Origin of the sequence: Glycomyces arizonensis DSM 44726, from assembly GCF_000482705.1 — a bacterium.
GTDB classification, from domain to species: Bacteria; Actinomycetota; Actinomycetes; order Mycobacteriales; family Micromonosporaceae; genus Glycomyces; species Glycomyces arizonensis.
This window is the reverse complement of sequence record NZ_AXWO01000034.1, coordinates 1-51,218: the sequence shown is the minus strand read 5'-3', so window position 1 is coordinate 51,218 and position 51,218 is coordinate 1. Positions and strand designations below refer to the sequence as shown.

General features: G+C 70.7%; 49 protein-coding genes and 1 pseudogene. 31 read left to right on the top strand and 19 right to left on the bottom strand.

All coding sequences use genetic code 11. The annotated features are described in order from the left end of the window. On the top strand, positions 1-759 hold a 759-nt coding region (locus H613_RS0119130; RefSeq protein WP_026925059.1), incomplete at its 5' end, for a SigB/SigF/SigG family RNA polymerase sigma factor. 79 nt (positions 760-838) lie between these two features. Here the strand turns inward: H613_RS0119130 and H613_RS0119125 are convergent. Then, positions 839-1,405, bottom strand: coding sequence for a hemerythrin domain-containing protein (locus H613_RS0119125; protein WP_026925058.1), 567 nt, complete (start codon positions 1,403-1,405; stop codon positions 839-841). Positions 1,406-1,539: 134 nt separating this feature from the next. On the opposite strand from H613_RS0119125, the gene H613_RS0119120 reads away from it, so the two are divergent. Further along, positions 1,540-2,202 (top strand): UdgX family uracil-DNA binding protein, encoded by a 663-nt coding sequence (locus H613_RS0119120; protein WP_026925057.1) that lies wholly within the window; start codon positions 1,540-1,542, stop codon positions 2,200-2,202. 77 nt (positions 2,203-2,279) lie between these two features. Here the strand turns inward: H613_RS0119120 and H613_RS0119115 are convergent, their stop codons facing one another. Together H613_RS0119115 and H613_RS0119110 are read right to left on the bottom strand one after the other, a co-directional pair. Beyond that, on the bottom strand, positions 2,280-2,699 hold the full coding sequence (locus H613_RS0119115) for a CBS domain-containing protein (protein WP_026925056.1): 420 nt from the start codon (positions 2,697-2,699) through the stop codon (positions 2,280-2,282). Positions 2,700-2,826: 127 nt separating this feature from the next. Beyond that, positions 2,827-4,671, bottom strand: a complete 1,845-nt coding sequence (locus H613_RS0119110; RefSeq protein ID WP_026925055.1) for a transketolase — start codon at positions 4,669-4,671, stop codon at positions 2,827-2,829. Between the two features lie 199 nt (positions 4,672-4,870). On the opposite strand from H613_RS0119110, the gene H613_RS0119105 reads away from it, so the two are divergent. Then, positions 4,871-5,371, top strand: a complete 501-nt coding sequence (locus tag H613_RS0119105; protein ID WP_026925054.1) for a DUF4383 domain-containing protein — start codon at positions 4,871-4,873, stop codon at positions 5,369-5,371. A gap of 283 nt (positions 5,372-5,654) precedes the next feature. Here H613_RS0119105 and H613_RS0119100 read toward each other — a convergent pair whose 3' ends face one another. Next, the gene (locus tag H613_RS0119100) at positions 5,655-6,086 is read right to left on the bottom strand and encodes a CBS domain-containing protein (RefSeq protein WP_026925053.1); all 432 of its coding nucleotides are present in this window, start codon (positions 6,084-6,086) and stop codon (positions 5,655-5,657) included. Positions 6,087-6,184: 98 nt separating this feature from the next. After that, positions 6,185-7,549 (bottom strand): cytochrome P450, encoded by a 1,365-nt coding sequence (locus H613_RS0119095; RefSeq protein ID WP_211234888.1) that lies wholly within the window; start codon positions 7,547-7,549, stop codon positions 6,185-6,187. 384 nt (positions 7,550-7,933) lie between these two features. Between H613_RS0119095 and H613_RS0119090 the strand changes: the two genes are divergently transcribed. The 3 genes from H613_RS0119090 to H613_RS0119080 are packed head-to-tail and all read left to right on the top strand — an operon-like array spanning position 7,934 to position 9,314. After that, positions 7,934-8,272: a hypothetical protein gene (locus H613_RS0119090; protein WP_026925051.1), complete on the top strand. Its 339-nt coding sequence runs from the start codon at positions 7,934-7,936 to the stop codon at positions 8,270-8,272. Positions 8,273-8,295: 23 nt separating this feature from the next. After that, positions 8,296-8,769 (top strand): phage holin family protein, encoded by a 474-nt coding sequence (locus H613_RS0119085; protein WP_084546773.1) that lies wholly within the window; start codon positions 8,296-8,298, stop codon positions 8,767-8,769. Then, positions 8,766-9,314 (top strand): hypothetical protein, encoded by a 549-nt coding sequence (locus tag H613_RS0119080; protein WP_026925049.1) that lies wholly within the window; start codon positions 8,766-8,768, stop codon positions 9,312-9,314. Before H613_RS0119085 ends, H613_RS0119080 begins: the two co-directional genes overlap by 4 nt. 208 nt (positions 9,315-9,522) lie before the next feature. Here the strand turns inward: H613_RS0119080 and H613_RS0119075 are convergent, their stop codons facing one another. Next, positions 9,523-10,368, bottom strand: a complete 846-nt coding sequence (locus H613_RS0119075; protein WP_026925048.1) for an SDR family oxidoreductase — start codon at positions 10,366-10,368, stop codon at positions 9,523-9,525. Between the two features lie 198 nt (positions 10,369-10,566). Between H613_RS0119075 and H613_RS0119070 the strand changes: the two genes are divergently transcribed. The 5 genes from H613_RS0119070 (at position 10,567) to araA (ending at position 16,238) form a co-directional block, all read left to right on the top strand. Further along, complete coding sequence (locus H613_RS0119070; protein WP_026925047.1) at positions 10,567-10,986, top strand: DUF2267 domain-containing protein; 420 nt, start codon at positions 10,567-10,569, stop codon at positions 10,984-10,986. 58 nt (positions 10,987-11,044) lie between these two features. Beyond that, positions 11,045-12,100, top strand: coding sequence for an NAD-dependent epimerase/dehydratase family protein (locus H613_RS0119065; protein WP_026925046.1), 1,056 nt, complete (start codon positions 11,045-11,047; stop codon positions 12,098-12,100). A gap of 249 nt (positions 12,101-12,349) precedes the next feature. Continuing rightward, complete coding sequence (araB, locus tag H613_RS0119060; protein WP_026925045.1) at positions 12,350-14,014, top strand: ribulokinase; 1,665 nt, start codon at positions 12,350-12,352, stop codon at positions 14,012-14,014. A gap of 37 nt (positions 14,015-14,051) precedes the next feature. Continuing rightward, positions 14,052-14,741: an L-ribulose-5-phosphate 4-epimerase gene (locus tag H613_RS0119055; RefSeq protein ID WP_026925044.1), complete on the top strand. Its 690-nt coding sequence runs from the start codon at positions 14,052-14,054 to the stop codon at positions 14,739-14,741. Next, positions 14,742-16,238 (top strand): L-arabinose isomerase, encoded by a 1,497-nt coding sequence (gene araA, locus H613_RS0119050; protein ID WP_026925043.1) that lies wholly within the window; start codon positions 14,742-14,744, stop codon positions 16,236-16,238. A gap of 189 nt (positions 16,239-16,427) precedes the next feature. Here araA and H613_RS0119045 read toward each other — a convergent pair whose 3' ends face one another. Next, a complete protein-coding gene (locus H613_RS0119045) occupies positions 16,428-17,579 on the bottom strand; it encodes an ROK family protein (RefSeq protein WP_035738617.1) in 1,152 nt (383 codons plus the stop codon). Between the two features lie 117 nt (positions 17,580-17,696). Here H613_RS0119045 and H613_RS0119040 point away from each other — a divergent pair, with 117 nt between their 5' ends. The 5 genes from H613_RS0119040 (at position 17,697) to H613_RS27720 (ending at position 22,225) form a co-directional block, all read left to right on the top strand. Next, on the top strand, positions 17,697-18,920 hold the full coding sequence (locus tag H613_RS0119040) for an MFS transporter (RefSeq protein ID WP_051393566.1): 1,224 nt from the start codon (positions 17,697-17,699) through the stop codon (positions 18,918-18,920). A 168-nt stretch (positions 18,921-19,088) separates the two neighbouring features. Further along, complete coding sequence (locus tag H613_RS0119035) at positions 19,089-19,673, top strand: TMEM165/GDT1 family protein (RefSeq protein WP_026925040.1); 585 nt, start codon at positions 19,089-19,091, stop codon at positions 19,671-19,673. A 65-nt stretch (positions 19,674-19,738) separates the two neighbouring features. Further along, positions 19,739-20,203 carry a ribonuclease HI gene (gene rnhA / locus H613_RS0119030; RefSeq protein WP_026925039.1) on the top strand — a complete coding sequence of 155 codons (465 nt, stop codon included), beginning with the start codon at positions 19,739-19,741 and terminating at the stop codon, positions 20,201-20,203. A gap of 62 nt (positions 20,204-20,265) precedes the next feature. Continuing rightward, entirely contained in the window at positions 20,266-21,171 is a 906-nt protein-coding gene (locus H613_RS0119025) for a co-chaperone YbbN (protein ID WP_026925038.1), read from the top strand. 145 nt (positions 21,172-21,316) lie between these two features. Further along, on the top strand, positions 21,317-22,225 hold the full coding sequence (locus H613_RS27720; RefSeq protein ID WP_035738616.1) for an arginase family protein: 909 nt from the start codon (positions 21,317-21,319) through the stop codon (positions 22,223-22,225). 4 nt (positions 22,226-22,229) lie between these two features. On the opposite strand, the gene H613_RS0119015 is transcribed toward H613_RS27720, so the two are convergent. The 6 genes from H613_RS0119015 to H613_RS0118990 all read right to left on the bottom strand — a co-directional run bounded on the left by H613_RS0119015 (position 22,230) and on the right by H613_RS0118990 (position 26,386). Then, positions 22,230-22,661, bottom strand: coding sequence for a hypothetical protein (locus tag H613_RS0119015; RefSeq protein WP_026925037.1), 432 nt, complete (start codon positions 22,659-22,661; stop codon positions 22,230-22,232). A gap of 76 nt (positions 22,662-22,737) precedes the next feature. Then, entirely contained in the window at positions 22,738-24,327 is a 1,590-nt protein-coding gene (locus H613_RS0119010) for a polyamine aminopropyltransferase (RefSeq protein ID WP_026925036.1), read from the bottom strand. Then, positions 24,324-24,749 (bottom strand): DUF350 domain-containing protein, encoded by a 426-nt coding sequence (locus H613_RS0119005; protein ID WP_026925035.1) that lies wholly within the window; start codon positions 24,747-24,749, stop codon positions 24,324-24,326. Before H613_RS0119005 ends, H613_RS0119010 begins: the two co-directional genes overlap by 4 nt. Before the next feature lie 27 nt (positions 24,750-24,776). Continuing rightward, entirely contained in the window at positions 24,777-25,241 is a 465-nt protein-coding gene (locus tag H613_RS29505) for a DUF4247 domain-containing protein (RefSeq protein ID WP_051393565.1), read from the bottom strand. A 30-nt stretch (positions 25,242-25,271) separates the two neighbouring features. Continuing rightward, a complete protein-coding gene (locus tag H613_RS0118995) occupies positions 25,272-25,772 on the bottom strand; it encodes a DUF2617 family protein (RefSeq protein WP_051393564.1) in 501 nt (166 codons plus the stop codon). After that, the gene (locus tag H613_RS0118990) at positions 25,769-26,386 is read right to left on the bottom strand and encodes a DUF4178 domain-containing protein (protein ID WP_026925033.1); all 618 of its coding nucleotides are present in this window, start codon (positions 26,384-26,386) and stop codon (positions 25,769-25,771) included. The genes H613_RS0118995 and H613_RS0118990 overlap by 4 nt, the downstream gene beginning before the upstream one ends. A 561-nt stretch (positions 26,387-26,947) precedes the next feature. Between H613_RS0118990 and H613_RS0118985 the strand changes: the two genes are divergently transcribed. Both H613_RS0118985 and H613_RS0118980 read left to right on the top strand, forming a co-directional pair. Beyond that, entirely contained in the window at positions 26,948-31,837 is a 4,890-nt protein-coding gene (locus tag H613_RS0118985; protein ID WP_026925032.1) for an NAD-glutamate dehydrogenase, read from the top strand. Positions 31,838-31,909: 72 nt separating this feature from the next. Continuing rightward, positions 31,910-33,079 (top strand): ROK family transcriptional regulator, encoded by a 1,170-nt coding sequence (locus H613_RS0118980; RefSeq protein ID WP_026925031.1) that lies wholly within the window; start codon positions 31,910-31,912, stop codon positions 33,077-33,079. Position 33,080: 1 nt separating this feature from the next. Here H613_RS0118980 and H613_RS0118975 read toward each other — a convergent pair whose 3' ends face one another. Continuing rightward, positions 33,081-34,097, bottom strand: coding sequence for an ABC transporter permease subunit (locus H613_RS0118975; RefSeq protein WP_026925030.1), 1,017 nt, complete (start codon positions 34,095-34,097; stop codon positions 33,081-33,083). Further along, entirely contained in the window at positions 34,094-35,131 is a 1,038-nt protein-coding gene (locus H613_RS0118970) for an ABC transporter ATP-binding protein (RefSeq protein ID WP_026925029.1), read from the bottom strand. The genes H613_RS0118975 and H613_RS0118970 overlap by 4 nt, the downstream gene beginning before the upstream one ends. Positions 35,132-35,283: 152 nt before the next feature. On the opposite strand from H613_RS0118970, the gene H613_RS27710 reads away from it, so the two are divergent. Together H613_RS27710 and H613_RS29500 are read left to right on the top strand one after the other, a co-directional pair. After that, entirely contained in the window at positions 35,284-36,075 is a 792-nt protein-coding gene (locus H613_RS27710; RefSeq protein WP_035738613.1) for an ABC transporter ATP-binding protein, read from the top strand. Positions 36,076-36,216: 141 nt separating this feature from the next. Continuing rightward, positions 36,217-37,596: an alpha/beta hydrolase gene (locus H613_RS29500; RefSeq protein WP_156926132.1), complete on the top strand. Its 1,380-nt coding sequence runs from the start codon at positions 36,217-36,219 to the stop codon at positions 37,594-37,596. Here the strand turns inward: H613_RS29500 and lipB are convergent. Beyond that, the gene (gene lipB, locus H613_RS0118955) at positions 37,593-38,276 is read right to left on the bottom strand and encodes a lipoyl(octanoyl) transferase LipB (protein WP_051393562.1); all 684 of its coding nucleotides are present in this window, start codon (positions 38,274-38,276) and stop codon (positions 37,593-37,595) included. The genes H613_RS29500 and lipB overlap by 4 nt on opposite strands. 241 nt (positions 38,277-38,517) lie before the next feature. Here lipB and H613_RS0118950 point away from each other — a divergent pair, with 241 nt between their 5' ends. From H613_RS0118950 to H613_RS0118920, 7 genes are all read left to right on the top strand, one after another. Further along, positions 38,518-39,273 (top strand): ATP-binding cassette domain-containing protein, encoded by a 756-nt coding sequence (locus H613_RS0118950; RefSeq protein ID WP_026925027.1) that lies wholly within the window; start codon positions 38,518-38,520, stop codon positions 39,271-39,273. 64 nt (positions 39,274-39,337) lie between these two features. Further along, positions 39,338-40,282 (top strand): glutamate ABC transporter substrate-binding protein, encoded by a 945-nt coding sequence (locus H613_RS0118945; RefSeq protein WP_035738611.1) that lies wholly within the window; start codon positions 39,338-39,340, stop codon positions 40,280-40,282. A gap of 71 nt (positions 40,283-40,353) precedes the next feature. Continuing rightward, a complete protein-coding gene (locus H613_RS0118940; RefSeq protein ID WP_051393561.1) occupies positions 40,354-41,010 on the top strand; it encodes an amino acid ABC transporter permease in 657 nt (218 codons plus the stop codon). Positions 41,011-41,024: 14 nt separating this feature from the next. Next, positions 41,025-41,918, top strand: coding sequence for an amino acid ABC transporter permease (locus tag H613_RS0118935; RefSeq protein ID WP_026925024.1), 894 nt, complete (start codon positions 41,025-41,027; stop codon positions 41,916-41,918). Between the two features lie 119 nt (positions 41,919-42,037). Next, entirely contained in the window at positions 42,038-43,003 is a 966-nt protein-coding gene (locus H613_RS0118930; protein WP_026925023.1) for a TAXI family TRAP transporter solute-binding subunit, read from the top strand. A 91-nt stretch (positions 43,004-43,094) separates the two neighbouring features. Then, positions 43,095-44,063 carry an ATP-binding protein gene (locus tag H613_RS0118925; protein WP_026925022.1) on the top strand — a complete coding sequence of 323 codons (969 nt, stop codon included), beginning with the start codon at positions 43,095-43,097 and terminating at the stop codon, positions 44,061-44,063. 397 nt (positions 44,064-44,460) lie between these two features. Beyond that, positions 44,461-44,871, top strand: coding sequence for an SCO5389 family protein (locus H613_RS0118920; protein ID WP_026925021.1), 411 nt, complete (start codon positions 44,461-44,463; stop codon positions 44,869-44,871). A 58-nt stretch (positions 44,872-44,929) separates the two neighbouring features. On the opposite strand, the gene H613_RS0118915 is transcribed toward H613_RS0118920, so the two are convergent. The 3 genes from H613_RS0118915 to H613_RS31065 form a co-directional block, all read right to left on the bottom strand. Further along, complete coding sequence (locus H613_RS0118915) at positions 44,930-45,637, bottom strand: TetR/AcrR family transcriptional regulator (RefSeq protein ID WP_026925020.1); 708 nt, start codon at positions 45,635-45,637, stop codon at positions 44,930-44,932. 19 nt (positions 45,638-45,656) lie between these two features. After that, the gene (locus tag H613_RS0118910) at positions 45,657-46,061 is read right to left on the bottom strand and encodes a hypothetical protein (protein WP_026925019.1); all 405 of its coding nucleotides are present in this window, start codon (positions 46,059-46,061) and stop codon (positions 45,657-45,659) included. Between the two features lie 142 nt (positions 46,062-46,203). Beyond that, complete coding sequence (locus H613_RS31065; RefSeq protein WP_156926131.1) at positions 46,204-46,362, bottom strand: hypothetical protein; 159 nt, start codon at positions 46,360-46,362, stop codon at positions 46,204-46,206. A gap of 69 nt (positions 46,363-46,431) precedes the next feature. Between H613_RS31065 and hisF the strand changes: the two genes are divergently transcribed. The 4 genes and pseudogenes from hisF to H613_RS27695 form a co-directional block, all read left to right on the top strand. Next, positions 46,432-47,196, top strand: a complete 765-nt coding sequence (gene hisF, locus H613_RS0118900; protein ID WP_026925018.1) for an imidazole glycerol phosphate synthase subunit HisF — start codon at positions 46,432-46,434, stop codon at positions 47,194-47,196. A 112-nt stretch (positions 47,197-47,308) separates the two neighbouring features. Next, entirely contained in the window at positions 47,309-49,111 is a 1,803-nt protein-coding gene (locus H613_RS0118895) for an ABC transporter ATP-binding protein (protein WP_026925017.1), read from the top strand. Further along, positions 49,108-50,922, top strand: coding sequence for an ABC transporter ATP-binding protein (locus tag H613_RS27700; RefSeq protein WP_156926130.1), 1,815 nt, complete (start codon positions 49,108-49,110; stop codon positions 50,920-50,922). Before H613_RS0118895 ends, H613_RS27700 begins: the two co-directional genes overlap by 4 nt. Positions 50,923-50,983: 61 nt before the next feature. After that, positions 50,984-51,218 (top strand): annotated as a pseudogene (locus tag H613_RS27695) (IS982 family transposase); the annotation flags it as partial.

Genomic DNA, 51,218 nt, shown 5'->3' with positions numbered 1-51,218 from the left:
AACGAGTACGGTCATTTGGCGCCGTTGTTCGTGGAGTTGGCGGGGTTGGAGGCGGGTGATCCGCGGCATGCGGAGGTGCGGGATCGGTTGGTGACGGGGTATCTGCCGTTGGCCGAGCATATTGCGCAGCGGTTCTCGGGGAAGGGGATCGCGAAGGATGATCTGGTGCAGGTGGCGTCGGTGGGGTTGATTCATGCGGTGGATCGGTTCGATCCGGCGCAGGGGGCGGATTTTCTGTCGTATGCGGTGCCGACGGTGATGGGGGAGGTGCGGCGGCATTTCCGGGATACGTCGTGGCCGATGCGGGTGCCGAGGCGTTTGCAGGAGTTGCGGTTGGCGATCAATCAGGGGAATGCGGAGTTGGCGCAGGAGTTGGGTCGTCCGGCGTCGGCTGAGGAGTTGGCGCGGCATTTGGGGATCAGTGTCGCTGAGGTGGCCGAGGGGTATGAGGCGCGGCAGGCGTATCGGGCGGTGTCGTTGGATGAGCCGCCGTTTGAGGATGCGGAGCGGGCGTCGTTGGCGGAGTCGGTGGGGTCGGAGGATGCGGCGTTGGAGTTTGTGGAGAATCATGAGTCTTTGGTGCCTTTGTTGCAGGGGTTGCCGGAGCGTGAGCGTCGGATTTTGGCGTTGCGGTATTTCGGGGATATGACGCAGACGCAGATTGCTGAGGAGGTGGGGATCTCGCAGATGCATGTGTCGCGGTTGCTCAACCGGATGCTCAACGACCTGCGCGAAGGCCTCACCAACGCCACCACCTGACCTCCGCCTCACAGAGACGAGCCGAAGCGGCGGCCCCGAACTGGGGCCGCCGCTTCGGCTCGTCACGCCAGGGGAGGCGTCAGACGTCGCGCCCGCTCAGCGCGTCGCGGATCTTGTCGATGAATCCCACGCCGGGAGCGAGGATGCGGTCCGCCGGGGGCTTGTCGGGTGCATTGGGGTGGGGACGCGTGGGGGCCATCTCCTTCGCCCTGGTCACCTTCTCGCCGAGGTCCTGAAGCTCCTCTTCCGTGCAGGCCTCCTGCAGCCGCGGCAGCAGGTCCGTCTCCTCGTCCTTGACGTGGTCGCGGATGATGTCCATGAGCCTGCCCAGCATCCGCTCGAATTCCGCGTCCTCGGGGACGAGCCCTTCGAGCCGCTTCATGACCTCCTCGGCCTCAGTGTGCTCGTGGGTCTCGTGGTCGGCGAGCTTGTTGCCGTCGGGGAGGTTCGCCCGAGCGGCCGGATACATGTACTCCTCCTCGGCCACGGCGTGGCGCACGAGCTCGGCGATGACGTGGTCGGTCAGGTCCTTGCGGCCGTCGGACCGCCCCCTGTGCCGCTCCAGTTCGGTGAACGCCGCCTCGACCTCACGGTGGTCTCGGATGATGACGCTGATCAGGTCGGTGCCTTGTTCGGTGTGCGGCATCGGTCCTCCAGATGTGATCGGTTCGAACGGTTCTCGGCGTACCCCCGCCCGACCGACCGAAACGGAGGTGTCGCCGCGCCGCGCTCCGGGTACCCGCCGGCGAACTGCGGTGACACCCGACGAAGGAGCACGAGATGACGCCACGCGCACTCGGCGCCGAGCGGTTCGTCCCGCCGTCCGAGGACCTCGGACGGCTGCGGGAGGCCTCTGAGACCTGCGAGGGATGCGACCTGTTCCGCGACGCGACCCAGACGGTGTTCGGCACCGGTCCCGAAAACGCCCGCCTCGTCCTGGTGGGAGAGCAGCCGGGCGACGACGAGGACAAGACCGGCAGGCCGTTCACCGGCCCGTCCGGCGGCCTGCTCGACCGCGCGCTCGACCAGGCCGGCATCGACCGCGACGACGCGTACGTGACCAACGCGGTCAAGCACTTCAAGTTCGCCCAACTCCAGGAGGGCGGACGGCGCATCCACAAGAAGCCGACGCGCGGAGAGACGACCGCCTGCCGCCCGTGGCTCATCGCCGAACTCAACGCCGTGCGTCCCGAGCTGGTGGTGGCCCTGGGCGCGACGGCCGCGCAATCGCTGATGGGCCCGGAGTTCCGGGTGACCACGCAGCGCGGCATCGTCCACGACCTGGAATTCGACGGGCTCGACGAGTCCACGAGCCTCCTCGCCACCGTGCATCCCTCCTCGGTGCTGCGCCTGCGCGACTCGGAGCGCAAGGCCGCCTTCGCGGAGATGCTCGTGGACCTGCGCAAGGCCGCCGAGTTCATCGGCGCCGAGCAGCACCACTGAGCTCGATTCCACATACGACGACGGGCACCGTGCGAATGGCGCGGTGCCCGTTCGACGTTCCTCTGCGAAGCGGCCCGTTACGGCTGCGAGATCGACCCCACCAGCTCGCCGGTGGCCGGCTCCGGCATCTGCCGGGCCACGTCGGCCAGCGCGATGATGCCCACCAGCCGGCCCTCCTCGATCACCGGGACGCGGTGCACCTGCGCCTCGCGCATCTTCGCGATCGTGGCCGCGGCGTCCTCGTTGGCGTCGGCCAGGATGAGGTGCCCCTGCGGCAACCGGTCGACCGTGTACCGCTCGGGGTCCTTCCCATTGGCCATCACGCTGACCACGAGATCGCGGTCGGTGACCATGCCCTTGATCTTCTCGTCCTCGGCGCCGCAGACCGGCAGGCAGCCCACGTTCATCTCGGCCATCATCCTGGCCGCGTTCGCGGCGGTGTCGTCGCTGCGGACGCACGTGACGCCCGCATGCATGATGTCTTTCGCCGTCGCCATTTCCCTCAGCTCCCCCTTGTAGCTCCGCTCATATCCGGTTCTGCCGAGGCGGATCTGCTCCAGCACCCGCCCCGGCCCGACCGGTGCGCACCGGGAATACCCCCCGCCCCGGCGTCTACTCCTTGGCTCACGCCACGAGCTGCTGCGCGGCGTGGACGATCGCGTCCGCGTCGATCCCGGCGGCGGCGAGCTGCTCGGCCGGGCTCGCCGAGGCGGGCATCCCGCGCACGCCCAGCTTGGCGAACCTGGTCGACGGCATCTGACCGGCGATCACGTCCAGGACGGCGTCGCCCAGGCCGCCGACCGGCCAGTGGTCCTCGACGGTGAGGATCCGGCCGGTGTCGGCCGCGGCCTGCCGCAGCGTCGAGGTGTCGATCGGCTTGACCGAGTAGGCGTCGATGACCCTGGCCGGAATGCCGACGTCGGCGAGCCGGTCGGCGGCCGACAGCGCCTCGGAGACGGTGATCCCGGCCGCGACGATCGTGACCCGGTCGTGCTTGGAGGCCACCAGCGTCCGGCTGCCCCCCACCGGGAACAGCTCCCCGGGCCGGTAGATCACGGGCGTCTCGCCCCTGGTGGTGCGCAGGTAGCTGATGCCCGGCAGATCGGCCATGGTGGAGGTCAGGTGCGCGCACTGGTTCGCGTCGCACGGGTACAGCACCACGCTGCGCCACAGCGGACGCATCATCGCCAGGTCCTCCAGCGCCATCTGGCTCGGCCCGTCGCGTCCGATGGAGACACCGGCGTGCGAGCCGACGATCCGCATGTCGGCGTTGCCGATCGAGGCCATCCGCAGGAAGTCGTGGGCCCGCGTCAGGAACGCCGCGAACGTCGATGCGTACGGCACCCACCCCAGCGCCTGCATCCCGACGGCGTTCGCGACCAGCTGCTGCTCGGCGATGTAGCACTCGAAGAACCGGTCGGGGTGGGCGTCGGCGAAGGCCTGCGTGCGCGTGGAGTCGGCGACCTCGCCGTCGAGGACCACCACGTCCGGACTGGCGTCGCCGACCGCCTTGAGCGCCTGACCGAAGGCGTCCCGGGTGGCCACCTTCGAGCCGACCTCGAACTCCGGCAGGTGCACCGCGTGGCCGGGCCGCTCGGGCCTGCCGCCGCGGTCGGTCGGCTCGGCGACCCGCACGCGCAGGTTCCGCACCCCGCCCAGCTCCGCGACCGCCTCATCGGGGTCCTTCAGCGGCTTGCCGTGCTTGCCCTCCTTGTTCTCGACGGCCTCGACGCCCTTGCCCTTGACGGTGCGGGCGACGATCGCCGTCGGCCGGTCGGGCGTCTCCTCGGCCTCGGTGTACGCCCGGTCGATCTGCGCGGTGTCGTGGCCGTCGATCTCGACGGTGTTCCACCCGAACGCGCGCAGCCGCTCCGCATAGGTCCCGGTGTCCCATCCGTAGCGGGTGGGCCCGCGCTGGCCCAGCCGGTTGACGTCGATGATCGCCGTCAGGTTGCTGAGCCCCTCGAAGGACGCCGCGGAGAACGCCTCCCACATCGAGCCCTCGGCCATCTCGCTGTCGCCGCACAGCACCCACACCCGGTACGACACGTCGGCGAGGCGCCGCCCGGCCAGCGCCATGCCGACGCCGTAGGGAAGCCCCTGGCCGAGCGAGCCGGTGGCGACGTCCACCCAAGGCAGGCGCGGCGTCGGGTGGCCCTCCAGCGGGCTGCCCAGGCGCCGGTACGTCATGAGCTCATCGTCGTCGATGACGCCCGCGGCGTGGTACATCGCGTACAGCAGCGGCGAGGCGTGCCCCTTGGAGAAGATCAGTCGGTCGTTGCCGGGCAGGTCGGGATTGTCGAAATCGTATTTGTAGTACTTGGCCAGCAGCACCGCCATGAGATCGGCGGCCGACATGGAAGACGTCGGGTGCCCCGACCCCGCTCGGTTCGAGCAGCGCACCGCGTCCACGCGCAGCTGCTGGGCGAGTTCGGCCAGGTCGATGGTGCGGCTTTCGGTGGTGGTCACGTCGGGGATCCTTCTCATCCAGACTTCGGCCTCGCGGCCCTAGGACCGGGGGCTACCCGACGCCTCGGCGGGTGAAACCGCTTCATCCCGCTGCGGCCCAGGTGTCGTGGGCGCTCAGCGGGGTACTCGCCGAGCGGCGGCGACCGGCCCCCCGGGGCCTGCCATTGCGTCGCCGCCGCGCAACGAGGAGGCGAAGACGATGGCGAAGGCACAGCACCACCCGCACGCCCGCGTCGACAAACGGAACACCACGCCGGTGCAGAACGCGGCGATCTTCGTGGCACTGGCGTTCGTGCTGGTGGGAGTGCTGGGATTCCTGCCCGGCGTCACCACGGACTACGGCGATCTGGAGATCGCCGGCCACCACTCCGACGCGAAGCTCCTGGGGCTCTTCGAGGTGTCGGTCGTGCACAACCTCGTCCACCTGGCCTTCGGCCTGATCGGCATGTTCATGTCGTGGTACGCGATGGGCGCCCGGGTGTTCCTGGTCGGCGGCGGCCTGCTCTACCTGGTGCTCGGCGTCTACGGCTTCTTCGTCGGCGAGGGCGACGCCGCCAACTTCCTGCCGGTGAACACCGCCGACAACTGGCTCCACATCGTGCTGGCCGCGATCATGATCCCGCTCGGGCTGGCGCTGCGCACCAGACCCACCGAGCACACCTCACACGACGTCGACACGGCACGAGGACCCGCCGGCTGACCGTCCGAGGAACGACGAGGCGAGGGGCGGCCCGGATCGGGCGCCCCTCGCCTCGTCGTTCACGGCCGCGACGGGCCGGTCGCTTCCGTCAAGCAGCCGAACCGGACCGCCCCCTGCGAACCGAGTGGGGCCGAGCGGACGGCCGGGCCGCCGACTCGGGCTTCCCCTCATGCGAATCGGGCAGCGAGCAAGCCGCCGGCCCGGTCCCGACCTTCCCCCTTCGGTCGGATCCCGGGCCGGCGGCACCATCCCCCGTGATGGCCCCCGTTGGCTATGCGCGGCTTCAGTGGTGGCCGCCGGGTTCGGAGACGGCGCTGACGACCCCGCCGACGACCGGCTCGGGGAGGGAGCGGGCGACGTCGGCCTGCGCGATGATGCCGATGACGATGCCGTCCTCGATGACCGGCACGCGCCTGATCTGGCGCTCGGACATCTTCGCGAGCGTCATGTCGGCGTCCTCGTCGGCCTCGGCCAGGACCAGGCTCTGCGTCTGCGGCAGGTCGCCGACCTCGTAGCTCTCCGGGTCGTAGCCGGCGGCCATCACCTGGACCGCCAGGTCCCGGTCGGTGACCATGCCCTTGATGCGGCCCTCGGCGTCGCAGATCGGCAGCGCCCCGATGCCGTACTCCGCCATGGCCCTCGCGGCGTTCGCGGCCGTGTCGTGGCTCTGGATGCACTGCGCGTTCGGGTGCATGATGTCGCGTGCGGTAGCCATGTCCAGACTCCTCCCGTTCGGTTTCGCAACGTCCTTGACTCTCGGGACGTGACTACCCCTCGGGAGCGGAAGTATGCGCGTCGTCTCGGAGCCGTGGCTCACATCGCGGTGGTGTTGAACGACAGGGAGAACGGGTCGAGCGTGGCCGGCTCCGGCCTGCCGGTGTAGAGCGGATGCCCTGAGGCGAGCCGATACTCGCCGTGCCGCAGCAGCCGCGCCAGAGCGCTGGTGACGGTGAACAGCGTGAGATTCTCGGCCGGGCAGCGGGCGGGCCCGCCGCTGAACGGCACGAGCGCGGGGTCGGCCTCGGCGGTGCCGTCGGTCCAGACGTCCGGGGAGAACCGGTCGGCGAACGGCAGGCGCTCGCGGTCGCGGTGGAACAGCGGCGTGTAGATGACGAACGAGGTGCCCTCCGGCAGTGTCTCAGGGCCCCAACGGGTCTCGGTGGTGCTCTCGCGCAGCAGCAGCGGCGTGGTCGGCCACAGGCGCAGCGACTCCAGGACGCAGGCGCGCAGGTACGGCAGCTCCTCGGGCAGGTCGGGGGCGGAGGCGCCCAGCTCGCAGCGGGCCACGTGCCGGTGGCCCCGGTTCACGGCCAGCAGCGCGAGCGTGCGCATCAGCGCCATCCCGGCGGCGTCGAACGCGAACAGCCAGTGCGCGACCTGGTCGGCCGGGTGGACCGCCGGGTCGGGGTCCTCGCGGGCGATGGCGGCGGCCAGCGTGCCGCTCTCGGCGCGGTCGAGATACTCGCGCAGGCGCTCGGTGAGCGCCTCGCGGATCTGTTCGCGGCGGGGGGTGAGGTACGCCCAGTTCGCGCTGCGGCGCAACGCGTTGAGCGCGGCGGTCACGGCGCGGTCGTCGGCGGCGGCGTCGCCGAAGACGACGCGGCGGACCAGCCGGTTCCAGGAGCGCTGGAACCGGCGCCAGTCGAGCCTGCCCGCGGCCTGCGCCTCCTCGGCGAGATGGTCGCACTCCTCGTTGATCCTGGCGAGCATCGGCGCGGCGAGGTGGTGCAGCGGCCGGTGCTCCTCCAGGACCGCCTCGTTGAAGCGGCGGCGCTCCCGGCGCGGCCGGTTCCGCGAGACCAGCGAGCCGTGCGGCTGGAACTTCCCGAGCGCGGCGTGCTTCTCGACCGTGTCGGGGCTGAACGGGTCGGGGGTCTCGGCCAGGACGCGGGCGACGTCGTCCGGCGACAGGAGCACCACGATCGTCCGGCCCGGGACGGCCAGGCGCAGCGGCCTGGAGCCGTGGTCGTCGCGCAGGCGCTGGAGCAGCCGGATCGCGGACCGGTCGACCTGGAAGCGCTCGGCGAGGGCCATCATCAGCGGTCGGCGCTTGACGACGCCGACGGCGACGGTCGGCACGACGACCCGCGCGGCGACCTCGAGCGTCTCGAAGACGCTCGCCTGCGACGGACGCACCACCCGGTCCGTCTCGGCGGGGTGCGGCATGGTCTCGGTCATGAGGTTCCTCCCAGTGCCTTCGAGTGCGCGGCCTTCGAGCGCGCGGGCCGACCCGTCGGGTTCCCACCGGAACGGGGCGGGAACCACCGATGCCCTCGCGTGCGCGGACTGATTTCTTCGGACGGCGGATCGGAGTGCGCGCATCGCGTGATGCCCTCGCGAGCGCGGGCGATCCGGGTACCCGTGGCGCGAGCGGCGAAACGACACGTCGGGCCCGGCTCCCGCCGAGGCGGCACCGCTTGCCGCACCGCGTCACTGAAGCGCCCACCGCATGCCGCCACCGCACGTTGCCACCGCATGCCGCCACCGGCCGCCGGAGTGTCCGATACGGCGAGGTTTTCTGCGCCGGACGCGGGGAACCCTCACAGCCGGAGGTGACAGGCCATGCCGCAACAGCACTGGACTGCCAAAGAAGAACGGCAGTACAAGGACATCAAGAAGAGCGAGAAGAAGCGCGGTGCCAGCAACGACCGCGCGGAGGAGATCGCCGCGCGCACCGTCAACAAGCAGCGCGCCCAAGCCGGTGAGACCAAGACGGCCAGCCGCACCTCGACCGAGGACATGTCGGCCTACAAGCGCGGCGGCAAGCGCTCCGGCAACAGGACCGGGCCGCAGGGCCGCACCAAGGCGCAGCTCTACCAGGACGCCCGCCGCGAGAACATCAAGGGCCGCTCCAAGATGAACAAGGACGAGCTCAAGAAGGCGCTGAAGCGCCACCACTGAGCGCTCGAGGAGAGGGAGTGACGATGGAGGTTCGACGCGATCCCGAGGGGATGACCTTTCGAACCGACGAGCAGCACGACGACACCGCCGCCAGGCGGCGGGACTGGGAGGAGCGCGACCGCTCCGTCACCGACCTGGTCGGGGACCTGACCTCGCAGGTCGCACATCTCGCCCGGGTCGAGGCCCAGCTGGCCGCCCGGGAGGTCACCGACAAGGCCAAGCGCGGCGCCATGGGCGGCGGGCTGTTCGCCGTCGCCGGAGTCATCGCGATCTACGGCGGGGCCGCCCTGGCGAGCGCCGCGGTGTTCGCCCTGTGGCTGGTGTGGCCGGGCTGGCTGGCTGCCATCGTCGTCGGCGTGGCGCTGTTCATTCTGGCCGGCATCATCGCCATGGCCGCCCGCTCGAAGCTGAAGCGCGCCATGCCGCCGACCCCCGACGAGACGATGGACAACGCCCGCGAGGACGTCCGGGCCATGAGCGGAAGGATGGAGCGATGAGCGGTTGGACGGTACCGCCGGGCGAGGCCGTGCCCCCCAGCGCGGGCGTCTCGCCCCCGCCGGCCGTGGGCATGCACAAGGAACCCGAGGCAGAGGACCCCGAGCGCTCGCCGACCCACCGCAGGTGGGCCCGCGAGGACGCCGAGGCCGCCCAGCACGTCTCGACTTCTGACCTGCGCCGCGACGCCGATCGCACCCGCGACCGGCTCAACCAGGACGTGGTCGACCTGCGCCACAGGTTCGGCCTCGGCCACGGGGACGCGGACGGGTCCATGACGGCCTCCGGCCCCTTCGCGCCGGTGCGCCGCCACCCCCTCACGGTCGTCGTCGCGGCCGCGGGGGCGACGACCGCGGTCCTGATCGGCATGAAGGTGGTCCGAGGCCGCCGCAAGGACGGCAAGGACCGCATGAAGGACGCCGCCAAGCAGCGGCGCAAGGAAGCGCAGCGCCGACTCGCCGACGCCAAGGGCATGGTCGCCTCGGTGACCTCCCGGCGGATGCCGCGCCGCGGACGGTCGGGACTGAGCCGCCTGATGCACGGTTGAAAAGTGCGCTGCTGAGACGCCGGCCGACGGACCGGCCGGGGAGCATCCACCCGGTCCGACCGCCGGCCGAGCAGTGCCGAGCCCGGATGCCGACACGGCATCCGGGCTCGGCAGTGTCCGCCTTGTCCGCCCGCTTCGCTGCCCGAGGCCGAACGGGGTAGACCGCCGCTCGGCCGGACCACTCGGCTGTGCCACTCGCAACGGCGGCTCAGCCGGGCATGGTCTCCCCGCCGAGTGCCGCGATGACCTCGCCGCTGTAGTACGACGAGAGCCGGTTGGCCGCCAGGAACACGTACGAGGGGGCGAGCTCGTCCGGCTCGGCCGCCCGACCCAGCGGCTGGTTCTCCCCGAAATGCTCCACGTGGCTCTCCGAGAGCGTCGACGGGATCAGCGGCGTCCACACCGGACCGGGCGCGACGCAGTTGACGCGGATGCCCCTGGGCGCCAGCACCTGCGCCATCGAATACGTCCACGCGATGATCGCGCCCTTGGTGGCCGAGTAGTCGATCAGGCTCTTGTTGCCCCGCAGGCCGTTGACCGAGCTGGTGTTCACGATCGCGTCGCCCTCGCCCAGATGCGCCAGCGCGGCACTGGTGACCCGGAAGTAGCTGTGCATGTTGACGTCGAACGTGTGCGTCCACTGCTCGTCGGTGATCTCCTCGGGGCGCTCCACCGGATGCTGCGTGGCGATGTTGTTGACCAGCAGGTCGAGCCCGCCCAGCGCCTGCACGGTCTGGTCCACCACGCTCGCGCAGTGCTCGGCCGAGGCCAGGTCGCCCGGCAGCAGCGCGCATTGGCGCCCCTCGGCCTCGACCAGCTCGGCGGTCCGCTCCGCGTCCTCCTGCTCCTCGAGATAGGCGATGGCGACGTCGGCGCCCTCCTTGGCGAAGGCGACCGCGACGGCCCGTCCGATCCCCGAGTCCCCGCCGGTGATCAGGGCCCGGCGGTCCTTCAGCAGCCCCCGGCCCTCGTAGTCCTCCATGGAGTCGCGCGGCTGGGGCCGCATCTCGGAGGTGCGGCCGGGAGGCTCCTGCTGCTGTGCGGGCTGGCTCATCGAAACACCCTTCCTGTCCGAAGCCGGACCTCCTGCCGGTCCGGCGCCGTGCGCCGGATACCCGCGGCCCCAGCCGCTAACCGCGCCGCGAACTGCGGCGTGCGGGGGCCCCGGGCCGCCGGTGGAGGGAGGCGTGTAGGGCCCCAGGGCAGGGGTACCCGCCGCACTCGACGCACAGGGAAAGCTCAAGGGGGAGCCATGCAACACGATCACTTCATCGGGCTCGTGCAGGACCGGGCCCGCCTGCCCAGCCGGGGCGCCGCCGAGGGCGCCACCCGCGCCACGCTCGAGACGCTCGGCGAGCGCATCCCGGACCATCTCGCGATGCACGTGGCCGCGCAGCTGCCCACCGAGATCGGCGAGCACCTGCGGCGCGCCGCCAGCTCCAGCGGCGAGGGCACCGGCGAGCACTTCGGGTTCGACGAGTTCGCCCACCGCGTCGCCGCGCGCGAGCACACCGACGAACCGAACGCGATCTACCACAGCCGCGTCGTGTTCGAACTCGTCGACCAGGCCACCACCGGGGCCGTCATGGACCGCGTCCGCGACGCGCTCCCCGACGACCTGCGTCCTCTGGTCGATTCGGGCAGCACGGGCGACATGCGGCACGAAGGGTGACGAACCAGGCACTGAGCGGTGCCGGTTGGCAACGAGCGCAGGCGGGTACACGGCCCGCATGGATGGACTGCACATCGCCGTCACCGGCGCCACCGGCAACATCGGCACCAGCCTGATCAGGCTGCTCAGCCGCGACGACCGCGTCGCCTCCGTGCTGGGCATCGCCGAGCGGGTGCCGCAGTGGCACGTCGCCAAGACGTCGTTCGTCGGCGCCGACCTCACCGAGGACGACCTCGCGCCGCTCCTTGAAGGCCGCGGCGCGGTCGTCCACCTCGCCTGGCTGATGCAGCCCACCCGCGACCCCTTCACCACCTGGCGCACCAACGTCCTCGGCTCCAAGCGCCTGTTCGACGCCGTCGCCCGCAGCGGCGCCAAGACCCTGGTCCACAGCTCCTCGGTCGGCGCCTACTCCCCGCGCGTCGACCACCGCGCGGTCGACGAGACCTGGCCGACCGACGGCTGGCCCGGCGCCGCCTACACCCGCGAGAAGGCCTACGTCGAACGCCTCCTCGACCTGTTCGAGGCCGCCAATCCCGAGGTCAGGACCGCGCGGATGCGCCCGGCGTTCGTGTTCAAGCGCAAGGCCGCCGCCGAGCAGCGCCGCCTGTTCGCCGGCCCGCTCCTGCCCGGCCGCCTCGTCCGCCCGCGCCTGGTCCCCGCCATGCCCGTCGTCGACGGCGTCCGCTTCCAGGCCGTCCACGCCGACGACCTCGCCGAGGCGTTCCGCTCGGTCCTGTTCGGCACCGCCTCGGGCGCCTTCAACGTCGCGGGCGAGTCGATGACCGACATGCGCGCCGTCGCGGCCATGCTCGGCGCCCGGCCCGTCCCGATGCCCTTCGCCGCCGCCCGCGCCGCCCTGGCCGCGGCCTGGCGGGCGCGGATGGTGCCCGCCCCGCCCGAACTGCTCGACCTCATCAAGCGCCTCCCGGTCATGGACACCGCCCGCGTCCGACGCGAGCTCGGATGGGTGTCCCACCACACCGCCGACGAGGCGCTCGGCGAGTTCATCGCGGGCCTGCGCACCGGCGCGGGCGGCCCGACGCCGCCGCTCCAGACCGAGATCGAGGGCGGCCGGCTCGCCGAGTTCGCCACCGGCGTCGGACAGCGGCCTTGAGGTCGACCACGCCGCACTCGGGCACGTCCCGACCCAGGAAACGGTCAGAGCACGGAGAGAGTTAACCGCGCCACACTCCGGCACGTCGGGCGGCCGCCTGGTGGACGGCCGCCGCACCGGTTGTGGTCCGGGGCCTTCATATGCGTTAAGTTGTGGGGTATTCACCAGTGCGCAATGATCGACATGTCGCCTCAACCAGGCAGTGTGAACGGTCAACCGAATATGTGGTTCACCCCCAAGGAGGCTTGAATGACCGGCAGCGACACCGATGCCGTTGCTATCGGGATCGACTTCGGCACGCTCTCGGGCCGCGTCGTGGTGGCGTCCGTCGCCGACGGGCGCGAGCTCGCCAGCGCCGAGCACGTCTACCGCCACGGCGCCATCGAAGAGCGCCTGCCCGGCACCGATGAGCGACTCCCCCGCAGCTGGGCGCTGCAATCGCCCGACGACTGGCGCGACGTCCTCCGCCACGCCGTCCCCGAGGCCCTGGCCGCGGCCGGAGTGAGCGCGGACCGCGTCATCGGCGTCGCGACCGACTTCACCGCCTGCACCGTCCTTCCCACCACCGCCGACGGCACCCCCCTGTCCGAGCTCGACGAGCTCGCCGCCCGCCCGCACGCCTGGCCCAAGCTGTGGAAGCACCACGCCGCCCAGCCCCAGGCCGACCGCATCAACGCCCTCGCCGCCGAGCGCGGCGAGACCTGGCTGTCCCGCTACGGCGGCAAGATCTCCAGCGAATGGGAGTTCGCCAAGGGCCTCCAGGTCCTCGAGGAGGACCCCGAGGTCTACGCGCGCGCCGACCGCTGGATCGAGGCCGCCGACTGGATCGTGTGGCAGCTGTGCGGCGAGGAGACCCGCAACGTCTGCACCGCCGGTTACAAGGGCATCTACCAGGACGGCAAGCGCCCCAGCAGCGACTACCTGGCCGCGCTCAACCCCGGCTTCGCCGACTTCTGCGACAAGCTCGACTTCCCGCTCTCGGCCCTCGGCGACCGCGCCGGCGGCCTGAGCGCCGAGGCCGCGGCCTGGACGGGCCTCAACGAGGGCACCACCGTCGCGATCGGCAACGTCGACGCGCACGTCACCGCCGCCAGCGCCAAGGCCGTCGGCCCCGGACAGCTCGTCGCCATCATGGGCACCAGCACCTGCCACGTCGTCAACGGCGAGCAGCTCACCGAGGCGCCGGGCATGTGCGGCGTCGTCCGCGACGGCATCACCCCCGGCCTGTGGGGCTACGAGGCCGGCCAGTCCGGCGTCGGCGACATCTTCGCCTGGTTCACTCGAACGGCGGTGCCCGGCGAATACGTCGCCGAGGCCGCCGAGCGCGGCCTCTCGGTCCACGAGTACCTCACCGACCTCGCCGCCGGGCAGGCGGTCGGCGAGCACGGCCTGGTGGCCCTCGACTGGCAGTCGGGCAACCGCTCGGTCCTGGTCGACCACGACCTCTCCGGCGTCATCGTCGGCCTGACCCTCGCCACGCGGCCCGAGGAGATCTACCGGGCCCTCGTCGAGGCCACCGCCTTCGGCACCCGCGTGATCGTCGAGACCCTCGTCGAGTCCGGTGTCCCGATCGACGAGTTCGTGGCCGCCGGCGGCCTGCTCAAGAACAAGTGGCTCATGCAGACCTACGCCGACGTGCTGCGCCGCCCCATCACGGTCCTGACCTCCGAGCAGGGGCCCGCCCTCGGCTCGGCCATCCACGCGGCCGTCGCCGCCGGGGCCTACCCCGACATCCAGGCCGCCTCCGAGGCCATGGGCAAGGTCGAGCGGGCCGCCTACACGCCCGACGAGGCGCGGGCCGACGCCTACGACGAGCTGTACGCGATCTACGCCGAACTGCACGACCACTTCGGCCGCGGCGGCTCGGACGCCCTCCACAAGCTGCACAGGATCGCGAACGAGGCGGGCCGATGACCGGAAGACACCACAAGACCATGAGCGAGGCCGGGAAATGACCTTCAAGACGACCGCGGCCGTCGAGGAGACGAAGGCCGAGGTGTGCGCCCTGCACGCCGAACTCCTCCGCTGGGGCCTGGTGACCTGGACCAGCGGCAACGTCTCCGGGCGCGTCCCGGGGACCGACATCGTCGTCATCAAGCCCAGCGGGGTGTCCTACGACGACCTGCGCCCCGAGCTGATGGTGGTGACCGACCTCGACGGCAAGGTCCTCGACGGCGACCTCTCGCCCTCCTCGGACGCCGAGAGCCACTCCTACGTGTACCGCCACATGCCCGAGGTCGGCGGCGTGGTCCACACCCACAGCCCGTACGCCACGGCCTGGGCCGCCCGCGCCGAGCCCATCCCGTGCGTGCTCACCGCGATGGCCGACGAGTTCGGCGGGGAGATCCCGCTCGGCCCGTTCGCGCTCATCGGCTCCGACGACATCGGCCGGGGCATCGTCCAGACCCTCGAAGGCCACCGCTCCCCGGCGGTCATCATGCAGAATCACGGCGTGTTCACCATCGGCAAGGGCCCGAAGGCCGCCGTGAAGGCGGCCGTGATGTGCGAGGACGTCGCCCGCACCGTCCACATCTCGCGCCAGCTCGGCGAGCCCGTCCCGATCGCGCCCCAGCACGTCGACGCGCTCTACGACCGCTACCAGAACGTCTACGGCCAGCAGCCGGCCCCCGAGGAGAAGTAAATGCAAGCCAAGCAACTGTGGTTCGTCACCGGCAGCCAGCACCTCTACGGTGAGGAGGCGATCGGCCAGGTCGCGCAGAACTCGGCCGACATCGTCGCCGGGCTCGACGGCGCGGGGGCGATTCCCGTCCAGGTCGTCGCCAAGCCCGTCCTGACCACCCCCGACGAGATCCGCCGGGTCATGCTGGAGGCGAACTCCGACGAGTCGTGCATCGGCGTCATCGCCTGGATGCACACCTTCTCGCCGGCGAAGATGTGGATCGCCGGGCTCGGCGTGCTCCAGAAGCCCCTGCTGCACCTGCACACCCAGCACAACGTCGACCTGCCGTGGGCCGACATCGACATGGACTTCATGAACCTGAACCAGGCCGCCCACGGCGACCGCGAGTTCGGGTACGTCCTCACCAGGCTCCGCCACCGCCGCAAGACCGTCGTCGGGCACTGGGCCGACGCGGCCGTGCAGCGGCGGATCGGCGACTGGACCCGCGCCGCCCTGGGCTGGAACGAGGCCCAGCACCTCAAGCTGGTCCGCTTCGGCGACAACATGCGCCAGGTGGCCGTCACCGAGGGCGACAAGGTCGAGGCCCAGATCAAGCTCGGCGTCGAGGTCAACACGTACGGCGTCAACGAGCTCGCCGAGCGCGTCGGGCAGATCGAGGACAAGGCGATCGACGGCCTGGTCGCCGAGTACGAGGACCTCTACGACGTCGTGGCCGAGCTGCGGTCCGGCGGCGGGCGCCACGACTCGCTGCGCGAGGCGGCCCGCATCGAGCTGGGCCTGCGCTCGTTCCTCGAAGAACTCGGCGCGAAGGCCTTCACCGACACCTTCGAGGACCTCGGCGCGCTGCGCCAGCTCCCGGGCATCGCCGTGCAGCGGCTCATGGGCGAGGGCTACGGCTTCGGCGGCGAGGGCGACTGGAAGACCGCCGTGCTCGTGCGCCTGATGAAGGTCATGTCCACCGGCCTGGACGGCGGCACGTCCTTCATGGAGGACTACACGTACAACCTCGGCGCGGAGTCCCCGCAGATTCTGGGCGCGCACATGCTCGAGGTGTGCCCCTCGATCGCCGCGGCCAAGCCCACGTGCGAGATCCACCCGCTGGGCATCGGCGACCGCGAGGACCCGGTGCGCCTGGTCTTCACCGCCCCGCCCGGCCCGGCGCTCGCCGTCGGCCTCATGGACCTCGGCACGCGGATGCGCCTGGTGGCCAACGAGGTCGACGCGGTCGAGCCGGAGCAGGACCTGCCGAAGCTGCCGGTGGCGCGCGCCGTGTGGGAGCCCAGGCCGGACCTGGCGACCTCGGCCGAGTCGTGGCTGACCGCGGGCGGGCCGCACCACACCAGCTTCACGCAGGCCTTCGGCCGCGAGGTCATGGAGGACTTCGCCGAGATCGCCGGGATCGAACTGGTGACGATCGGCGAGGGCACCACGGTCGGCGAGTTCAAGCAGCAGCTGCGCTGGAACCAGGTGTACCACCACCTGGAGGGCTCGCTCTAGCGCTGATCGTGCAGACGGGGGCTCTCGGCGGCGCATGCCGCCAAGGGCCCCTTCGCCGTCCTCGCGGGGCGGTGTCGCGAGCCGGCGAACTTCATCCGCCGCCCGGGGGCCGAGGGCCTTCGCGGATCGACCGGAAGAACGCGCGGCGACCGATGGGATCCCCGTTCGGGGCCGACCGCCCGATCCGGCTCAGAGCCTGCTTCCGAGCCATTCCGGTGTCAGGACCTCGTCGAAGGCGATCTCCGCGGCTCCTCTCAGCGGGCCGATCTCGCCGACTGTTCCCGCCACGATCGGGGGCGCTTCGCTCCTTCTGAACGCCATCAGGCCCGCCTCGCACGTCTCCTCTATGAGGCTCCTCCGCAGTCTGATCAGGTCCACCCCGAGTCCTGAGAGGCTGATCGCCTCCGGGTCCAGGGCGTTCGCCAGCGCGCCCAGTCCGCGTCCCAGCGCGGCGGCGTTGTCGTCCACCGCCTTGGCCGCCTTCGCGTCCCCTTCCTCCGCCCGCCTCAGCACCTCTCGGCCGAGCTCCCTCCCCGCGCCGTACCCCGGCGCCTTGCCGAAGCGGCGCATCAGCGCGTTGGTGCCCACGTCCAGGCTCCAGCATCCGAGCGCGCCGCACATGCACCGCAGCGGCGAGCCGGTCAGCGGCATGTGCCCGAACTCTCCGGCGATGTTGTGCGCCCCGCCCTGCGAGTCCCCGGCGAGCAGCAGCGTCCCTCCGATGTCGAAGTCGATGTGGAAGTGCATCGCCGTCCCGGTGCCGCGCAACGCCCCCCGCCGCGCCTCGGCCAGTCCCGCCAGGCGCGCGTCATTGCCGATCACCGTCGGCCACGCGTCGCCGAGGTGCTCGTCGAGGTCCACCGCGTCCCAGCCCAGGTGCGAGATGTGCAGCCACCGCCCGTCCCAGATCGGCCCCGCTATCGCGATGCCCACCGCCGCGAGCCGGTCCGTCGCGTGCCTTTCCACGGCCTCTCTGATCTGCGTGAACACGGCCGGAGTCCGATCGTGCTCGCCGCTCTCGAGCTCGGTGAGCTCCCCGCCGAGGGCGATCTGCGCGAGCGTCCAGGAGTCCTCGCGGATGTCGGCGGCGAACGCGAGCGGTCCTTCGGGGTGGGGGACGAGCAGCGTCGTCGGGCGCCCGCGTCCGGTCGACGCCGCCGGGATCTCGTGCAGCAGGCGGGCCCGCTCCAGTTCGCCGACGAGCGCGCCGGCGGTGTTGCGGCCGATGGTGAGCAGGCGGGCCGCGGCGGCCCGCGTCAGCGGCTCGGGGGCATCGTGGACGGCGCGCAGCAGTCGCGCCTGATTGTGGACGCGGAGATCAGCGCTCGTCATGGTCGCCATGGCACGCAGTATGTCCCATCCTTCGAAACGGGCGACGCCGCCATCGGCATCGCCATTGCGGGCGGCCTTCCCCCATGTTATGTTCTCAGTAAGAACAAAACAACCGCTAGGACCCACATGAATCCCGACACCGCCGGCCTCAGGCGCGCCAGGATCGGCGTCTTCGGATGCTTCGCCACCTCCGGCTTCGTCATGGGCGCCTGGGCCGCCGCGCTCCCCTCCGTGGACGCCCGCCTCGGCCTCGGCGAGGCCCGGCTCGGCACCGTGCTGCTGCTCATCCAGGTCGTCGGCCTCGGCACCATGTTCATCGCGGGCAGGATCGCCGACAAGATCACCACAAGACGACTGCTCCGCTGGATCGGGCCGTTCACGCAGCTCGCGCTCGTCGCCCCCGCCATCGCGCCCACCTACGAGACGCTCCTGGCGGGCGCCGTCGTCTACGGCCTCGGCGTCAGCTTCGTCGAAGTCGGCACCAACGCCCACTCCGTCGAGCTCGAACACTATTACGGGCGGCCCATCATCTCGTCCTTCCACGGCTTCTGGAGCCTCGGCGGCGCCGCCGCCGGAGCGCTCACCTCCTTCGGCCTCACCATGGGCCTGGGCAGCGAGGCCATGCTGGTCACCGCCGGGATCGCCTCCGCGGCCGCGTTCGCCGGTTTCGCGCGGCCGCTGCTGCCGCCCCCGAGCGAGGCGACGGGCGGCGCCTCGGGACGCGCGGGGCGCATCGGCGCGGGCCTGCTCGCGGCGATGTTCGCCCTCGGCGCCGCAGGGACCCTCATCGAGTCGGGCGCGAGCGACTGGGCCAACCTCCACGCCGCCCGCGTCCTCGACGCCGACGCCGCCCTCGCGCCCCTGTCCTACACCGTGTTCGGCTGCGTCATGACCGTCCTGCGCCTGGCGGGCGACCCCATCCGCGCCCGACTCGGCCCCGGGCCCACGATGTTCTGGGCCGGTGCGGCCGCCACCGCCGGGTACGCCCTCGTCCTCGCCTCCGGTGCGGTCGGCGGCCTCCCGCTCGCCTGGGCCGGATGGATCCTCGCCGGGTGCGGCATCGCCATCATCGTCCCGGTCCTGTTCAGCGCCATCGGCGAGGCCGGAGGCTCGCCCTCGCAGATCGCCGTGATGTCCATGTCCGGCGGCGCCGGGCTCCTCCTCGGCCCGGCCGCCATCGGCTACCTCGCCGAAGGCACGAACCTCACCATCGGCCTGATGGTGCCCGCGGCCCTGTCGGTCTTCACCCTCGCGGCGGGCCCGATCACCATGCGCCGGGTCCTGCGCCGCCCCGACCGTGGGGCACCTCACGAGCCGGTCGCGGCCGCCGCATCGAGGGACGGCGTATAGTCGAGCGCGCAGAAGGGGAGTAGCTCCCAACGTCGCGGTCGACACACTGGCAATCCGCCCGGCCGTGCGGCCTCCGCGAGGAGGCGAGCGAGACCTTCGACCAAGGCAATCCGCCGGGTCGAGGTCAGCGCTGCCCTCTCCCGGCCGTGAACTGGGAGGACAGCCCCTATGGAAGCACTCTTCACCGCCGTCGGGCTCGGCTTCGGCGCCATCTTCGTCGGCGAGATGGGTGACAAGAGCCAGCTCATGGCCCTCACCTTCGCCACCCGCTACCGGCTCCGCAGCGTCATCCTCGGCATGTTCATCGCCATCGCGATCCTCATCGGCCTCTCCGTCGGCGTCGGCGCCGCTCTCGGCAACTTCCTGCCCACCGATTGGATCCGCCTCGCCGCCGCCGTCCTGTTCATCGGCTTCGGCCTGTGGGCCCTGCGCGGCGAGGACGACGATGACGACGAGCACGCCGTCAAGGAGCGCCGGTCCGGCCTGCTCACCGTCATCGGCGCGATGCTCCTGGCCGAGCTGGGCGACAAGACCATGATCCTGTCGATGGCCCTCGGCAGCCAGAACAACCCCTGGGGCGTGTGGATCGGCGCCACCGCAGGCATGCTCGCCGCCGACCTCCTCGCCGTCTTCGCCGGCGCCTGGGTCGCCAGGCACATCCCCGAGCGGTTCATCCGCTGGGGCTCGGCCGTCGTCTTCATCGTCATCGGTGTCTTCCTCGGCATCGAGGCCACCCTCGCCCTCACCGGCTGAGCCGTGCCCGACACGGCGGCCCGGCGGCGGAGCGGGGCCGCCGCGGGCGGGTTAGGCTTGCGATCATGCCGAAATCGGACGATCACGAGGACATCGCCGTCATCTACACCGACGGCGCCTGCTCGGGCAACCCAGGCCCGGGCGGCTGGGGCGCCTACTTCAAGTGGGGCGGACACGAGAAGGAGCTCTACGGCTCCGAGAAGGCCACCACGAACAACCGGATGGAGCTCACCGCCGCCATCCAGGCGCTGGAGACCCTCAAGCGCCCCATGACGGTCGTCCTCTACACCGACTCCTCGTACGTCCGCAACGGCATCATGTCCTGGATGGACGGCTGGAAGCGCAACGGCTGGATCAACTCGCAGAAGCTGCCGGTCAAGAACGCCGACCTGTGGCGGCGGCTCGACGAGGCCGCCGCGCCCCACGACGTCGACTGGCGCTGGGTGCGCGGCCACGCGGGCGACCCCGGCAACGAACGGGCCGACCGGCTCGCCGTCAAAGGACGCGACGAGGCCGCCGGCCGGGGCTGACCGGGCCCACACCGCCGCATCCCCGAACGCAGGTCACCAACCGGAATGGGAAAATCACGACCATGAGCGACAACGTACCGTCACGATTCTCCGGCAGCGCCGTTGACCTGAGCGCCCTCGCCGCCCAGCAACAGCAGCAGCACGCCGCGGCCCAGCAGCCGGGTGCCGCTGCCCCGGGCGGTGCCCCCGGCGCCGCGCCCGGCGTCGTCGCGCTCGACGTCACCGACGCCACCGTCCAGAGCGAAGTCCTCGAGCGGTCGCTGAACACGCTCGTCGTCGTCGTCTTCTGGGCCGACCAGGCCCCCGAGAGCGTCGAGGCCCGCGACCTGCTCCAGCGCCTCGCCCACGCCGACGGCGGCGCCTGGACCCTGGCCAAGGCCGACGTGCAGTACAACCAGCAGCTCGCCGCCGCCCTCCAGCTCCAGACGCTGCCCGCCGTCGTCGCCATCGCCGGGGGCCGCCCCGTCGACCTCGTCCAGGGCCCGCAGACCGAGCAGGGCCTGCGCCAGTGGATCGCGAAGCTCGCCCAGGCCGCCGGGGTCGACGTCCCCCAGCAGGTCGACCCCGAGCTGGCGCTCGCCGAGGACCACATGGTCAACGGCAACCTCGACGCCGCCGAGACCGCCTTCGACAAGTACCTCAAGAACAACCCCGGGTCGTTCGAGGCCGAGTCCGGCCTCGCTCAGGTGCGGATGCTGCGCCGCGCCGGGGCCCTGCCGCAGGACGCCGTCCGCATCGCCGACGCCGATCCCGGCAGCGTCGACGCCGCCTTGGCCGCCGCCGACCTCCAGATCCTCTCCGGCCAGGCCGAGGAGGCCTACGACCGCCTCATCGAGCAGGTCGCCCGCCTCGCGGGCGAGGACCGCGAGCGCGTCCGCAAGCGCCTGGTGGAGCTGTTCAGCATCGCCGGGCCCGACGACCCGGCCGTCACCAAGGCCCGCCGCAAGCTCTCCTCGGTCCTGTTCTGACAGAACATTTGCACACAGAGACGACATTCAGAACACCGATCCTGGTCACGCGGTGTCCGCTGTGATTAGCTAGCGTGACCGGCCGAGCCGACATCTGCGGCGCGCAGATCGGCCGAGCCCGGGCCGGGGGAGGTGAGCGTTGGCGATGACCAGGTCCAAGCGCGTCGCCGTACTCGACGCACCGTCGAACCTCGGCCTGCGCCCGCCGACCCAGCACACCGTCCCCGGCTGCGCGAAGGCGCCGGGGGCGCTGCGCGACCACCGCCTCCTCCACCGGCTGGGAGCGCTCGACGCGGGCTGCCTGACGCCGCCCCGGTTCGACGCCTCCGGCTGGCGGCCCGGCGACGGCGTCGGCCAGGCGAAGGCCATCGCCGAATACACCAGGCGGCTCGCCGATCGCGTCGAGCGGCTGTGGCGCGAACGCCGATTCCCGCTGGTGCTCGGCGGCGACTGCTCGGTCATGCTCGGCCCCGTCCTGGCGGCCCGGCGCCGCTCCGAGCGCGACGGGAGGACACGAGGGCTCATATTCGTCGATGCCCACTCCGACTTCAGGCACCCGGGCAACTCCAAGTACGTCGGCGCGGCCGCCGCCGAGGAGCTCGCCCTGGCGACCGGCCGCGGCCAGCCGGACCTGACCGACATCGGCGGCCTGCGCCCGTACGTGGACACCGACCACCTGGTCATGCTCGGCCTGCGCACCGACGACACGCACCGCGTCGAACTGGAGGCCACCGGCGTCGGCATGCGCACCGTCCCCGAATTGCGCGCCGGAGGCGTCGGCCGCTCCGCCGAATGGGCCCTCGACGCCGTGGGCGAGGTGGCCACGTTCTGGCTCCACGTCGACGCCGACGTCCTCGACCCCTCGGTGATGCCCGCCGTGGACGGCCCCGCGCCCGGCGGCATCTCGCTGGGGGAGCTGAGCCAGATCATCACGACCTGCGCCGCCGACGAGCGGTGCGCGGGGCTCGACCTGACGGTCTTCGACCCCGATTACGACCCCGACGGCGAATACGCCAGGTCCCTCGCGGACACCCTCGTCGAAGCCCTCCAATGACCGCTCAGGCGGGCGGGCGCTGCTGGAGCGACCACACGGTCTGCTGGAGGTACTGGACGTCCTCGGGGCGGCCCGCGGAGGTGCGGACCTTCTTCTGCGTGCCGTCGGCGCGCAGGCGCACGAGGTTCGCGCCGTCGAAGACGATCCGCTCGCTCTTGATCGCCCCCCACTTGCGGACCCGGCCGCCGAACAGGTTGTGCATGTACAGGTTCCCCTGTGCGATGTCGAAGGTCATGAACGGCGCCGAGCGGGACAGGATGCCCGCGACGATGAACAGCGGGCCGATGGCGATCCACACGGAGAACCGGTCGGCGAACAGCAGCGCCAGGCTGAGCGCCAGCAGGACCGAGCCGAAGACGATGAACAGCACGCTGTTGGACGGCTTGTGCCGGACCGTGATCAGCGCAGGGGCCTGCTGGGGGTGGGTGGGGTGCATGGTCGCTCCTGAGTCTGGCGCCTCAGCGACGGGAGTGGCTGCTGAGGCTCGTTCGCACGACGATACCAACCGCGCCTCAGTAGTTGCGCCACTCGTCCTTCACGATCTCCAGGATGATCGGGTGCATGAGCGTCGACGGCTCCATGTCCATCCGGTCCCGGTCGGGCTGGAAGACCTGGGCCGCTTCGAGCAGCTCGGGCGTCAGGGACCTGAACGGCCCCACGCTCTCGTCCAGCGAGAGCTCCGGCGCCGTCCCCGACGCCTGCACCGCGAGGAAGCCCCAGTCGCCGAACGAGGGCACCGAGACCCAGTAGGGCGTCGACGCGTAGCCGGCCTCCCCGAGCGTCGCGGCGATCGTCCAGTAGGTCTTGGGGGCGAAGTACGGCGAGCCGCTCTGCACGACCATGCGCCCCTCCTCGCTCAGGTGGGCCCCGGCCAGCGCGTAGAACTCCACCGAGTACAGCTTCGCCGTCTCCGTCGAGTCCGCGTCGGGCATGTCGACCACGATCACGTCGTAGGCCCCGCCGTGCTCGCGCAGCCACGTGAAGGCGTCCGCGTTCACCACGCGCACCCGCGGGTCGCTCAGGGCGTCGCCGTTGAGCTCCACGAGGTCGTCGAAGTCGCGAGCCAGGTCCGTGACGGCCTCGTCGAGGTCGACCAGGGTCACCGACTCGACGTCGGGGTACTTGAGGATCTCCCGCAGCGCCAGCGCGTCGCCGCCGCCCAGGACGAGGACGTCGCCGCGCGGGCCGTCCATGACCGGGTGCACCAGCGCCTCGTGGTACCGGTATTCATCCACTGAGGAGAATTGAAGGTCGCCGTTGAGGTACAGCCGCAGGTCGTTCTCGCCGAACGGCGAGGCCGACTCGGTCAGCACCACCTGCTGGTACTGCGAGTCCTGGCTGTAGACGATCGGGTCCTCGTACAGCGCCTGCCGCGCGGCCGTCTCGAACCGGTCGGTGTAGACGAACGCCCCCACCAGCAGCACCGCCATGACCCCCGCCGCCACTGCCAGCAGCTGCTTCGACGCCTTCGACAGGTCGCCGCGGAACAGGACGAACACCAGCACGACGCCCGCCACCGCGTTGACCGCGCCGACCAGCAGCGCGCCCCTGATCTGCCCGAACACCGGCAGCAGCAGGAACGGGAACGCCAGGCCGCCGATCAGGCCGCCCAGGTAGTCCGCGGCGTTCAAATCGGCCACCGCCGCCCCGGCCGCCTGCTTCCTGATGCGCTGGAGCAGCTCCATCAGCAGCGGGATCTCCGCCCCGACCAGCAGGCCGATCACGAACGCCACCGCCACCAGCGGCAGGCTGTAGAGGCTGGTGAACGCGAACGCCGCGTACAGCAGCAGAACGCTGAACCCGCCCAGGAAGGCGAGCGCGAGCTCGATGACGGCGAACGACAGCGCCGGGCGCCTCTGGAACGGCTTCGCCCCCAGAGCGCCCAGGCCCATCGCGAACACCATGACGCTCAGCACGATCGACGCCTGCGTCGCGGTGTTGCCCACCAGGTACGAGCCGAGCGTGATCAGCGCCAGCTCATAGACCAGCCCGCACGCCGAGACCGTGAACGCCGCCGCGAGCAGGCCGGTCCGGGCGAACCGGCCCCGCTTCGGCGCCGCTTTCGCGGCCTCGGACGGTGCGGGCGCGGCCTGCGCGCTCAAGACAAAGCCATGGCGATGACGCCGCCCAATGCCAGGTGCATCGCCGAGTTCACCCACACCGCGGGCTGAGTCTCGTCGGAGCAGACGATGTCGCCGAGCTTGCCGGGCGTCAGCAGGTCCAGCACGATGAACGCGACCGCCATGGCGACCAGTCCGATCACGCCGAACACCAGCGTGGAGACGATGCCCTCGGCCAGGTTCCCCTCGGAGGCCCAGATCGCGCCGACCACGATCAGCCCCACGCCGAGGGTGTTGGAGGCCAGCAGGAGCGCCGCGTTGCGGTTGCGCTCGGACCAGATGAGCTCGCCGAGCTTGCCGGGGGTGAGCCAGTCGACGATGAAGAAGCCGAGCACCATCAGCGCGATGCCGACGGCGCTGTAGGCGAGGGCGCCGGCGACGGCGTTGCCGAAGTCTTCGAACATGAGGCTGCCTTTCAGGTTGTTTCGGGCTTATTTGCCGCTGCCGGGGCCGCCGCCCCGGAACGGCGACGGGGGCGAGGACGACCAGCCCCACAGGAGGAACACGGATGAGTAGTGGTGGTAGCCGTCGCGGTACTTGAACAGCAGGATCTTCGAGCCGTTCCGGTAGGGCTCGACGGACACGATGTTGTCCTTGTACTGCAGGAAGTAGGTGTCGCCCTTCTTGCGCTCGTCCCTGGCCTCCTCGGCGTCGTCGATGTCGTCGGCGACGCTGGCGGGGGACAGCGACGAGGTGTAGGCCTTGCCGCCGCCCTCGTCGAGGTTCGAGGCGCGGGTGTAGGTGCTCTGGATGTAACCGGTCGGGTTGCTGAAGTCGACCATGGTGAATGCCAGGCCGCCGCAGCACAGGGCGAGTACGACGCCGATGACCGTCCAGTGCTTCCAGTTCAGGCCGCTCGAGCGGCGAGGGGCCGGTTCGTCGCCGTTGGTGTGCATGGATGTGTCCTTCGAGTGGTGGTGTCGTGCTCAGCCTACGGGCGCGACGACGCCGGTGGTGGTCACGGTCTGGCCGTGCTGCGGATAGGTGTGGACGGTGCGCCAGGTCAGCGGCGCGGTGCCCGTGACCTCCAGGGCCGTGACCGCGTCGGGCCGGTCGCCGAACACGCCGATGAGGAGATCGTCCTCCTCGCTCCGGGCGTGCAGCTCCCGCACGCGGGCGCGCAGCTCGGGCACGGTGAGGTGCTCGACGGCACACGTGTAGCGGTGCTGCCAGGCGCCGACGCGCTGGCTGAACTGCTCGGGCAGGTCGGGCGCGAGGTCGTCGCGGTAGGCGAGGGTCTCGGCGATGAGCCCGTCGGGGGTGGCGACGACGGCCTGGTGGCTGGCGCCGAGCAGCCGCAGCGACAGCCGGAGGGGTCCGGCGTCGCGGTCGATCTGGTCGAGCACGGGCATCGAGGGGGCGTCCGGGCGGAACGTCAGCGATCCGGCCGAGACGTCGACGTAGGGAACGGTGAGTGAAGTTATCAAGATTCGCTTTGGTGGTAGATGGTGATCTGATTCCGGTCCAGGGTAAGGCCCTTCGCCAACTCCCACCTGGCTCCGTCGCCGAAGGCCTCGAACGACAGCTTCTGGCCCGCCGGTCCGGCGTAGTCGTGGTAGCGCAGCGTCCCGGTGTCGGCGAGCCCGGTGGTGGCCTCGCTGGTGTAGCGGGCGGTGCCCTGCTCGTCGGAGCGGTACGACTCGCCCTCGAAGCTGAGCTCCCGGGGGCCGGGCCGGAGGTCGGAGTCGGGGACCTCCTCCCACAGGACGAGCTCGACGTCGGGGTCGGCCTCGACCGACAGCCAGCGCTTGACGCCGGTGCCGGTGTCGAGGAAGTGCTCGGACCACGCGTAGTCGCCTTCGCTCAGGCGCAGCGTGCCGCGCACGGCGAGCGTCTTGCCGTAGGCCTCGACGAGGTCGCCGGCCTTGACGCGCGTGGGGTCGCCGCGCAGGACGTCGGTGTCGGTGTCGGCGAACGGGTCGACCGGCCGGTTGGCGGCGGCGGTCTCCTCCTGCTCGCGCTCGTGCTGGCGGCGGCGCCACAGCCACCACCCGACGCCGGCGATGACGGCGAGGACGATCAGTACGCAGAGCCACTCCATGAGGTCACCTCGAGGTTTGGGGGAAGGCTTCCATGATCACTCTACATACGGGCCGGTCGTTTCGCTGTCAACAGCGTGCCCAGGCGCCCCAGGAGGAGGCGCCGCGCACTTCCACGCTGCAAGTCTTTCGGAGACGCATGGGATCCATACACTCGCTCATAGAACTCGTCCGCAATGGTGTGGGCGCAGTCGATGCGACTTGGAGTGTCCCGTGTTCTCTGCTGGTTTCGGCGCCTGGATTGCAGTGGCGTTCGCGGTGCCCACGGCGACGGTCGCGGTCGTCGCAATCGTCGCCTTGCGCGGCAGCCGCCCTGAACAGCGTGCGGAGATCCTTCGGGCACTCGCTGATCTGGCAGCCGCAATCGTCCGCTTCGGAGCGTTTCCGAAGTCGAGACCAGCAAAGAGACGATCTACTGCGGTGGTCCGCGCTGATCGGCACGGGCGGGAAGGTTAGACGCCGCACTTCGCGGCAGGCCCCCTGCGCGCTCGGCGCCGTGCGATCCTATGTTGGAGCCGGTTCACAACGACGTGGACCGAGTCGATTCGAGCTGGAGACGAAACGTGTTGGCGTTCATCGGTGACGAAGAGTTCCGCGAGACCCTGCCGGATAGGGAGGAGCTCCTCGCCGAAGCGGCCGGCCTCGCCGGCACCGACGAATCACTGGCCAGGCTGGTCGAGCTCTACTGGAGCCTCGTCGCCGACGACGACCTGGTCGGGCGCAGCGCCCAGCAGCTGTTCGACACGACCGCCCGCCACCGCCGTCTCGCCGAGCGGCGCAGCCCGGGCGAGGTGTGCCTCGAACTCGACTGCCCCGCCGACGCCGAAGGGCCCGACGCGTCCGCAAGCACCCGCGTCGACATCGTCTGCGCGGACATGCCGTTCCTCGTCGACTCCCTGACCGGCCTGTTCAACCGGCACGGCATCGACATCAACGTGTTCGTCCACCCGATCGTCCCGGTCCGCCGCGACGAGGACGGCGAACTCGTCGGCGCCCCCGCCGTGGCGATCGAGGGCTCGCAGGCCACCCCGGTCGAGCCCCACGACGCCGCGCACGCGCCCTCGGACGAGGGCGTCGAGACCGAGAGCTGGATGCACATCGAGCTCCAGCGCGTGGCCGACGCCGACTTCCTGTCGATCCTCGAATCGGAGATCCTCGCCGTCCTCGACGACGTCAGCGCCTGCGTCGCCGACTGGCAGCCGATGCGCGAGCAGGCGCTCGGGATCGCCTCCGAACTGGAGGGCAAGTTCCTCCCGGTGCCCGACAAGGACATCGACGACACCATCGAGCTGCTGCGCTGGCTCGCCGACGACAAGTTCACGTTCCTCGGCTTCCGGCAGTACCGGCTCACCGGGGAAGGCGAGGAGCGGGCGCTCACGCCCGTCGAGGGCACCGGCCTCGGCCTGCTCGCGAAGGCGCCGGTCGCGCCCAGGCGCCTGGACACCTTCAACGCCGACGCCCGCTCCCAGATCGGCACGAAGCGGCTGCTGGTCATCACCAAGTCCAACGCCCGCTCCACGGTGCACCGCACCTCCTTCATGGACTACATCGGCGTCAAGACGTTCGACGCGAACGGCGAACCCGACGGCGAGCTGCGCTTCCTCGGCCTGTTCACCTCGGCGGCCTACCTGTCGTCGGTCACCGAGATCCCGGTGGTGCGCCGCAAGGTCCAGGACGTCACCACCCGCTCGGGCGTGACCCTCTCCTCCCACTCCGGCAAGGACCTGGTCACGGCGCTGGAGACCTACCCGAGGGACGAGCTGTTCCAGGCCCGCACCGAGGACCTGTACCGCACCGCGATGGGCGTGCTGCGCCTGGCCGGGCGCCGCCGCCTGCGCCTGTTCCTGCGCCGCGACGTCTACGGCCGCTTCTACTCGTGCCTGGTGTACCTGCCGAAGGACCGGTTCAACACCGACAACCGCGTCAAGATCCAACAGATCCTCAACCGGCGCCTGGGCGGCATCGGCGTCGACTACGACACGCGCGTCACCGAGTCGGTCCTGGCGCGGCTGCACTTCGTGATCCGCATCGACCCGTACGCCGAGACCGAACCGGTCGACGTCGACGCGATCCAGGCCGAACTGGCCGACGCCACCCGCTCCTGGGACGCCGACCTGGCGCTCCAGCTCGACCACCACGTCGGCGAGGGCCAGGCCCGCGGCCTGTTCAAGGCCTACGCCGAGGCCTACCCGCCCGCGTACAAGGCCGAGCACACGCCGCTCGACGCCGCGAAGGACATCGCGAAGCTGGAGATGCTCCACGACAAGGGCGACATGGAGCTCCAGCTGTTCCGCCGCGGCGGCGACGACACCGACGTCCACTTCAAGGTCTACTCGTTCGCCGAGCCGGTGGGCCTGTCCGGGGCGCTGCCGGTGCTGCGCCACCTGGGCGTCACCGTCGCCGAGGAGCGCCCGTACCACATCGAACGCTCCGACGGCACGATCCACCTGCACGACTTCAGGCTCGAACTGCCCGGGCGGGCCGCCGAGTCGGTGCCGCAGCTGCGCATCCGCTTCGAGAACGCCTTCCGCGCGGTCTGGACCGGCGAGGCCGAATCGGACCGGTTCGACGAGCTCGTGATCGCCGCCGGGCTCACCTGGCGGCAGGTCGTCGTCCTGCGGGCCCTGGCGAAGTACCTGCGCCAGTGCGGGTTCGTGTTCTCCAAGGACTTCATCGCCAGCACCCTGTGCGCGAACCCGGTGATCTCGGCCGACCTGGTGCGGCTGTTCGAGGCCAGGTTCGACCCGCGCGTCGGCGACGACCGCGACACCGCCGTCGAGCGCATCGACGAATCGCTCGCCGAGGAGCTCGCCGCGGTCCCGAGCCTGGACGCCGACCGGATCCTGCGGGCCTTCCTGACGCTGATCCGCTCGACGCTGCGCACCTCCTACTTCCAGCGGGGCGCGGCCGGGCGCCCGAAGAAGTACGTGTCGTTCAAGTTCGACGCCCGCGACATCGAGTTCCTGCCGAAGCCGCGCCCGGTCTACGAGGTGTACGTGTACTCCCCGGACTTCGAGGGCGTCCACATGCGCTACGGGAAGGTCGCGCGCGGCGGCCTGCGCTGGTCGGACCGCCGCGAGGACTTCCGCACCGAGATCCTCGGCCTGGTCAAGGCCCAGGAGGTCAAGAACACGGTGATCTCGCCGGTCGGCGCCAAGGGCGGCTTCGTGCTCAAGCGGGGCCCCTTCGCCGACCGGGTCGCCCACCAGGCCGAGGGCGTGGCCCGCTACCGGGAGTTCATCTCCTCGCTGCTGGACATCACCGACAACCGCGACGCCGACAACACCGTCGTCCCGCCGCCCGACGTGGTCCGCCACGACGGCGACGACCCGTACCTGGTGGTCGCCGCCGACAAGGGCACCGCGACGTTCTCCGACATCGCCAACGAGGTCGCCGCCTCCTACGGCTACTGGCTCGGCGACGCGTTCGCCTCGGGCGGCTCGGTCGGCTACGACCACAAGAAGATGGGCATCACCGCCCGCGGCGCCTGGGAGTCCGTCAAAAGACATTTCCGTGCGATCGGCGTGGACACGCAGGCCGAGGACTTCACCGTCGTCGGCATCGGCGACATGTCCGGCGACGTGTTCGGCAACGGCATGCTGCTGTCCGAGCACATCCGGCTCGTCGCCGCGTTCAACCACATGCACATCTTCATCGACCCGGCCCCCGACGCCGCGTCCTCGTTCGCCGAGCGCCGCCGCCTGTTCGACCTGCCGCGCTCGACGTGGGCCGACTACGACGCCTCCCTCATCTCCGAGGGCGGCGGCGTGTGGGAACGCTCGGCGAAGTCCATCCCGGTCTCGCCCGAGGTCCGCGCCGCGCTCGGGCTCGACCCGGCCACCACCGAGATGACCCCGCCCGATCTGATCAGCGCGATCCTCGCCGCCCCGGTCGACCTGTTGTGGAACGGCGGCATCGGCACCTATGTCAAGTCCTCGTCCGAGAGCGACGCCGCCGCGGGCGACAAGGCCAACGACGCGGTCCGCGTCAACGGCGCCGACCTGCGCTGCAAGGTCGTCGGCGAGGGCGGCAACCTCGGCTTCACGCAGCTGGGCCGCATCGAGTACGCCCAGGCCGGCGGGCGGCTGAACACCGACTTCATCGACAACTCCGCCGGAGTGGACACCTCCGACCACGAGGTCAACATCAAGATCCTGCTGCGCTCGGCCGCGCTCACCGGCCGGATCGAGCCCGACCGGCGCGACAAGCTGTTCATGGACATGGCCGACACCGTCGCCGACATGGTCCTGGGCGACAACTACGGCCAGAACATGGCCCTGGCCACCTCGGCGACCCTGGCCGTGCGGCTCTTCCCGGTCCACATCAGATTGATGAAGCACCTGGAGCGGCACGCCGGGCTCGACCGCGAGATCGAGGGCCTGCCCAGCGACAAGCAGCTCAAGGAGCGCACCGCCGCCGGGCAGGGACTGACCAGCCCGGAGCTGTCGGTCCTGCTGTCATACGTCAAGATCTGGGCCAAGCGGGCCGTCCTCGACTCCTCGCTGCCCGACGAGTCGTGGACGATGCCGGTCCTGCACGAGTACTTCCCGCGGCCGCTGCGGGAGGCCTACGCCGACCTCATGGCCGAGCACCCGCTGCGCCGCGAGATCGTCACCACCGCCGTCGTCGGGGAGGCGGTGAACCGCGGCGGCACCACGTTCCTGTTCCGCATCGCCGACGAGACCGGCGCCGACGTCGCCGACGTCGTCCGGGCCTACGTCATCATCCGCGACGCGTTCGCCCTGCCCGAGCTGTGGCGGCGCATCGAATCGCTCGACAACCAGGTGCCGCAGGCCGCGCAGGTCTCCGCGCTGCTGGTGATCAGGCGGCTGCTCGACCGCGGCGTGCGCTGGCTCGTCCAGCACCGCCGCGGCCCGCTCGACGTCGCCGGGGAACTCGACCGGCTCCGCCCCGGCCTGGCCGTCCTCCAGCCGCAGCTGCCCGACCTGCTCATCGACTCCGAGGCCGTCGGCTTCGAGCGGTTCTGCACCCAGCTGGCCGAGCAGGGCGTGCCCGCCGCGCTCGCCGCCGACGCCTCGGCGCCGATCTTCGGCTTCGGCCTGGTCGACGTCGTCGAATGCTCCAGGCTCCTGGGCACCAACCTCGTCGAGACCGCGGAGGTCTACTACGGGATCGCCGCGCAGCTGCACGCCGACGAGATCCTCAACCAGATCTCGGCGCTCCCGAGGCGCAACCGCTGGCAGACCCTGGCGCGCTCGGCGCTGCGCTACGACCTGTACGGCGCTCTGGCGGCCCTGACCACCGGCGCCCTGCACGCCAAGCCGGGCGCGCTCCCGGCCGAGGCGGTCGAGCTGTGGTCCGAGCGCAATGCCGCCGAGATCGGGCGGATCCACGCGGCCACCGACGAGGCCGAGCGCTCCGACGAGAAGCTCGCCGTCCTGTCGGTGGCGCTGCGCCAGATCAGGGGCCTGGTCGAGACCGAGGTGGACTGACCGCGGAGCGAGCGGTGCGCGGCGGCGGGGCGGGCGCCTTGTGGATAATGTTGGCTCGGAGGAGCTGATCGAATGCCGAAGAGCCACACCCCAGGGGTGCCCAAGCTGCTGCGCGTCCTCAACGACCAGGCGGCGCTCAAGCTGCTGCTCGACGACGGGCCGCAGACCAGGGCCCAGCTCGCCGAGCGGACCTCGATGTCCAAGGTGACCGCCTCGCAGATGATGGAGCGGCTCCAGAGCCGCGGCCTGGTCGAGGTCGTCGGCTCCAAGTCCGGCGGGCGGGGGCCGAACGCCTCGCTGTACGCGGCCGTGCCCTCGTTCGCGCACGTCGTGGGCGTCGAGGTCGGGGCGGTGTCGGCCAAGGGCGCGTGCGCCGACTTCACCGGGACGATCGTGGGCCGCGCCGAGATCGACATCGAGGGCTCGACCGACCCGGTGTCGGTGGTGCGCCGCGTCGTCACCGACGCCGTCGCCGACGCGGGCGTCGAGATGGCCAAGGTCCACCGCGTCGTGCTCGGCACCCCCGGCGTCATCGACCCCGCCAGCGGCGAGATCGGCTTCTCGTGGAACCTGCCGGCCTGGCACCGCGGCCTGCGGACGGCGCTGAACGAGGAGCTGGGCCCCGAGGTCGTCATCGAGAACGACGTCAACCTCGCCACGGTCGCCGAGCAGCGCTCCGGCGGCGCGGGCGGGGCCTCGGACTTCGTGTACGCGTGGTTCGGCGGCGGTCTCGGCCTCGGCGTCATCCTCAATGGACGTCTGTACCGCGGCGCGAGCGGCGCGGCCGGGGAGATCGGCTTCCTGCCGGTGCCGGGCGGCGAACTGCCGACCGGCGGCGTCGTCACCCGGCTGTCGAAGGGCTCCTACCAGCGCGTCATCGGCGGCGACGCCGTGATCGAGATCGGCGCGAAGCACGGCTGGGGCGGCGCCGAGCCCGAGGACGTCGTCACCGCCGCCGTCGCCGCCGCCGAGGAGGGCGCGGCCTGCCTCGACGAGATCGCCCGCGGCATCGCCCTGGGCATCGTCGCCGTCTGCGTCCTGTTCGACCCGACCGTGGTGGTCCTCGGCGGGCCGGTGGGCTACGCGGGCGGGCTCGAACTCGCCGGGCGCGTCGCGGCGCACACCTCGCAGCTCGCGCCCGTCAACCCGAGCGTGGTCGCCGGCGCGGTCCTCGACGAGCCGATCATGCGAGGAGCGATCCTGCACGCGCTCGACGACGTCCGCGCCGGCCTCTTCGACTGAATCAAGCCGCGTCCCGCTTGGCGAACGACCACGTCGCCAGCCCAGCGAACACGAGCATGATCGCGCCCAGGAGCAGCCCCGCGTCGGTCGCGGTCAGCACCATCGGATCCGAGGCCCCGGTGACCGGGTCCCAGTGGTCGAGCCGCATCCGGCCCTCGATCCAGGCGCCGATCCACGTGTAGAGCGAGAGCAGGTCCGGGTACTTGATGCCGCTGGCGCCGAACCTGACGAAGGTCACCAGCAGCTCGCCGACGGTGAGGTAGCCGACGATGACGCCGCCCGCGATCGCGGTGTGGCGGCCCAGCATGGCCAGCGCCGATCCGATCACGGTCATGCCCAGCGCCAGCACCGCGGTGCGGCCCACCCGCGCGAGCGTGTGCTCCCACCACGGGCCGTCCATCGTCCCGGTGTCGCCGCGCACGGAGGCGGTCAGGTACAGCAGGGCGAACGCGAGCACCAGCATCGCGGCGACGGCGACGGCGCACAGCACCAGCGCGGCGGCCAGCTTGGCGCCCCACACCTTCAGCCGGTTCGGGTGCCACACCATCAGGTTCGCCATGCCGCCGCTGGACCACTCGGCGCCGATCGCCGAGGCGGCCAGGAGCATCACCAGCAGGCCGGTGACGATCGCGACGCCGATGAGCAGGAAGACGCCTTCCTGGTCGAACTGGAAGGTGTAGACGTAGATGAAGTCCTCGGGCTGGGAGTCGCCCCAGAACAGCTCCGCGCACGCCTGCTCGTGCGGCATCTCGCCGAGCACCGGGTCCTCCTCGACCCAGGAGTACTCCGAGTCGGGCGCGGCGAAGTAGTCCTCGTCGGCGGCGCAGGTCTCGTACTGCGCGTTGGCCGCGTCGGCCATCTCCTGGGCCGCGGCGAGGTCGGCTCCGCTCGGGCCGGTGGAGGAGTTGAACCACATGATGGCGGTCATGACCAGCAGAGCGCCGACGGCGAGGAGCCCGAAGAGCAGCGTCAGGCGGCGGCGCGCGATGCGGTGGAGCTCGGCTTTGAACAAATTCATCGCTGGTCGCCTCCGATGGCGGTCTCGGCGGCGGTGGCGGCCGCGGCGGGGGTCTCCTCGGTTCCGGGGACGGGCTGCCCGACCTGGACGGCCTGACCGGCCTGCGGCGCGGTCCCGGTCAGCTCCAGGAACACCGACTCGAGGTTCTTGGTCTCGGTGGTGAGCTCGGAGAGGTAGAGCCCGGCGTCGGCGAGGGTCTTGGTGACCCAGGCGGCCTCGGGCGCGCCGGTGACGACGAGGCGCTCGCGCTCGGCGGCGACCGACACGCCGCCCTCGGCGCCCACCAGGACCTCCACGGCCTCGCGGATCTGCCCGGCGTCGGCGAGGCGGACGCTCAGCTGGGAGCCCGAGTGCCCGGCGATGATGTCGGCGACCTTGCCGTCGACGATGCGCCGTCCCCTGGAGACGATCGTCATCGAGTCGCACAGCTGCTGCACCTCGGACAGCAGGTGGGAGCTGACCAGGACGGTCACCCCCTGCTCGTGGGCGAGCCACTGGAGGAGCGCCCTCATGTGGTGGATCCCGGCCGGGTCGAGGCCGTTGGCCGGCTCGTCGAGGACGAGCAGCTCGGGCTGCTTGAGCAGCGCCTGGGCCACGGCCAGGCGCTGGCGCATGCCCAGCGAGTAGCCCTTGACCGACTGCTTGGCCTGGTCCCGCAGGCCGACCTGTTCGAGGACCTCGTCGACGCGGGCGGGCGCGAGGCCCGCGCTCTCGGCCAGCAGCTGCAAGGTGAGCCGCCCCGAGAAGTGCCTGAAGAACTGCGGGGACTCCACGACCGCGCCGATGCGGGCGATGACGTGGGGGAGTCGGCGCGGCACCGCCTCGCCGAAGAGCCGCATGGTCCCGCCGTCGGTGCCGATGAGGCCCAGCAGCGCGCGCAGCGTGGTGGTCTTCCCCGATCCGTTGGGGCCCAGGAAGCCGTGGACCTGCCCGGCGGCGACCTCCATGTCGAGGCCGTCCAAGGCGTTGTGGGGCTGGCGCAAGAGCTTTCGATACGTCTTGCGCAGCCCCGAGATCTCGATGACTGAGGGCATGGGCTCACTTTCTTATAGCGCGGCCGTTCACCGGCGCGGCCTGAGCGGGGCACCGTCCAGAATGCCACCGAATATACCGGGTATAGTGTCGCGCCACCGACCGACCCGGCCGCAGACGAGCCGCCCCGACCGCCCCGTGGTTTCATTGACCCGTGGCACAGTCTGAACGCGTCCTCGACCTGTCCGGCGTCACCGTCCGACGCGGCACCAACCAGCTCCTCGACCGCGTCGACTGGCAGGTCGACGCCGATCAGCGCTGGGTGATCCTCGGCCCCAACGGCGCGGGGAAGACGACGCTGCTCAACCTAGCGGCCGCCCGAAACCACCCGACATCCGGCACCGTCGAAGTCCTCGGCGAGCGCCTCGGCCGCGTCGACGTGTTCGAACTGCGGCCCCTCATCGGCCTGACGACCACCGCCGTCGCCGAGTCCATCCCGAACGACGAGTCCGCCCTCGACGTCGTCCGCACCGCCGCCTGGGGCCGCGTGGGCCGCTGGCGCGAGGACTACGAGGACCTCGACGACGAGCGCGCCATGTCGCTGCTGCGCTGGCTCGGCGTCGCCCCGCTCGCCGAGCGCCGCTACGGCACCCTCTCCGAAGGCGAGCGCAAGCGCGTCCAGATCGCCCGCGCCCTCATGACCGACCCCGAGCTGCTGCTGCTCGACGAGCCCGCCGCCGGGCTCGACCTCGGCGCCCGCGAGGCCCTCGTCGCCACCCTCTCGGGCCTGGCCAAGGACCCAGCCGCCCCGGCGATGGTCCTCGTCACGCACCACGTCGAGGAGATCCCGCCCGGATTCACTCACGCGCTCGTGCTCTCCTCCGGCAGCGTCGTCACCGCCGGACCGCTCGACGAGGCGCTCACCTCCGAGTCGCTGTCGAAGGCCTTCGGACTGCCGCTCACCTTGACGGCCAACGGAGACCGCTACACCGCCGTCGCCGCTTAACGGTTGATCGGAGGGGCCGCAGTGACGACACGCGAGACCCGCCGCCAGCGTTCCCCGGCGGCCCGCCGACGCCCCGACCGGGCGCCGCGGCGCCGCGCGCGCGATTCGCGCCTGCTCGACCCCTCGGCTACGCTGTTGCCCGTGAGAATTCGGTGGTGGCGCGCGTCGGTCCTGCTCGTGGCCGTGTCGGTGGCCCTGGTGTACCTCGCCGGCGTCACGCGGCTCGGCGAGGCCGAGGCCGAGTCCCTCCACGCCGTCCCGACCCTCAGCGGCGACGTCGACGCGCAGGTCGCCGAGCTCCGCGCCGCCGCCCCCGTCGCGGGCGAGGACCCCGGGGCGGCCCTGGCCGCCGCCCTCGACGACCCCGGCCTCGCCGCCGAGCTGGTCGCGGCCGAGCCCGACCCCGCGGGCAGCGACCTCGCCGCGGCCCTGGCGACCCTCGAATCGGCCTCCGGGGGCCTCGACCCGGTCGAGGTCGGCGCGTTCTTCGACGAGCTCGGCGAGGCGAACACCGCATGGCTCTCGGTGCTGTACCCCGGCGTCGTCGCCTACCTGCCCGGCGCGCCCTTCGAGGCCCGCATCGACGCCAACAAGCTCGTCATCGAGGCCGCCACGCAGGCCTCGGCGTCCTTCGCCGGACCGGACCGGCCCTGGACCGAGAACACCGACCGGCCGGTGCGCGCCGAGCTCGGCCAGCTGGAGGGCTCCGACCGCGAGTTCATCTCCCTCGACCCGTACAACAACTCCGGCGGCGGCTCCTGGATCGAGCTCTTGGGCGATCTGGAGACCGCCTCGCAGGTCACGGTGCTCGTGCCCGGCGGATCGGCGGAGCTGTCCAGCGAGAACTTCAACCTCTACTACAACCGGGCCAAGACCTTCGTCGACGCCGCCGGCGGCGAGCTGGCGGTCGTGGTGTGGGCCGGCGCCTCGTGGCCGTCGGGCTGGATCGAGGAGTCCTGGGCGTCCTGGTCGCAGGTCGCCGCCGAGAGCCTCGCCTCGTTCACCTTCGACCTGCGCGCCCAGATCGGCGAGGACGTCCCGATCACGCTCGCCGGGCACTCCTACGGCGGGGCCGTCATCGGCCTGGCCGAGACCTACGAGCTCGTGGCCGACCGAGTGCTGCACATCGCCTCGGCGGGCATGGGCTACGACGTCTACAGCGCCGACGACCTGACCGAGCCGTGCCGCCCCAGGTACTCGATCACCGCGCCCGGCGACCCGATCTCCTACGTCCAGGGCATGCCGTACGTGCCGCTGCTGGGCCACGGGGCCGACCCCGACGACTTCCCCGGCACGGTGGACCTGGCCACCGGGAACCTCTCCGACAGCCCCGACGCGGTCGACGACTACGGCGTCAGCCTGGCCGAGCAGGGCATCTTGGGCAAAACCGTGGAGGGCGTCCACTCGCACTCGGAGGTCTTCTACCCCGAGTCGGACGCCTGGAACAACATCCTGGCCGTCATGCTCGGCGAGCAGCCCGAGCCGGCCGACTCCCAACCCGAGCCGATGCCCGGCTGCTAATCGCTTTCGAGCAGCAGCGGCAGGTGCCGCTCGACGACCGGCGTCACCTCGTCGACGGTGACCTCCCGGCCCAGCTCGGCCGACAGGCTCGTGACGTCCGCGTCCGTGATCGCGCACGGCGCGATCCGGCTCCAGGCGCTCATGTCCGGGTTGCAGTTGAGCGCGAAGCCGTGCATCGTCGTCGCCCACCGCACCCGCACGCCGATCGCGCAGATCTTGCGCTCAGGGCCGGAGTCGTCGGCCGGGAGCCAGACGCCGGTGCGGTCCCGCAGGCGCCCGCGGGCCGAGGTCACCCCGAACTCGTGGCAGACCGCGGCGATCATGTCCTCCACGCGCCGCACGTACGCGACGACGTCGACCTTCCGGCGCATCTTCATGATCGGATAGCCGACGAGCTGCCCGGGGCCGTGCCAGGTGATCTGCCCGCCCCGGTCGACGGTGACGACCGGCGTGCCGTCCTGCGGCAGCGCCCACGCCTCGGTGCGCTTCCCGGCGGTGTAGACGCTCGGGTGCTGGAGCAGCAGGACGGTGTCGTCGATCTCGTCGTCGATGCGCCGCTGCTGGAGCAGCTTCTGGTAGTCCCAGGCCTCCTGGTACTCGACCAGTCCGCGCTTCTCGACCGTGATCCTCTTGTCGACTCCGTCAACCGTGACACCTGCGGTCTCCACTGGCACGCTCATGGTTCGACACTAGTCCGATCCGATGCCGCCCACCAGCGTCCGCGGTGTGATCCGGCGGCGCACCCGGGGCCTACGACGCGAGCGTGCATCTTTACGTTGCCGTTATCCAACTGCCGACTTCTCGCGTCCCACCGCGGCCCCGTCGAGTCGCGGTGAGCTGCCACACTAATATTCCAACGGTAATCAAGCCGTATCCGCTCGCCCCGTGCTCGACGAGGGTTCACAACCAGCAGGGACACGAATGGAAGAGACGCAGCCGAAGACCCCCATGGTCGCCATCTCCGGGGTCAACAAGTATTTCGGGGACCTGCACGCGCTGCGGGACATCGACCTCACCGTCGACGAGAGCGAAGTCGTCGTCCTCATCGGACCATCCGGGTCCGGGAAGTCCACGCTGTGCCGCACCATCAACCGGCTGGAGACCACCGACTCCGGTTCGATCACCGTCAACGGACGGCCCCTGCCGGAGGAGGGCCGCGCCCTCGCCGAGCTGCGCGCCGACGTCGGCATGGTCTTCCAGCACTTCAACCTCTTCGCGCACCTGACGGTCCTCGAGAACGTCACCCTCGGCCCGATCAAGGTCCGCCGCCAATCCAAGGCCAAGGCCGAAGAACGCGCCCGCGCGCTCCTCGACCGCGTCGGGCTCTCCGACAAGGCGTCCTCCTACCCCGCCCAGCTCTCCGGCGGCCAGCAGCAGCGCGTGGCGATCGCCCGCGGCCTGGCCATGGACCCCAAGCTGATGATGTTCGACGAGCCGACCTCCGCGCTCGACCCCGAGATGATCAACGAGGTCCTCGACGTCATGCAGGACCTCGCCCGCGAAGGCATGACGATGGTGGTCGTCACCCACGAGATGGGCTTCGCCCGCCGCGCCGCCAACCGCGTCGTGTTCATGGCCGACGGGCAGATCGTCGAGACCGCCACCCCCGCGGACTTCTTCGACAATCCGCAGACGGAGCGCGCTCAGGACTTCCTGTCGAAGGTAATGACCCACTGACGGACGAACCAGGTCCCCGACACGCAATGCCGGTCGGTGCCTCAAGGAAAGGAAACACGGAATCATGCGTATGTTCCGAAGAAGCGTCATCGCGGGCATCGCGGTCGCGACCATGGCCCTGGCCGCCGCCTGCTCGGGTGAGGCCAGCAAGGAGCAGGAGAAGGAGGAGGACGTCCAGGAGTCGGTCGGCGACTACGCGATGGAGCAGGCCGCCGAGCTCCCGGCGGGCTTCATCCAGGACATCAAGGACAAGGGCGTGCTCGTCGTCGGCTCCAAGTTCGACCAGCCGCTCATCGGCCAGCGGGACACGGCCACCGGCAAGATCGAGGGCTTCGACGCCGAGATGGCGCGCCTGCTGACGCTGCGCATCTTCGGCACCGTCGACGAGGAGGGCGACGACGCGAACCTCAAGTTCGTCGAGACGACCTCCGAGAACCGCGAGACCTACGTCAACGACGGCACCGTCGACGTGGTCATCGCGTCCTACTCGATGTACCCCGAGCGCCTGCCGAACTTCGACTTCGCCGGCCCCTACTTCGACACCGGCCAGAACGTGATGGTCGCGGCCGACAACACCGACGTCCAGTCGGTCGCCGACCTCGCCGGCAAGCAGGTGTGCATCGCCGAGGGCTCGGGCTCCATCGAGAACATGCAGGAGGAGAACCCCGACGCCGAGGTCACGACCCTCGCCGACTACGCGGCGTGCGCCGAGGCCCTCGCGAACGGCCAGACCGACGCGGTGAGCACCGACGAGACGATCCTCTACGGCTTCACCGTCGACAGGCCCGACGCGTTCCGCGTCCTCGACAGCTCGAACATCTTCACCGAGGAGCCCTACGGCATCGCCATGCCGCTGGGCGAGACCGACGCGCGCATGTTCATCAACGACATGATCGACGAGGCGCTCGCCAACGGCGACTGGGAGAAGGCGTTCAACCTGACGTTCGGCGCCGCCGGCATGCCGATGCCGGAGACGCTGCCCGAGCCCAACCGCTACGAGCCGTTCTAGTCCGAGAGTAAGCGTCACGGTGGCGCCTGCCTGGTAGCAGGCGCCACCGTTCGCCTCATGGAGGAGTCCACTTGTTCGACAACTTCGATCTGATGGTGGCCGCCCTCTGGGACGGGCTGTTCACCACGATCTGGGTGACCCTCGCGAGCTTCGCGATAGCCCTAGTGATCGGCGCGATCCTGGCGGTCATGCACGTCAGCCCCGCCCCGCCCGCCCGCTGGGCCGCCAACGCCTACACCCAGACGTTCCGCAACGTCCCCCTGCTCGCGGTCCTGTTCATCCTCTTCTTCGGCTTCCCCAAGATCGGCATCTCGGCCGAGAACTGGGTCTGGGCGCTCGTCGGCCTCGGCACCTACACCGGCGCGTTCGTCGGCGAGACGCTGCGCAGCGGCATCAACTCGATCCCGCTCGGCCAGGCCGAGGCGGCCCGCTCGATCGGCCTGACGTTCGGCCAGTCGCTGAGCAGCGTGATCCTCCCGCAGGCGTTCCGGTCGGTCATCGCCCCCATCGGCACCCTCCTGACCGCCCTGGTCAAGAACAGCGCCCTGGTCCTGGCCATCGGCGTCCCCGAACTCAGCGCCCAGGCGCAGCGTCTGATCAACGACAACCGGGACCGCTTCGACCTGTGGGCGGTCATCATCGGCGTACTGATCAGCTACCTGATCGTCAACCTCATCATCAGCTACTTCGTCCGGCTCGCTGAGAAGCGCGCCGTCTTCGTACGGTGAACCGGAGGACACCCATGAGCCGACCCCAAGAGAGCACCGTCCTGTTCGACGCGCTCGGCCCGCGCGGCCGCATGCGTACGCGGTGGGCCTCGATCATCTCGATCATCGTCCTGGCGGCGATCGCCGCTTTCGCGGTCTGGAAGCTGGCGGCCGAGAGCTTCTTCGAGCAGTCCCGCTGGATCAACCCGCTGGACGCGCTCATCGTCGAGACCACCTGGATCCCCGACCTCCTCAACACGTTGACGGCCTTCGCGCTCGGCTCGGTCGGCGCGCTCCTGCTCGGCGTCGTCGTCGGCTTCGGGCGGGTCTCGAAGAACCCGGTCGTCCGCTTCCTGTCGATGATCTACGTCCAGTTCTTCCGCGCGATCCCGCTGCTGCTGCTGATCTGGATCCCCTTCACGATCGACGGCGCCTTCGGCTTCACGACCGACACGCTCGGCTTCGACGTCGAAGGCCGACGCCTGACGTTCCTCGTGGTGGGCCTGGCCGTCTACAACGGCGCGGTGCTGGCCGAGATCATGCGCTCGGGCATCAACGCGCTGCCGCCGGGCCAGGCGATGGCCGGGTACGCGGTGGGCCTGCGCCACGGGCAGGTCATGCGCATCATCGTGCTGCCGCAGGCCATGCGGAACATGCTGCCCGCCGTGCTGGCCCAGCTGGTGATCCTCCTGAAGGACACCGCGCTCGGCTACGTCATCACCTATCCGGAGCTGCTGCACGGCGCCCAGAACATCGGGCGCGACTACGCCCAGTCGTTCCTCCAGGCGCTGCTCATCGCCGCGTTCATCTACTTCGTGCTGGCCTACGCGCTCTCGAAGGTCGTGGTCCTGGTCGAGCGGCGGATCAGCCGCAAGACCGCGTCCTCTTCCAAGGCCGTCCGCCACGTGGAGGCCGTGGCCTCGGAGTGAGCGCATGACTCGAGCGGCCGGTCGGGATGACTTCCGACCGGCCGCTTCGCCTTCCCCTGTCGACGCGCGAGTCGTAGAGTGAACCTGGCGAATCCGACGAATCGGGGGAGAGGGAGCACATGCACGGTCTGACCGCGCGCCTCGCCGTGATGCTGGCCACTGTCCTGCTCGCGGGGTGCGGCACGGCGGCCGAACAGGGGCCGCCGGAGAGCGGCCCGCTGGAGACCATGGTCATGGGCACCGGCCCGGTCGGCGGCACCTACTACCCGCTCGGCGGCGCGATCGCGCAGATGTGGAGCGACGAGGTCGACGACCTGACCGTCTCCACGCTCGCCACCGACGCCTCGGTCGACAATCTGCGCGCGTTGGACGCGGGCGACCTCCAGCTCGGCATGGCCGTCAGCGGCGTCGCCTCGCACGCCGCCGCCGGGGAGGGCGAGTTCGACGGCGACGCGCTCGACTTCACCTTGATCGGCAACCTCTACCCCGAGGTCGTGCAGATCGCGGCCGCGCCCGGCTCGGGGATCGAGACTCTCGCCGATCTCGACGGACGGCGCGTGGCGGTCGGCCCCGCCGGGTCGGGCACCCGCGCGATGGCCGAGGCGATCTTCCGGGCCGCGGGCGTCACTCCGGTCGAGACCGTCGAGGAGGACTTCGGGGAGGCCGCCGTCGATCTCGGCGAAGGCGCGGTCGACGCGGCCGTGGGCGTCCTCGCCTTGCCCGACATGGCGATCGGCGAGACCGCGAAGGGCGCCGACATCGAGCTGGTGCCGATCCCGGGCGACGTGCGGGCCGCGCTCGCCGCCGCCGACCCGACGCTGAGCGAGACCGAGATCCCGGCGGGGACCTACACCGGGGTCGACGCGTCCGTCACCACGCTGCGGACCTGGGCCGCGCTCTACGCCATGCGCGACCTCGACGAGGACCAGGTCTACCGGCTCACCGAGGCGCTCTACGAGCACGGCGGGTCGCTCGACAACTCGACCGCCGGGGCGATCGACGCGACCACCGCGACCGAGGGCCGCGTCGGCGTCGACCTCCATCCCGGCGCGGCCAGATACTACGAGGAGCAGGTCCTTCACTGAATCGATCCATATGAGGCGCAATCACATTGGGCGCCTGCTACTCTCTTGTTGATATTAGAAACCATTTTCAACAAGTGGAGGACTCTCCGATATGAAGCTCGCCTTCGTCGGTAAGGGCGGTTCGGGCAAGACCACGATGGCGTCGCTGTTCGCGCGGCGCGCGGCCGGCCTCGGCCACGCCGTGATGGCCATCGACGCCGACATCAACCAGCACCTCGCCGCCGCGCTCGGCCTCGACCCCGACGAGGCCGCGATCGACCCGGTCCTCGGCGAGCGCCTCGGCGACGTCAAGGAGTACCTGCGGGGGACCAACCCGCTGATCCCCTCGGCCGAGCTGATGCTCAAGACCACCCCGCCCGGCCCCGGATCGCGCCTGCTGACGGTGGGGGAGTCGAACCCGGTCTACGACGAGGTCTTCCGCGACGTCGAGGGCATCCGCTTCGCCGCCACCGGCGGCTTCGTCGACGACGACCTCGGCGTGGCCTGCTACCACTCCAAGGTCGGCGCCGTCGAACTCATGCTCAACCACATGATCGACCGCGAGGACGAGTTCGTCGTCGTCGACATGGTCGCCGGAGCCGAGGCCTTCGCCTCGGGCATGTTCACCCGCTTCGACCAGACGTTCCTCGTCTGCGAGCCGACCCTGCGCAGCGTCGGCGTCTACCGGCAGTACGCCGGATACGCCGCCGACTACGACGTCGACATCGCCGTGATCGGCAACAAGATCGACGATGCGGACGACGTCGACTTCCTGCGCGAGCACGTCGGCGAGGCCCTCCTCGGGTGGTGCTCGCGCTCGCGCTACATCAAGGCCGCCGAACGCGGGAGGATCGGGCCGATCGATGAGCTGGAGGAGGACAACCTCGCCGTGCTCGACGCCGCCCGCGAGCGGGCCGTGGCCGCGGGGAAGGACTGGGAGAAGTTCACGCGCCAAGCCCACGAGTTCCACCGCCGCGCCGCCGAGTCGTGGGGCAACGACCGTGCCGGAATCGACCTGGCCGACCAGATCGTCCCGGACTACATCCTCGGCGAACACCTCCTGCGGGCCCAGACGGTCTAAGGGATGCGCTCGCGAGCCGAGGCGCGGCTCGGCGAAATCAGTGGCCGGGGACGAAGTCCCCTCGACGGGCTCGCGGCCGAGTCCGGCCCGACCGTGGGCCCCGAGCGCTCCACCGGGTCGAGGGTGCACCTGCGCCGAAGGGCGGCCTGGCCGCGACCCGACCGGCGAGCAGGTCCGAGACGCCGAGGCGCGGCCCGCGCTGCGCAACGCCGTCAGGGTGCTTGAGCAGGGGACTTCCGCGCGCCGCGTCGCCGGCGCTCGGCGCCCGGTCGTTCCTCCTTCTCACACAACCTGTCTAGACGAATTGCGCATGAAACCTGAATACGTCGATTACCCGACAGCGGAGAGTCACGATTCCCCGCACAATGAACCGGATCCGAACCGAGAGGAGAACCGCATGTCCCTTGACGTCTCAGAGGACCTGCTCGCCAAAGCCGAGGAGGGGGAGGTCGGCGACGCCGAATTCATCGACTGCGTGAAGCACTCGCTGCCCTTCGCCTGGGAGCTCGTCACCAAGGTGGTGGCGGACCTGAAGAGCGGCGTGTCGTCGTCGACCGGCTCCACCCAGTTCGCGGACAACACCGTGCCGCCGCCGGACGAGCAGGCGAGGGGCCAGCTGCTGCGGGCCCTGGCCTCTGACTCCATGCGGGGGGCGCTGGAGCGCCACTTCGGGGTGAAGCTGGCGTTCCAGAACTGCCACCGGCTGGCCGCCTTCCCGCCTTCGGAGGTCGACTCCGACACGTACCGCAAGTTCATCTCCCCGCGCGGGCAGCTGCTCAACCAGTCGCCGGAACTGCGCGACTGCTAGGGGACAGGAACGCCGGTGGGGCCGGGGGAGGCAATGCCCTCGGCCCCACCGGCCCCGCTCACTCGGGCCTCCTGGTGATCAGGAAGTCCCGCACGAGCTCCTCGCCCTGCTTCACCAGCGGCCGCAGGATCCGCAACCGCGAGAGCGCCACCACGCGGGCCGCCAGCGGCGCCGTCCGGCGCGCCAGCTCGCGCGATTTCTCCTGGTCCTCCGAGGCGTCGTAGACCCAGTACAGGACCACCACCATCTGGTGCAGCCACAGCATCTCCGGCAGGATGTCGGCCATGTCCTTCGGGACGCGCGTCTTCGAGCCCTCCAGCACCTCGCGGTAGAGCGCGACGTCCCGCTCGCGGCTCTCCGATGAGTCCTCGGAGAACGGGCTCAGCGGGCTGTTCGGGTCGGCCGCGTTGCGGAAGAACTGGCCGGCGAAGTCGTGGTAGGGCCCGGCGATCTCCAGCCAGGCCAGCAGGGCCGCCTCGATGCGCTCGGCGAGGGTCTCCTTGCCTTCGAGCGCCGCCGGGGTGATCGCGGCGTGGCGCATGGTGGCCTGCTCGTAGAAGCCCTGGATCAGGTGCTCTTTGGACTTGAAGTAGTAGTAGGCGTTCCCCACCGAGACACCGGCTTCGGCGGCGATCGCCCGCATGGTCGTGCCGTCGTAACCGCGCTCGGCGAACATGTCGAGCGCGACGTCCAGAATGCGCTGGCGCGTCCGCTCCCCCTTCGAGGAAGGACGGGCGGACGCGTCGTTCGAAGCCGCTCTGCTCACGAGCGCAAGCCTACTTGGGTCAGGCGCCGTATGCCTGCGGTCGCTGCGGGGGCTCAAGAGTGGCAAGGGTCCTCGCGTCGACGTGGGCGTGCTTGCGGAAGGCGTTGAGGACGATCACGTTGACCACGTGCAGGACGCCGAGCACGAGCAGGACCGCGCCGATCTTGAGCGCCACGGTCTCGAAGACGCCGCGGGCGTCATCGATCGGTTCGGCGGTGCGCAGCCACAGGGCCACGAACCCGAAGTTGAGCAGGTAGAAGCCGACCTGGAGCAGCTTGTTCACGGCGTGGGCGAGCTGCTCGTCCCCGGCGAAGACGTCCTTGATGAAGTGGAACCCGTTGGCCCCGAGGGTGCGGGCCACCCAGACGGTCAGCGGGATGGCGACGACGAGGTAGGCGATGTAACCGACGACTGCCATGTCCATGACAGCGCTCCGTTCTCTCCGAGGGAATGGAATAGTTGAACATGTTCAACTCCTGAGTTCACGCTACTCGGGGTCTTGAACATGTTCAACTTTCGTTCCGGAAAGGTCGCGCAGAACACATTCGGGGAGCTCGGCGTCCTACCTATAGGAGGCCGCCCTCCTTGGCGGCGTACGCCGCCTTCTCGAGCGGGAGCCGGACGAGGGCCTCAATCGTCGTGCCCTCCCGCTCGGCCGCATCCTTCAGCTGCTGGTACGCGAGATCGGAGATCTCGACCGTGATCGTCTTCATAGGTGCGTTCATGACAGCAAGCGTGATACCCGGCGCCAAATCGAACGGGGACCGACACGCCCCACCCTGTAGGCTTTTCGCGTGACTGTTGCGGTACGCGTGATCCCCTGCCTCGACGTCGACGCCGGGCGCGTCGTCAAGGGCATCCAGTTCGAGAACCTGCGCGACGCGGGCGACCCCGTCGAGCTCGCCGCCGCCTACGACGCGGCCGGCGCCGACGAGCTCACCTTCCTCGACGTCTCCGCCTCCTCAGGCGGCCGCGCCACCATGTACGACGTCGTCGCCCGCACCGCCGAGCAGGTCTTCATCCCCCTCACCGTCGGCGGCGGCGTCCGCACCCCCGACGACGTCGACCGGCTCCTGCGCGCCGGGGCCGACAAGGTCGGCGTCAACACCGCCGCCATCGCCCGCCCCGAGGTCATCTCCGAGATCGCCGACCGCTTCGGCAACCAGGTCCTCGTCCTCTCCGCCGACGTCGCCTCCGGCCGCGGAACCGACTCCGGCTGGGAGGTCACCACCCACGGCGGCCAGAAGCGCCCCACCGGCCTCGACGCCGTCGAATGGTGCGCCCGCGCCGCCGAGCTCGGTGCCGGGGAGATCCTCCTCAACTCGATCGACGCCGACGGTTCCAAGGCCGGGTTCGACCTGCCGCTCATCGCCGCCGTCCGCGCCGCCGTCGACATCCCCGTCATCGCCTCCGGCGGCGCCGGCAAGGCCGCCGACTTCCCGCCCGCCGTCGACGCCGGGGCCGACGCCGTGCTCGCCGCCTCGATCTTCCACTTCGGCGACGTCGCGATCGGCGAGGTCAAGCGCGAACTCGCCGACGCGGGCCACCCCGTGCGCTGACCGAAGCGCCGAAAGCGGTTTGGCAACCGTCGTACGCGCGAGGCATCATTGCAGGCGGCCGCTTGCCTGCCGTACGGCAAGTACCGCCCCGCGCCCACCACCGGAGAGCCCCATGACCGACGCTGCCGTCGATTCCAGCATCCTTCGCCAAGGGCTGAGCAACATCGGCGACATGATCAAGATCGAACCCAAGCGATTCACCGTCGCGGTCGTCGGCGCCATGGTCAACACCGCCATGCAGATGACCGTCGCGTTCATCATCGGCTGGGTCGTCTCCCAGGTCGCCGTCCCCGCCTACGAGAACGGCGAGGTCGGCACCGGCTCGGTCGCCATCGGCGTCGGCGCCCTGCTCGGGATGTCCATCCTGCGCTTCTCCAGCATGTGCGCCCGCCGCATCGGCTCGGGCACGCAGATGTTCCAGGTCCAGGCCCACTGGCGCCGCAAGGTCACCCGCCGATACCTGGCCCTGCCGGTCTCCTGGCACCAGAAGCACCCGACCGGGACGCTCCTGTCGAACGCCAACGCCGACGTCGAGGCCGCCACCCGGCCGCTCGCGCCCCTGCCGTTCGCCTGCGGCACCGTGTTCATGCTCGTCCTCTCGATGGTCGTGTTCTTCACCATCGACTGGGCCATCGCCCTGGTCGCCCTCGGCATGTTCCCGGCCCTGTTCACCCTCAACGCGGTCTTCGCCTCCAAGATGGCCCCGCGCGCCAAGCGGGCCCAGGAGCTGCGCGCGGCCGTCTCCGCCGACGGCCACGAGTCCTTCGACGGCGCCCTGGTCGTCAAGGCCATGGGCCGCGAGGCCGCCGAGACCGAGCGGTTCACCGTCACCGCGAACGAGCTGCGCGACGCCATGATCGGCGTCGGCCGCCTGCGGGCCGCCTTCGAACCGCTCATCCAGGGCCTGCCCGAGCTCGGCACGCTCCTGGCGCTCCTGGTCGGCCTCACCCGCTACCAGGCGGGCGCGATCGGCCTCGGCGAGCTCGTGACCGTCTCGTTCATGTTCTCCATCCTGGCCTTCCCCGTCCGCGCCATCGGCTGGGTCCTCGGCGACCTCCCCACCTCCGTGGTCGGGCGCCGCCGCGTCAACGGCGTCCTCGCCTCCACCGGCGACATGACGTACGGGACCCGCGAACTCGAGGGCACGGGCCCGGCCCGCCTCGAATTCGACTCGGTGGCCTACACCTACGCAGACGGCTCCGAAGCCCTGACCGACGTCTCCTTCGCCGTGGAGCCGGGCACGACCGTCGCGCTCGTCGGCGCCACCGGCTCGGGCAAGTCGACCCTCGCCCACCTCGCGGCCCGGCTCACCGACCCCACCTCGGGCGCGGTCCGGTTCGACGGCGTCGACCTGCGCGAACTGACCCACCGCAGCCTCGCCGACACCTGCGCCCTCGTCCAGCAGGTCCCCTTCGTCTTCGACGACACCGTCCGCGCCAACCTCTCACTCGACCGCGAGGGCATCGACGACGCCCGCGTCTGGCAGGCGCTCGCCGCAGCCGGGGCCGACAAGTTCGTCGGCGACCTCGAAGCCGGTCTCGACACCGAGCTCGGCGAGCGGGGCACCACGCTCTCGGGCGGGCAGCGGCAGCGCCTCACCCTCGCCCGCGCCCTCGCGGGCAGGCCGCGGCTCCTCGTCCTCGACGACGCCACCAGCGCCGTCGACCCCAAGGTCGAATCGGAGATCCTGGCCAGGCTCAAGGGTTCGGCCGACGCCGCCGGGGTCCTCGTCGTCGCCTACCGCAGGGCCACCATCGCCCTGGCCGACGAGGTCGTCTTCCTCGACGGCGGCCGCATCACCGCCCGCGGCACCCACGCCGAACTGCTCCAGACCCACCGGCCGTACGCCGACCTCGTCACCGCCTACGAGCGGGCCGAGGCCGAGCGCGAATTCGACGAGGAGAACGCCGCGTGAGCACCGACACCGCCCCGAAACGGAACGAGCCCGCCTCCCCCGAGGAGAAGGACGAGCCCGGCCCGTTCGAGACCCTCGGCCGCGGCCTGCGGCTCTCGCCCGAGCTGCGCAGCGGCCTGGCGTTCACGCTCGTCCTCGCCGCGATCACCTCGGTCGGCCGCCTCGTCGTGCCCGTCTCGGCCCAGAAGGTCCTCGACAACGGCCTGTTCGGGCCCGGCGGCCCGAACGTGGAGTACGTCCTGGGCGTCACCGCGGTCGGCGTCGGGATCCTCGCGATCACGACCACCTCGAACTACCTGATGAACAAGCGGCTGTTCATCGTCACCGAGACGGCGCTGGCGAACCTGCGGCGGCGCACCTTCCGCCACATCCACGACCTGTCGATGCTGCACCAGCAGTCGGAGCGCCGCGGCTCGCTGACCGCCCGCGTGACCACCGACATCGACACGGTCAGCCAGTTCCTCCAGCAGGGCGGCATGCAGATCGTCACCTCGCTGGCCCAGATCGTGGTGGCCACCGTGGTCATGGCCGTCTACTCCTGGCAGCTGGCGCTCGCGGTGTGGATCGTGTTCGTGCCGGTCAGTCTGCTCATCAAGTGGCTCCAGAAACACCTGGCGAACGCCTACTCGAACGTGCGCAAGTCGGTCGCGGCGATGCTCTCGGCCGTCTCGGAGTCGGTCGTGGGCGCGGGCGTGGTGCGCTCCTACGGGGTCGGCGCGCGGACCTCGGAGCGGCTCGACGCCTCGATCGAGGAGCACCGCCACAACCAGGCCAGGGCGATCCGGCGCTCGGCGTTCTCCTTCGGCGCCGGCGAGATCGTCCACTTCGGGGTGTACGCGGTCGTGGTGGTCCTGGGCGCCTACCTGGTGGCGGGCGAGACGATGACGGTCGGGCAGCTGACGGCGTTCCTGTTCCTGGTGACGCTGTTCATCCAGCCGATCGTGACCGCCACCGAGATGCTCAACGAGGCGCAGAACGCGGTCTCGGGCTGGCGCCGGGTGCTCGACATCCTCGACACCGAACCCGACGTGGCCGACCCGGCCGACGGCACCGACCTGCCGGACGGCCCGATCGGGGCGCGCTTCGAGAACGTCCGCTTCGCCTACCCGGGCGGCGAGGAGGTCCTGCACGGCATCGACGTCGAGATCCGCCCCCACAGCAAGGTCGCCGTCGTCGGCGAGACCGGCTCGGGCAAGACGACGTTCGCGAAGCTCCTGACGCGACTGATGGACCCGACCTCCGGACAGGTGGTGCTCAGCGGCAGGCCGCTGACCGGCGTCACGTTCGCGTCGCTGCGCTCGCGGGTCACGATGGTGCCGCAGGAGGGCTTCCTGTTCAACGGCACGCTCGCCCACAACGTCCGCTTCGCGAAGCCGGAGATCGGCGAGGCCGAGATCTACGTGGCGTTCTCCGAACTGGGACTGGCCGAGTGGGTCGACGGTCTCCCGCACGGCCTCGACACCGAGCTCGGCGAGGGCGGCGCGAACCTGAGCGTCGGCGAACGCCAGCTCGTCTCGCTCGTGCGCGCCTACGTGGCCGACCCGGACCTCATGGTCCTCGACGAGGCGACCAGCGCCGTCGACCCGGCCACGGAGCTGCGGCTGTCGGCCGCGCTCGACGCGGTCACGCGCGGGCGGACCACGGTGATCATCGCGCACCGCCTGTCGACGGCCGAGACCTCGGACGAGGTCCTGGTCTTCGACGACGGGAACCTCGTCCAGCACGGCCCGCACGCCGAACTGGCGGCCGAGGAGGGCTCGGTCTACGCGGGCCTCCACGGCTCCTGGATCGAGCAGACCCGCTCGGCCTAGATGATTGATTCCTAACCCGGTCGGGTCGTGACCAGCAGGAGAGGGTCTCGTTGAGTGAAGTGTGAACAATACTCAGGACATCGAGACCCTCTTGACCGCACTCTACGTGGTCGTTGACGATCACGTCATCCCCCGGGAGGGGCGAAAGCCCGGAAAGCCGAAGGAGCTCAGCGACGCCGAGCTGGTGTGCCTCATGGTTGCCCAGCACCTGTTCCAGGTCAAAGGCGAGCGCCGCTGGGTTCGTTACGCCCGCAAGAACTTCCGACACCTGTTCCCGTACATTCCGAACCAGTCCG

Bases quoted from the DNA above. Each gene is read 5' to 3' on its own strand.
- H613_RS0119125 (WP_026925058.1), bottom strand. From the start codon at position 1,405: ATGCCGCACACCGAACAAGGCACCGACCTGATCAGCGTCATCATCCGA.
- H613_RS0119120 (WP_026925057.1), top strand. From the start codon at position 1,540: ATGACGCCACGCGCACTCGGCGCCGAGCGGTTCGTCCCGCCGTCCGAG.
- H613_RS0119115 (WP_026925056.1), bottom strand. From the start codon at position 2,699: ATGGCGACGGCGAAAGACATCATGCATGCGGGCGTCACGTGCGTCCGC.
- H613_RS0119105 (WP_026925054.1), top strand. From the start codon at position 4,871: ATGGCGAAGGCACAGCACCACCCGCACGCCCGCGTCGACAAACGGAAC.
- H613_RS0119100 (WP_026925053.1), bottom strand. From the start codon at position 6,086: ATGGCTACCGCACGCGACATCATGCACCCGAACGCGCAGTGCATCCAG.
- H613_RS0119095 (WP_211234888.1), bottom strand. From the start codon at position 7,549: ATGACCGAGACCATGCCGCACCCCGCCGAGACGGACCGGGTGGTGCGT.
- H613_RS0119090 (WP_026925051.1), top strand. From the start codon at position 7,934: ATGCCGCAACAGCACTGGACTGCCAAAGAAGAACGGCAGTACAAGGAC.
- H613_RS0119085 (WP_084546773.1), top strand. From the start codon at position 8,296: ATGGAGGTTCGACGCGATCCCGAGGGGATGACCTTTCGAACCGACGAG.
- H613_RS0119080 (WP_026925049.1), top strand. From the start codon at position 8,766: ATGAGCGGTTGGACGGTACCGCCGGGCGAGGCCGTGCCCCCCAGCGCG.
- H613_RS0119075 (WP_026925048.1), bottom strand. From the start codon at position 10,368: ATGAGCCAGCCCGCACAGCAGCAGGAGCCTCCCGGCCGCACCTCCGAG.
- H613_RS0119070 (WP_026925047.1), top strand. From the start codon at position 10,567: ATGCAACACGATCACTTCATCGGGCTCGTGCAGGACCGGGCCCGCCTG.
- H613_RS0119065 (WP_026925046.1), top strand. From the start codon at position 11,045: ATGGATGGACTGCACATCGCCGTCACCGGCGCCACCGGCAACATCGGC.
- araB (WP_026925045.1), top strand. From the start codon at position 12,350: ATGACCGGCAGCGACACCGATGCCGTTGCTATCGGGATCGACTTCGGC.
- H613_RS0119055 (WP_026925044.1), top strand. From the start codon at position 14,052: ATGACCTTCAAGACGACCGCGGCCGTCGAGGAGACGAAGGCCGAGGTG.
- araA (WP_026925043.1), top strand. From the start codon at position 14,742: ATGCAAGCCAAGCAACTGTGGTTCGTCACCGGCAGCCAGCACCTCTAC.
- H613_RS0119045 (WP_035738617.1), bottom strand. From the start codon at position 17,579: ATGGCGACCATGACGAGCGCTGATCTCCGCGTCCACAATCAGGCGCGA.
- H613_RS0119040 (WP_051393566.1), top strand. From the start codon at position 17,697: ATGAATCCCGACACCGCCGGCCTCAGGCGCGCCAGGATCGGCGTCTTC.
- H613_RS0119035 (WP_026925040.1), top strand. From the start codon at position 19,089: ATGGAAGCACTCTTCACCGCCGTCGGGCTCGGCTTCGGCGCCATCTTC.
- rnhA (WP_026925039.1), top strand. From the start codon at position 19,739: ATGCCGAAATCGGACGATCACGAGGACATCGCCGTCATCTACACCGAC.
- H613_RS0119025 (WP_026925038.1), top strand. From the start codon at position 20,266: ATGAGCGACAACGTACCGTCACGATTCTCCGGCAGCGCCGTTGACCTG.
- H613_RS27720 (WP_035738616.1), top strand. From the start codon at position 21,317: ATGACCAGGTCCAAGCGCGTCGCCGTACTCGACGCACCGTCGAACCTC.
- H613_RS0119015 (WP_026925037.1), bottom strand. From the start codon at position 22,661: ATGCACCCCACCCACCCCCAGCAGGCCCCTGCGCTGATCACGGTCCGG.
- H613_RS0119005 (WP_026925035.1), bottom strand. From the start codon at position 24,749: ATGTTCGAAGACTTCGGCAACGCCGTCGCCGGCGCCCTCGCCTACAGC.
- H613_RS29505 (WP_051393565.1), bottom strand. From the start codon at position 25,241: ATGCACACCAACGGCGACGAACCGGCCCCTCGCCGCTCGAGCGGCCTG.
- H613_RS0118990 (WP_026925033.1), bottom strand. From the start codon at position 26,386: ATGGAGTGGCTCTGCGTACTGATCGTCCTCGCCGTCATCGCCGGCGTC.
- H613_RS0118980 (WP_026925031.1), top strand. From the start codon at position 31,910: ATGCCGAAGAGCCACACCCCAGGGGTGCCCAAGCTGCTGCGCGTCCTC.
- H613_RS0118975 (WP_026925030.1), bottom strand. From the start codon at position 34,097: ATGAATTTGTTCAAAGCCGAGCTCCACCGCATCGCGCGCCGCCGCCTG.
- H613_RS0118970 (WP_026925029.1), bottom strand. From the start codon at position 35,131: ATGCCCTCAGTCATCGAGATCTCGGGGCTGCGCAAGACGTATCGAAAG.
- lipB (WP_051393562.1), bottom strand. From the start codon at position 38,276: ATGAGCGTGCCAGTGGAGACCGCAGGTGTCACGGTTGACGGAGTCGAC.
- H613_RS0118950 (WP_026925027.1), top strand. From the start codon at position 38,518: ATGGAAGAGACGCAGCCGAAGACCCCCATGGTCGCCATCTCCGGGGTC.
- H613_RS0118945 (WP_035738611.1), top strand. From the start codon at position 39,338: ATGCGTATGTTCCGAAGAAGCGTCATCGCGGGCATCGCGGTCGCGACC.
- H613_RS0118935 (WP_026925024.1), top strand. From the start codon at position 41,025: ATGAGCCGACCCCAAGAGAGCACCGTCCTGTTCGACGCGCTCGGCCCG.
- H613_RS0118930 (WP_026925023.1), top strand. From the start codon at position 42,038: ATGCACGGTCTGACCGCGCGCCTCGCCGTGATGCTGGCCACTGTCCTG.
- H613_RS0118925 (WP_026925022.1), top strand. From the start codon at position 43,095: ATGAAGCTCGCCTTCGTCGGTAAGGGCGGTTCGGGCAAGACCACGATG.
- H613_RS0118920 (WP_026925021.1), top strand. From the start codon at position 44,461: ATGTCCCTTGACGTCTCAGAGGACCTGCTCGCCAAAGCCGAGGAGGGG.
- H613_RS0118910 (WP_026925019.1), bottom strand. From the start codon at position 46,061: ATGGACATGGCAGTCGTCGGTTACATCGCCTACCTCGTCGTCGCCATC.
- H613_RS31065 (WP_156926131.1), bottom strand. From the start codon at position 46,362: ATGAACGCACCTATGAAGACGATCACGGTCGAGATCTCCGATCTCGCG.
- H613_RS0118895 (WP_026925017.1), top strand. From the start codon at position 47,309: ATGACCGACGCTGCCGTCGATTCCAGCATCCTTCGCCAAGGGCTGAGC.